Genomic DNA, 57,521 nt, shown 5'->3' on the forward strand with positions numbered 1-57,521 from the left:
AAGGACTACTCAACGTTAGGTGAGACGGGGGCGCCAGTCAAACCGGGCTCGGACCCCGGGTAATCCACAGCCTGCGCCGGGCTGTGGATACCCTGTGGATAGTCCGCACATCCGGTTGTGCACCCAGATTTTTCAACAGCTGTGGACAACTGCTGTGGGTATCCTGCGGCCAAGTGCCCTGTGAGGGAGCCAACAGGCCCTTGTACAGGCGGATTTCCAGCTACCACCACGGGAAATCATCCTCTAGGCTTGGCGACGGGTACTTTATCCACTATCTGTGCATAACTCTGTGGATGAAGTGCCGGGATCCCCACCGGGATCCCGAGTTTTCTTAGACAGCCGCAGGGCGTCATGAGAGGTTTTTGTGGGTACGGACGAAATCAACGATGTGGGCAGCTCTTGGCGCAAGGTCATTCGGACTCTGGAGACCGATGACAGGGTCACTCCCCGACAGCGTGGATTCGTGGTGCTTGCGCAGGCCCAGGGCCTGATCGGCACCACTCTTCTGGTTGCGGTACCCAACGAACTGACTCGTGAAGTGCTGCAGACGCAGCTGAAGAACATCCTCGACGAAGTACTTCGCGGCGTTTTCCAGGCCGATATCCAGTGTGCTTTCGTCATTGACTCCGACCTCACTCCCGTGGCCGAAGCCGAACCGGAACCCGAAGAACAGCCGGCGGCCCCCAGTCCCGTACCCTCCGGCGAAAGCGGCGCGCCTTCCCCGACGCCGCCGAGCACCAGCCAGGAATTCGGCCGCCTCAATCCGAAGTACGTCTTCGAGACCTTCGTTATCGGTTCGTCCAACAGGTTTGCCCATGCGGCCGCCGTAGCCGTTGCTGAAGCTCCGGCGAAGGCCTACAACCCCTTGTTCATCTACGGGGACTCCGGGTTGGGCAAAACCCATCTCCTTCATGCCATCGGCCACTATGCCCGGCACCTGTACACCGGGATCCGCGTCCGCTACGTGAACTCGGAGGAGTTCACGAACGACTTCATCAACTCCATCCGCTATGACGAAGGCGCCAGCTTCAAACAGCTGTACCGCAACGTGGACATCCTGCTGATCGATGACATTCAGTTCCTGGCCAACAAGGACGCCACCCAGGAGGAGTTCTTCCACACGTTCAACGCCCTGCACAACCACAACAAGCAGGTGGTCATCACCTCGGACCTGCCGCCCAAGCAGCTTTCCGGTTTCGAGGAACGGATGCGGTCGCGGTTTGAATGGGGCCTGTTGACGGATGTGCAGCCGCCGGAGCTCGAAACCCGCATCGCGATTCTGCGGAAGAAGGCAATCGGGGACAGCCTCAGCGCTCCGGACGACGTCCTGGAATACATCGCGTCCAAGATTTCGACCAACATCCGGGAACTTGAAGGTGCACTGATCCGCGTAACCGCCTTCGCCAGCCTGAACCGGCAGCAGGTGGATGTCGGTCTGGCCGAGATTGTTCTGAAGGACCTGATTACCGACGACGGCGCCCAGGAAATTACAGCCGCGTCAATCCTCGGGCAGACTGCCGCCTACTTCCAGATCAGCCTCGAAGAACTCTGCAGCAAGTCCCGGACCCGCACCCTGGTCACCGCCCGGCAGATCGCCATGTACCTGTGCCGGGAACTGACGGACATGTCCCTGCCCAAGATCGGCCAGGAACTGGGCGGGCGGGATCACACGACGGTGATCCACGCGGACCGCAAGATCCGCGAACTGATGGCCGAACGGCGGGCTATCTACAACCAGGTGACTGAACTGACCAACAGGATCAAGCAGCAGCAGCGCGAGGCCTGAACACCGGCAAAAAAGAGCCCCGCAGGGGCTCGAAATTAACATTTGTGGACAAGGGTGTGGATAACCCGGTGGACAACCCCTGGTTACCCACGCTTCCCTGTGGATACGCGGAACCCTTAAAAAGTTTCCAACAGCCCCGAGCACGGCCGCTGCAGCGAGTCCACAGGTTATCAACAGGCTTAAACGGCCGGGACGCCCCGGTGTGAGGGGTTATCCACAGTATCCACAGGAGTTATTAACACTACGGATCTTAAGAAATTGGGTTCCACCAAATAACAACTAAGTCCCGGACACCTCGAACCACCCGAGACATCCAATGAAAAACTCATAGACCAGACTGTCGGCCAGCACCTGACCGTCGCCTCTCCAGTCCCGCTCCGGTGCAGTTCACCACCGGACAGGGCTAAGCTGTCACAGAGTATGGTTGTCATTCGCGTGTAAACCCGTACGGTCCGGTAGTTGGAGCTGAATGCCCGTCTATCCGCTCCTACCCGGACACGTCGGCGGATGCTTCCCGCGTTCCACCACCACATAGCTCACACGAGTTCAAGACAAGATCAGTTGTACTGAGAAGTACGTTGCGAAAGGCGGCACCCTTCAGTGAAGTTTCGAGTTGAGCGGGATGTCCTGGCCGAGGCCGTCACGTGGACAGCACGTTCCCTGTCTCCGCGCCCGCCGGTTCCGGTCCTTTCGGGGCTGCTTATCAAGGCTGAAAACGGTTCCCTGAGCATCGCCAGCTTCGATTACGAAATTTCCGCACGTCTCCAGATTCCGGCCGACATCAGCGAAGAAGGCACCATCCTGGTTTCCGGCCGCCTGCTGGCCGAGATCTGCCGCAGCCTTCCTTCGGCTCCGGTGGAAGTCGAAACCGACGGTTCGAAGGTCACGCTGACCTGCCGCAACAGCCGGTTCAACCTCGCGACCATGCCTGAAGCCGAATATCCGGAACTGCCGGCCCTGCCCGAGGTGAGCGGCGTCGTCGACGGCGATGCTTTCGCACAGGCCGTGTCGCAGGTCATCATTGCCGCCAGCCGGGATGACACCCTGCCCATCCTCACGGGTGTGCGGATGGAAATCGAAGATGATCTCATCACTTTCCTGGCCACCGACCGGTACCGTCTGGCGCTGCGGGAACTGTCCTGGAAACCGGCTACTCCGGGGATTTCCACCAGTGCACTCGTCAAAGCCAAGACCCTCAACGAGGTGGCCAAGACTCTCGGCGGCGCAGGGGACCTCAACATCGCCCTGTCCGATGACAGCGAACTTATCGGCTTTGAAAGCGGCGGCCGGCGCACCACCTCGCTGCTGGTAGACGGCGATTACCCCAAGATCCGCTCTCTTTTCCCCGAAAACACGCCTATCCACGCCACGGTGGAAACCTCTGCGCTGGTGGAAGCCGTACGTCGAGTTTCCCTCGTAGCCGAACGGAATACACCGGTCCGCCTGGCCTTCACCGATGGCCAGCTCTCCCTTGATGCCGGTACCGGCGAAGACGCCCAGGCATCTGAAGCACTGGAAGCGGCATTGGTAGGCGACGACATCACGGTCGCCTTCAACCCGCACTACCTGAGCGAAGGCCTGAGCGCGTTCCCGAGCAAATATGTCCGCTTCTCCTTCACGACGCCGCCCAAGCCGGCAGTGATTTCCGCCCAGGAAGAGCTCACCGGCGATGACCAGGCCGACTACCGCTACCTGCTGATGCCGGTACGTCTGCCGAACCAGTAGTTCGCCGCCCGCAGGCCCGGCTTACCGGTCATCATCCCGGCGACCCGTGGACGATGGCGTCGAAAAAAGGCGTAACAATGTCGATGTAACACAATTTGACAAAGGCCTGTTGAGCAGTGGGCAGCCCGCTGGCAGGAAACGGCCGGCGGCCCGACAGGCCCGACGGACAGGAGAGGATCAGAACCCATGTACGTTGACCACCTCTCCCTGACGGGCTACCGCAGTTATCCGCAGCTGGACATCCGGCTCGGACCCGGGGTCACCGTATTCGTCGGACCCAACGGCACGGGCAAAACCAACATTGTCGAGGCAATCGGCTATCTGGCCACGCTGTCTTCCCACCGGGTGAGCACGGATGGCCCTTTGGTGAACTTCGATGCCGAACAGGCACTGATCAGGGCCCGCCTGGTGCGGGGCTCCCAGGCCACCGGCGTCGAGCTGGAACTGAACCCCGGCCGCGGCAACCGGGCCCGGATCAACCGCGCCAATCCGGTCCGTGCCCGGGATATCCTGGGCCTGTGCCGGACGGTGCTCTTCGCGCCCGAGGACCTGGCACTGGTCAAGGGCGATCCCGGTAGCCGCCGTCGTTTTTTGGATGAATTGATCGTTTCCCTGGTGCCCCGCCATGCGGCAACCCGCTCGGACTACGACCGCGTGCTGAAGCAGCGGAACGCCCTGCTGAAATCTGCACGGGCCGCCGGCCGTGTCACCTCCGCGCACGAGGCAACCCTGGACGTCTGGGACCAGCACATGGCCGTAGCCGGCGCCCAGCTGGTGGCCGCCCGGCTCGAGGCGCTCCAACGCCTGCAGCCTCACCTGCAGGCGGCCTACCGAGACCTCACCGACGGCTCGAAGGCTGCCCGGGCGGTCTATCGGTCCACCCTGCAGGGAACCGTCAACGACGACGGCGCGGTGGAAGGTTCCCAGGATCCGGACGAGTTGTATTCCTTGACCGTGCCGGAACTCACCGAGCGGTTCCTGCAGGCATTCGCCGCCAACCGCAGGCGCGAGCTTGAACGCGGAATCTCCCTGGTGGGCCCGCACCGGGACGAACTGGAGCTGATCCTCGGACAGGCGCCCGCCAAGGGGTACGCCTCCCACGGGGAAACCTGGTCCTTCGCCCTGTCCCTTCGCCTGGGGTCCTACTACCTGCTGACCAGCGACGATTCCACCCCCGGTTCCGGGCCGATCCTGATCCTGGACGACGTGTTTGCGGAGTTGGATGTGCAGCGCCGGCAGCGGCTCGCCGGAATTGTGGCTGGAGCCGAGCAGGTACTGGTGACTGCGGCTGTTGGCGACGACATCCCGGAATCACTGGCAGGACGGGTCATTAACGTGATCCCGGGAGGCGTCAGTGTGCCCGTCTCCTGAGCCCGTGCTCCCCGGTGAGGAGCCCGAAGGCCGGCCCGACGCCGCCCGTGAGCAGCTCAACCGCATGCGCCAGGCCGCACAGGCCCGCGGAAACCAGCGCACCCCCGCAACCCGGCGCAAGACCGGCCGCAGCCGGCAGGCCCCCTTTATCCCCGGCGAGTATGTCGGGCGGGACCCGCAGGGCCTGGGCAATGTCTTCACCCGCTTCGTGAATGAACGCGGCTGGAACTCTCCCGTCGCCGTCGGATCGGTGATTTCCCGCTGGGAAGAGCTGGTGGGAAGCGAAGTCAGCGCGCACTGCAAACCGGAGTCCTTTCAGGACACCACGGTGCAGGTTCGGTGCGACTCGACGGCCTGGGCCACCCAGCTCCGGCTCCTGCGGGACACCCTGATTGCACGATTCGACGCTGAACTCGGTTCCGGCGTCGTCACCAAGATCGAGGTCATCGGCCCGGCGGCGCCGAACTGGCGCAAGGGACTTCGCAGCGTCAAAGGGCGGGGGCCCCGGGATACCTACGGGTAGGCCGGACCGCTCGGCATCCCGGTCGCCTGTACGGAAGGGACTGAAATCCCGCCCGTACAGGAGGCGGTTAGGGGCCGGAGAACCCCCTGGCTGGTATCCGCCCCTATCCGGTGCGCTCCGATTCGCTTCAAAGCGTCATTAGTGGCCTGTCAGGGGGTGTTTTGGACAGGTTTGTCCCCCGTGGCGCGGTAGAATTGAGAGTGGAGATGCCTGTCCGCTGGGGAGGCTTCAATTCTGACGAACACAAGAGGAGTCGACAGCACCTGTGGCTAACGACAATGAGATGGACAACTCAGAGGTAACACCAGAGGACCACGCCGCGCCGGAAAAGGCCACCCCCGTGGAATACGGCGCGAATGAAATCACGGTTCTGGAAGGCCTTGAAGCGGTCCGCAAGCGCCCGGGCATGTACATCGGTTCCACCGGCCCCCGCGGTCTGCACCACCTGGTGTATGAAGTGGTGGATAACTCCGTGGATGAGGCGCTGGCAGGCTACTGCGACCACATTGAAGTGGTTCTGCAGTCCGACGGCGGCGTGCGCGTCACTGACAACGGCCGCGGCATTCCCGTGGATCTTCATCCCACCGAAGGCATCCCCACCGTCCAGGTTGTTATGACCATCCTGCACGCCGGCGGCAAGTTCGGCGGCGGCGGTTATGCAGTGTCCGGCGGCCTCCACGGCGTTGGTATCTCCGTGGTCAACGCGCTCTCAGAGCGGGTGGAAACTGAAGTACGCCGGCAGGGTTTTGTCTGGCGGCAGAGCTTCGCGAACGGCGGAAACCCCGTCGGCGAGCTGCGCCAGGGCGAAGAAACCAGCGAGACCGGCACCACCCAGACGTTCTACCCGGATCCGGCGATCTTCGAGACCACCGAGTTCGACTTCGAGACCCTGCGTGCCCGCTTCCAGCAGATGGCTTTCCTGAACAAGGGCCTGCGCATCCGGCTCACTGATGAGCGCACGCTGGAAGAGGAAACCGAGGAGATCGCCGAAACCACTGACGTGGACGCGGCTCCGAAGCACCGCACGGTGGACTACCTCTACGCGGATGGACTGCTCGACTACGTCAAGTACCTGAACTCCGCGAAGAAGGTCGAAGTTGTCCACGATGACGTGATCGCCTTTGAAACCGAGGACTCGGACAAGAAGATGGCCGTGGAAATGGCCATGCAGTGGACCACTGCGTACTCCGAGAGCGTCCACACCTATGCCAACACGATCAACACGCATGAGGGCGGAACGCACGAAGAGGGCTTCCGTGCCGCCATGACGTCCTTGATCAACAGGTACGCCCGCGAGAAGAACATCATCAAGGAAAAGGATGACAACCTCACCGGCGATGACATCCGTGAAGGGCTGACCGCCGTCATTTCGGTCAAGCTCGCCGAACCGCAGTTCGAAGGCCAGACCAAGACCAAGCTGGGCAACTCCGAGGTCAAGGGGTTTGTCCAGCGGGTGGTCACCGACCAGCTCGGTGACTGGCTTGAACGCAACCCGGGCCCGGCCCGCGACGTGATCCGCAAGTCCATCCAGGCCTCCCAGGCCCGCCTCGCGGCCCGCAAGGCCCGCGAATCCACGCGCCGTAAGGGACTGCTGGAATCCGGCGGCATGCCCGGCAAGCTGAAGGACTGCTCCTCCAAGGATCCGTCGAAGTCGGAAATCTACATTGTGGAGGGCGACTCCGCAGGCGGTTCGGCAGTCCGCGGACGCAACCCCGAAACCCAGGCCATCCTGCCGCTGCGCGGCAAGATCCTGAACGTGGAACGTGCCCGCTTGGACCGGGCCCTCAGCAACGCCGAAGTCCAGGCCATGATCACCGCGTTCGGTGCCGGAATCGGCGAGGACTTCGATGTGGAGAAGGCCCGGTACCACAAGATCGTGCTGATGGCCGATGCCGACGTCGACGGCCAGCACATCACCACCCTGCTGCTGACGCTGCTTTTCCGCTACATGCGTCCGTTGATCGAAAACGGCTACGTGTACCTGGCCCAGCCGCCGCTGTACCGCATCAAATGGTCCAACCACGCCCACGACTACGTCTACAGCGACCGTGAGCGGGACGAAGTCATCACCCGGGGCCTGGCCAACAACCAGCGCCTGCCGAAGGACAACGGCATCCAGCGCTACAAGGGCCTGGGCGAGATGGACTACACCGAACTCTGGGACACCACCATGGACCCCGACCACCGCACGCTGCTGCAGGTCACCATGGATGACGCAGCGGCCGTGGACCAGGTCTTCTCGGTGCTGATGGGCGAAGACGTCGAGTCCCGCCGCAGCTTCATCCAGCAGAACGCCAAGGACGTGCGCTTCCTGGACATCTAGCGGATTCAGTGCCGGCGACTGGCTGCCGGAGAGCATGGACTTTAGCGACTTAGAAACGGAAGCAGAACTATGAGTGATGAGACTCCCGAGGTAACCGGGGACGAGACTCCCCTGGCCGGGACCGCACTGACAGACCGGGTTGAGCAGATCGACCTGCAGACCGAGATGCAGCGCTCCTACCTTGACTACGCCATGGCGGTCATTGTGGGACGCGCCCTTCCCGACGTGCGGGACGGCCTGAAGCCCGTGCACCGCCGCGTGCTCTACGCGATGTTCGACGGCGGCTACCGTCCGGACCGCTCCTTCAACAAGTGCGCCCGCGTGGTCGGCGAGGTCATGGGCCAGTACCACCCGCACGGCGACTCGGCGATCTACGACGCCCTGGTCCGCCTGATCCAGGATTGGACCATGCGCTACCCGCTGGCCCTGGGACAGGGCAACTTCGGTTCCCCGGGCAACGACGGCGCTGCGGCGCCCCGTTACACGGAAACCAAGATGGCTCCGCTGGCCATGGAAATGGTCCGGGACATTGACGAGGAAACCGTTGATTTCCAGGACAACTACGACGGCCGCAACCAGGAACCGACCATCCTGCCGTCCCGGTTCCCGAACCTCCTGGTCAACGGCTCCTCCGGCATTGCCGTGGGCATGGCCACCAACATCCCGCCGCACAACCTGCGGGAAGTTGTTGACGGGGTCCAGTGGTACCTGCAGAACCCGGACGCGCCCAATGATGAGCTGCTTGAAGAACTGATCCGCCGGGTCAAGGGTCCGGACTTCCCCACCGGCGCGCAGATCCTGGGGCACAAGGGCATCGAGGATGCCTACCGCACCGGCCGCGGCTCCATCACCATGCGTGCCGTGGTCAACGTCGAGGAACTCCAGGGCCGCACCTGCCTGGTGGTCACCGAGCTGCCCTACCAGGCCAACCCGGACAACCTGGCCGTCAAGATCGCTGAGCTGGTCAAGGACGGCAAGATCACCGGTATCGCCGACATGCGCGACGAAACCTCCGGCCGCACCGGCCAGCGCCTTGTGATCGTGCTCAAGCGCGACGCCGTCGCCAAGGTGGTCCTGAACAACCTGTACAAGCACACCCAGCTGCAGGACAACTTCGGTGCCAACATGCTGGCCATTGTGGACGGCGTCCCCCGCACCCTGAGCCTGGATGCCTTCATCCGGCACTGGGTTACCCACCAGCTCGAAGTCATTGTGCGCCGCACCCGGTACCGGCTGCGCAAGGCCGAGGAAGCCGCCCACATCCTGCGCGGCCTGCTCAAGGCGCTGGACGCACTCGACGAGGTCATTGCCTTGATCCGCCGTTCCTCCACCGTCGAGGACGCCCGGAACGGCCTGATGGGCCTGCTGGAAATCGACGAGATCCAGTCCCAGGCGATCCTGGACATGCAGCTGCGCCGCCTGGCTGCCCTGGAACGCCAGAAAATCCAGGACCAGCATGCCAAGCTCGAAGCGGAAATCGCCGAGTACAACGTCATCCTGGCCTCCGACGAGCGCCAGCGGCAGATTGTCAGCGAGGAACTGCAGGAAATTGCCGACAAGTACGGCGATGACCGGCGCACGCACATCCTCATGGGCTACGACGGCGATATGAGCATGGAAGACCTCATTCCCGAAGAGGAAATGGTGGTCACCATCACCCGCGGCGGCTACGTCAAGCGCACCCGCAGCGACAACTACCGTCAGCAGGCCCGCGGCGGCAAGGGCATCAAGGGCGCCCAGCTGCGCGGGGACGACGTCGTCGAGCACTTCTTCGTCACCACCACGCACCACTGGCTGCTGTTCTTCACCAATCTGGGCCGGGTCTACCGGGCCAAGGCCTACGAACTGACAGAAGCAGGCCGGGATGCCAAGGGCCAGCACGTGGCCAACCTTCTGGCTTTCCAGCCCGACGAGCACATCGCCCAGGTCCTGGCACTGCCGGACTACGACGCCGCTCCGTACCTGGTGCTCGCCACCAAGCGCGGACTCGTGAAGAAGACCCGGCTGGCGGACTATGACACCAACCGTTCCGCCGGCGTCATCGCCATCAACCTGCGGGACGGCGACGAACTGGTCTCGGCCCAGCTGGTTTCCGAAACGGATGACCTGATGCTGGTTTCCCGCATGGGCCAGTCGCTGCGCTTCACCGCCACCGACGATGCCCTGCGCCCCATGGGAAGGGCCACGTCCGGCGTTACGGGCATGAAGTTCCGGGAAGACGACGAACTGTTGGCGGCCGACGTCGTTACCGAGGACTCGTTTGTCTTCACGGTGACCGAAGGCGGCTATGCCAAGCGCACGAGCTCGGACGAATACCGTGTCCAGGGCCGCGGCGGCCTCGGCATCAAGGTCGGCAAACTCGCCGAGGAACGCGGCCATCTGGTCGGCGCCATGGTGGTCCAGGAAGAGGACGAAGTACTGGTGGTTATGCAGGGCGGCAAGGTAGTCCGCTCTTCCGTCACCGGCGTGCCGTCCAAGGGGCGCGACACGATGGGAGTTATCTTCGCCAAGCCGGACAAGAATGACCGGATCATCGCCGTTGCCCGCAATTCCGAGCGCGACCTGGCTATTGAAGAGGACGCTGAACCATCGGACGGAACTTCCGCAGCGGCCCTGGCAGCCGCCGGGGCGGCACCTGTGGCGCCCACAGGCGATGAAGTACCGTTGTCTACAAATGAAACGGCTGCGCCCGATGCACAGTCAGCACAAGATGGAGGTAGCGAGTGAGCTCGACCAACCCAAGCCCTAGGTCGTCCTCGGGCGGCGGGCCGCGGGTGAAAACCCCCGCCCGCCCTGCCCAGCGTCCTGGAGGGGGTCAGAGCACCTCGGGTAACCGCCAGCCGCTGGTGAAGCCCGCCCCCAAGGCCAAGGCCCGCAAGGCCCGGCTGCTGGTCAGCAAGATCGATCCCTGGTCCGTCCTGAAGATGGCCTTCCTTCTGTCCGTGGCGCTCGGCGTCGTCACCGTGGTGGCTGCCATTGTGCTGTGGACCGTGCTGGACCTGACCGGCATCTTTGACCGCGTCAACACGCTGCTGGGCGAGATTGCCGGCAGCGAGTCCGGCGGCTTCGACCTCCGTGACTTTGCCTCGCTGGGACAGGTGGTTTCCTTTGCGACCATCATCGCCGTGGTGAACGTCCTGCTGCTGACGGCGCTGTCGATGCTCGCAGCCGTGTTGTACAACATCGCCTCCACCCTGGTGGGCGGCATTGGTGTCACACTGACAGACGACTAGTGTTTTCCGGTTCCGGAGGAGTTCAAACAGCGCTTCAAACAGCGCCTCCGGAACCGGAAAACCACTCGATTTGGCGCCGGGCCGAAGGTACGGTAAAGTCATATCTCGGCCCGAAGAGGTTCGGGGCGTATAGCTCAGGCGGTTAGAGCGCTTCGCTGATAACGAAGAGGTCCCAGGTTCAAGTCCTGGTACGCCCACGGAACACCTTGCAAGAGGTGGACCACAACGGCAAGGAGGATTCCGTGAAGAAGTTGCTGGCAGTAACGGCAGCTGCGGCTGCGGGAGTCTTTGCTTTCAAGAAGTGGCAGGAAACTGCTGCTGAGAAGACCGTTTGGAAGGAATCGACCGACAAGGTCGACTAAAACCAAACAGCTTTCTGGTCATAACCTGGGGCAACAGTAGGTTATACTGGATAAGTTCTCATTTCGGGGGCATGGCGCAATTGGTAGCGCACCTGCTTTGCAAGCAGGGGGTTCGGGGTTCGAGTCCCCGTGCCTCCACCGAATACAGAAGGTCCCCGCTCTTCGGAGCGGGGACCTTCTGCGTTTCACCCATTAGGGATGGCCGGCTCTTCGCAGGATCCCTGCCCCTGCCGCAGCGCCGGGGCCCCGCTGTCCTGCACTAGTGTTGGCCTGTGAATATTTTCCTCGCGGTGGTAGGAGTGCTGGGCGTCTCCGCTTCCGGTCCCATTATGGCCGCTACCGCGGCTCCGGCTTTGGCCATTGCTTTCTGGCGCAATGCCATCGGCGCGGTGCTGATGGGTACTCCGGCCGTGCTGGGTCGGCGTCGGGAGTTCAGGCAGCTCACTGCCCGGGACTACAAGTGGACCGCCATTGCCGCTGTCGCGTTGGCACTGCACTTCGCCTGCTTCATCACCTCGCTGCAATTGACGTCTGTTGCCGCCGCCACGGCATTGGTATGCCTGCAGGCCGGCTGGATCGCGTTGTTCAATGTCCTGCGGGGTATCCGGGTTCCGCCCGTGGTCCTGGCGGGACTCGCGGCCGCATTTGCAGGCGTGCTGGTGATTTCCGGGTTCGATCTGGGCCTGTCCCGGGAGGCGCTCATCGGTGATGTCCTCGCGGTGGCCGGAGGCGCCCTGGCGGGCGTGTACACGATTGCCGGCGGGAAGGCCCGGGAATCGATGTCTACGGGCATCTATACAACCCTCTGCTACGGTGCCTGCGCGCTGCTCCTCCTGGCCCTGTGTGCAGCCTTCCGGCAGCCTATTGTCGGCTTCCCGCCGGCGGCGTGGCTGGGGATCCTCGGAGTGACCGTGGTGGCGCAGATCCTGGGCCACACAGTGTTTAATCACCTGCTGGCCGTGATGAGTCCGCTGGTCGTGTCCATGATCATACTGCTGGAGATCCCGGGAGCGGCCATCCTGGCGGCCGTCTTCCTTGACGAGCAGCTTCCCGCCGGTACTTATGCGGGACTGGCACTAATCCTGGCCGGACTAACGGTTGTCGTTGCCGGCCAGGGCAGGCTCCGCAGACGGTCCGCGGCAACCGCTCAGCAGGTGCCTCCCGCCCCGCCGGCCCTTGGCGGGGACCAGCTGTAGGCAGGGGTTTCAAAGAGGCTGCCAAAGCAGAGAAGGAGGGCTCCGCCATAGGCGGAGCCCTCCTTCTTCAGTACTTGTCCGGGGCCGGCCCTAGCCGATGCCCGAACCGGTTCTGCTACTTGCCGGTGTTGTTCTCCGAATGGGCGCCGGAGGGCTTTGCAGCATCCTTGGCGTCGCCGGTGGTTTCCTTGGTGTGCTTGCCGGCCTCGGAGGCCTTCTCGCCGGACCGGGCAGCAGCGCGCTCGGCCGCTTCCTTGATGCTGGCAACGGTCTCCGCGGTATCAGACGGTGCGGGCGCAGCGGCGTCCGTGGTCTTCGCGGCAGGCTTGGCTGCCGGCGTCGGCTTGGGCACCTCGACAATGGGCGTGGTGGCCTCTGCCGGCTTGGCCGCAGCGGCCGAGGAAGCACCGGTGCTCGCAGGAGCCGTTGCCGGGGTGGTGGTTGCCGGCTTGGGCGCTGCGCCGGTGCCGGCGGCAGGCTTGGGAGCCGGTGTCTTCCACGGATCCTCGACCGGACGGGAAGCGCGCCAGGCGGCCACGCCGGCCGTTACTGCCGCTGCAATGATGCCGAAGACCAGCCAGCCCTTGCCGCCGCTCTTCTGGTTCTTGCGGGCTTCCTTGGCAGCCTGCGCGGCCGCCTTCTGTGCCCGCTTCAGTGCCTTCTTGTTTCCCGTAACCTTCGCAACGGCCGTCTGCACGGGTACGTTGGCAGCGGTCAGGCTGCGCGAAACGCTGTCTGCGGCAACCCCGATGCGCGTGGACAGGGCGGGAATGTAATCATCGACAACCCGGTCCTTGGCCGTGTTCAGTGCCGGGGTGGCACGGTCCAGGGTGTTCTGAATGCGCGGAGCGGCTTCATCCACTGCGTGGCTGATGCGCGGCCCAACCTTCTCGAGCCCGCCCTGGATGCGGGGCGTGACGGTGGCTACGCCCTGGGCGATTTCATCAGCAGCGCGCTTGATGCCGTCCTGGATCTTCGGAGATGCGGTCTCGATCCCCTTTTCAATCCGCGGAACGGCCCAGCCCTTGGCTGCGTCGACCTTGGGTGTTGCCCACTCGCGGGCAGTCACGATGCCTGCTGCAACATTGGCTTCGAGATCATGGGTGATGCGGTCCTTCTTCAAAACTACCTCCCGGGATAGTTGTCGTTTCAGCCTTAGCCTACGTGTTCCTGCGGGTCTCTGCTATCAAGGGCCCTGACAGGGCGCGGTTTTCACTGTGCGCTGAACACGGCAGATTCCGCCCACGCGTAGAAGCGCCGTGAAACAATGTCCTTATGACTGCTATTCCTACAGCAAAAGCAACCATCCACACTTCCATGGGTGACATCCGTGTCAACCTGTTCGGAAACCACGCCCCCAAGACGGTCAAGAACTTCGTGGGCCTGGCCACCGGCGAAATCGAGTGGACCGATCCGGCAACGGGTGAGAAGACCACCCGTCCGCTCTACGACGGAACGATCTTCCACCGCATCATCAAGGACTTCATGATCCAGGGCGGCGACCCCCTGGGCCGCGGCACCGGCGGACCGGGCTACCAGTTCGACGACGAGATCAACCCCGATCTCGACTTCTCCGCCCCGTACAAGCTGGCCATGGCCAACGCGGGTGTCCAGATGGGCCGGGGTACCAACGGCTCGCAGTTCTTCATCACCTCCGTGCCCACCACGTGGCTGCAGGGCAAGCACACCATCTTCGGTGAGGTTGCCGACGACGAGTCGCGTGCACTGGTGGACCAGCTCAACGCGGTTTCCACCGACGGACGCGACAAGCCGGCCGAAGACGTGGTTATCAACAGCATTACCGTCGAACAGCTCTAATCTGTTCGGAGGTGCCCCGGCCGGAGTCTCCGGCCGGGGCTTTTCGTCAATCCGGGAGTCCCAGCAATGTCATATGGTGTGCCGGCCGAGGTGCCGGCTTCTCAGGTGCCCGTGTGTCCCCGCCATCCGGACCGGGTCAGCTACATCCGCTGCCAGCGCTGCGGGCGCCCTGCCTGCCCCGAGTGCCAGCAGAACGCTGCAGTAGGCGTCCAGTGCGTGGACTGCTTCAACGAGCAGCGCAAGACGCAGCCGACATACCGGACTCCCTTCGGAGGGCGAGTTGCCCCGGATGGAAAACCGGTGGTGACCATCACCATCATGGCGGTGTGTGCCGTGGCCTACGTGCTGCAGCTGCTGCAGCCGGAATTCACGCGGACTTTCTTCTACGCACCTGTACTGACGGATTATCAGCCGTGGCGCCTGCTGACCGCAGCATTCCTGCATTCACAGGGCAGTCCCATCCACATTGCCTTTAACCTCTACGCCCTCTGGTTCCTGGGCCGCAGCCTGGAACCCTTGTTCGGCCGCGTCCGGTTCGCCCTGCTGTACCTGATCTCGGCCTTGGGCGGGTCTGTGGGCGTGATGTACCTGGCGGATCCCGCGGTTGCCGTGGTGGGCGCCTCCGGTGCCGTGTTCGGACTCTTCGGTGCCCTGTTCGTGGTGATCCGGCAGCGGCGGGGGGAGCTGCGTTCGCTGCTGATCCTGCTGGCAGTCAACCTCGTCCTTGGGTTCGTGGTCCCCGGGATCGCCTGGCAGGCCCATGTGGGCGGCCTGGTCACCGGTGCAGCCTGTGCCGCCGTTCTGGCGTACACGCCCCGTGGAAAGCGGCGCACGGCCATCCAGTTCGCCGGTCTGGCCGGGATAGTGCTGGTGCTTGTGGTGGCAGCTGTGCTCTGGCAGTCTCCGGTGCAGATTATCCCCGGGTAACCCGCGCAATATTGCCGTCTTTTTGTGTGCCCGCCGTCACTGACGGCGGGCACAGCCTTTTAACGTCGGGGAAGTCTCCCATGGATCTGCCCCTCAGGCCCTGCGTGCCGGGATGAAGGCGCAAGGGCGCTCCGGACATCCAAAAGTTATCCACAGGGATACCCACAGTGTTAATAACCTACATGCATGTAATTTCCGAGTCCTACGGCCGATCCACAGGGTTATCCATAGGCTGCGGGGAGTTACACACATGTAATTCCACAGGTGTGGATAACCTCCTTCCCTTTGTTTGCAAGGAAGTTGACGAAGTAACCCACAGAGTTTCCCACACCTGTGGATAACTCCGTGCACAACCTGTGAACAACGTGGAAAACCGGGGATAGCGGTCGTCCGGGCAAACAAAAAGGCTTCCCGGTGCCGAATACGGCACCGGGAAGCCTAGGGCACGAGGCCGGAGCGTCAGCGCCAGCGCGTCGTCATCAGGAAGCCCATAATCGCGAGGCCGAAGCCCACCAGGATGTTGCTGTCACCGAAAGCCGGTACCGGGTACTCCCCCTGGGTGATGTAGTACGTGATGATCCACAGCAGGCCGAGGATCATCAGGCCGAACATGACAGGCTTGTACCAAACGGGGTTTTCCTTGGGCACCGACGCAGTCTGTGTTGGGGCTGCGGGGCGGGAAGGCTTCTTGCGGGATTTGGACTCAGGCACGGATCCTCCTAGCGGAACCGGCTCTGCAGACGCCGGTGGTTGTGGTCATGGGCTGGGACAACCACGGTCCCGCCGGAGAAGTCTCCTTCAACGCGCAGACCTGTTAGGGTCATCCCTATTCTGATTATCCTAGCGAATTCCGGGGCCAAGCTGTCCCGGGTTCCCTAAGGCCGTGAAATACCGGTCCCCGCCAAAAGGAGAGCGTTGGCCGAGCCACCCGTCACCACCATGCAGCACCGACGCCGGCGTCGTGCTTCCACGCGCCGTCCAGGAGGAAAGGGGCGGATGCTGGTCCAGATAGCCGGAGAGCTCCTGATAACGCTCGGAGTTGTTCTGGCACTGTTTGTCGCCTGGCAGCTCTGGTGGACCAACATTGACTCCAACCGGGCCCAGCAGGAGGCCATTGACGGGTTGTTTGAGGACTTCGACCTCCCCGCAGCACCACCGGCTTCCTCGTCCCAGGACTACGGAGATCCGGTGGTGCTGGACCCTCTGAGTAAGGAAGGCGAGACATTCGCCGTCGTGTATGTTCCCCGGTTCGGGGCGGATTATGCCGCGCCCGTGACCAGCGGCGTCGGAACGGCCGTGCTGGATCGCCTGGGGCTGGGACACTATCCCGCTACCGCGATGCCCGGAGGCGTTGGCAACTTCGCCGTGGCCGGCCACCGGCAGACCCACGGCAAGGCCTTGGATCCTATCCACACCCTCGTGCCCGGAGACCACATCTACGTTCAGACCGCGGACGGTTACTACGACTACGTCTACCGCAATACCCAGATAGTGCTGCCCGACCGGGTCGATGTGATTGCCGCTGTCCCCACGGATCCGGCAGCTGTCCCGAGCGAACGCTTCCTGACCCTCACCAGCTGCAACCCGCGCTTCGGCTCCGAGGAACGCATTATTGCGTACGCCCTGCTGGACTCGTGGCAGCCTCTGTCCGCGGGCCCCCCGCCGGCAATTGCAGACGTCGTTGCCGCCAATGCCTCCGGAGGTCGCTAAAATGTACGGATGGTTGTTTCGGCACCTTCCCGGACCGCTGTGGTTCCGGATCCTGCTCTCCGCGGTGCTGATAGCCGCGGCCATCTTGGCCCTGATGGAGTATGTCTTCCCCTGGCTTGCCGAGAGCAGTCTTCTTCCTTCATTGACGGATTCAACGATTGGCGGTTCCTAGCACCATGAGCACCCGGATCCTGGTGGTCGACAACTATGACAGCTTTGTATATACGCTGGTGGGCTACCTGCAGGAACTCGGGGCGGAAACCACGGTGATCCGCAATGATGACCTGAGTGTCGAGTCGGCGATGGAGCTGGCTGCCCGCCACAACGGGGTGCTGGTTTCCCCCGGTCCGGGCACACCGGGTGAGGCGGGTGTGTCGGTAGACCTGATCCGCTGGTGCGGCGCTACCGCAACGCCGATGCTGGGCATCTGCCTGGGCCATCAGGCGCTGGCGGAAGCCTACGGCGGCACGGTGACGCACGCGCCTGAATTGATGCACGGGAAGACCTCGCTCGTGGAACACGGCGGTGAGGATGTTTTTGCGGGACTGGCCAGCCCGCTTACCGCTACCCGCTACCACTCGCTGGCGGCTGTCACCGATAGCATTCCCGCCGAGCTGCGGGTTACGGCGCGAACAGCCAGCGGAATCATCATGGGCCTGCGGCACGCGGCAGCACCGCTGTCCGGCGTGCAGTTCCACCCCGAGTCCGTCCTCACCGAGGGCGGCTACCAAATGCTGGGCAACTGGCTGGAGTCAGTCGGACTGGCAGGAGCGGCGGCCCACGCGGCCACGCTGAGCCCGCTCATCTCCAGCGCAGCGCAGGCCGGGCCGAAGACTCCCGCCCGCGCCTAGCGCCGTCCCGGAGCGAGGGCGGGCGTACTGGACGGCGAGGGCGTCGGAGCAGGCGTCGGTTCCGGAGCCGGGGCCTTGGCAACCGACAGGACCACGGTAGTGCGCGGGGCCACGTCCGTACCGGCGGGAACACTTTGCGCGATGACCGTGCCGGGTGCTGCATCGGATTCGACCTCCGTCCGTTTCGGAGTCAGAAGGAGTGTCGGATCCAGCAGTTTGGTTTGGGCCTCCTCCCAAGGCATCCCCTCGAGGTTCGGAACGGTTACCCGTCCGGTGGAGACCACGATGTCGACTTCGCTGTCTGCCGGCACGGTCTCGCCGATAGCGGGATCGGTGCCGAGGACGCGTCCCGACTCCATGGTGGAGCTGTTGCCCCCGATCGTGGCCCCGCCCCTGAGGCCGAGCCCGCGAAGTTCGTCGCGGGCGCCCGATTCCGTCATTCCCACCAGATCCTGCGGGATGGTCATGCTGGAAGGTCCCTTGGAGATGTAGAGCGTGATGCTCTCGTCCTTGACTACCTCTGCGCCGCCCGCCGGAGTGGTGCGGATGGCCAGGTCCTCGGCCACGCTGTCGCTGTATTCCTCGCTGATCCTGGGTGGCTGGAAGCCGGCGCTGATAATGGCGTTCATGGCATCGGTCTGGGATTTGCCCTCGACCTGGGGTACGGCTGCGGTAGCAGGAGCGGGGGGTTCGGCATTGACCATGTTCCATCCGACAAATCCGCCGACGGCGAGCACCAGGACCACCAGAATACTGAAGACGGTGATCCAGGCCCGCCGGCGGGCCTTTTGCTGGGGGTCACGGTCGCCTGTGGATCCGATGTCGAGGGCGGGGCGGTCTTCCGTCCGGGGATGATCATCGTCCGCAAGGAGCGAGCCGCCGGCAAGCACTTTGGCCATGGCCCGGGTGCGGGGTTCGTCCTCGGGCACCATGGCAACCGTGGCTGGTTCCGGCGGCCTTGGCACGGAGATCGCCTGTGTTGCAGCGGTGACGGGTCCGCCGTCGCGCGCCGAAAGCAGGGCTTCCCGGAATTCCCGCGCAGTCTGATAACGGTGGTCGCGGTCCTTGGCCAGTCCGCGTTTCAAGACGTCATCCAGGGCGGCTGGAACTTCGGGGTTCAGGCTGCTGGCCGTGACGGGCTGTTCCCGGACGTGCTGATAGGCCACGGAGACGGGGCTTTCACCGATGAACGGAGGCCTGCCCGTAAGCAGCTCGAACAGCAGGCATGCGGTGGAGTAAAGGTCACTGCGGGCATCCACGGTTTCGCCGCGGGCCTGCTCGGGGGATAGATACTGGGCGGTACCGACTACGGCCTGGGTCTGCGTCATGGTTGCGGCTGAATCCGCCATGGCACGGGCAATGCCGAAATCCATAACCTTGACTCCGCCGTCGGCGGTCACCATAACGTTGGCCGGCTTGATGTCCCGGTGGACGATTCCCGAGCGGTGGCTGTAATCAAGGGCAGCGAGGACCCCGAGGGAATAGTCAATCGACTTCTCGATGGTGAGCTCGTCTGCCTTAAGCAGGTCACGCAGGGTCCGCCCCGGAACGTATTCCATCACGATGTAGGGCAGCCGCACGTCGTCCCGCGGCGAGGCGGACTCCTGGTCTCCGGTGTCATATACGGACACGACGGAGGGGTGGTTTAGCCCCGCCACTGCCCGTGCCTCGCGCCGGAAGCGGGACTGGAACAGCGGATCACGGGCCAAATCCGGACGCAGCACCTTGATGGCCACGGTCCGGCCCAGTCGAATATCCCGGCCAAGGTAGACGTCGGCCATTCCGCCGCGTCCGATCAGTTCACCCACCTCGTAGCGCCCGTTCAGGACGTTATCGGTATTGAGGGTGGGCTGCCCTCGAAGGAATTCTGCGCTCATGGTCTCTTAGCTGCTGCCTGTAGGGCCGGTCATGCTGGCGCCGCCGGTCTGATCCAGACCCGTACCGGTACCGGTCTGATTCAGACCCGTACCGGTACCGGTTTCGGCACCCTCGTTCCCAGCGTCAGGAGCGGAAGAAGTCGAGGCGGTCGGGGCGGGGGCCGGAGCCGGGGTTGAAGGGGCTGCTTCTGCAATGTAGTAGGTGACGGAAGAACCCCGTGCCACGGAGGTGCCTTCGGAGGGATTGACCCCCACGACAGTTCCCGGCGCGGCGTCGGACTGCTGGGTGCCGCCGTTGACCGGCACCAGGCCGGCATCGACGATGCGCTGGCGGGCCGCAGCCTCCTGCTGTCCTGCCAGGGCAGGGACGGAAACCATTTCCGGGCCCGAGGAGTAAAGAATTGTCACGGCGTCCCCGCGGCTCAGCGTTCCCGAGGGGTTGACCTCAATGACGGAACCCTCCGGGACGTTCGCGTCCGAAACGGGAAGCCGTTCCACCTGAAGGCCCAGGGCGATGAGTTCGCCGTAGACCTCGTCAACGGGCCGGCCCTCGTACGTGGCCGAGTCGATGCGGATGTCGTCGGGGGTTGCGGACGGCGTGGCAGTCGCCGTGGTCTTGGAGGGCGAGGGGCTGCGGGACGGGCTGGCGGCTGACGAACTCGCGGCGGGGGCCGGGTCCTCGTCTCCCTCGGAGCCGGTGAGTACGAAGAACGCCACGACGCCGGCCAGAATGAGCACGAGCAAGGCGATCAGCGGAATCGTCCAGGGGCTGCGGCGCTTTTCCTCTTCGACGTCCCCCGGGTCGCCGTCGTCGTAATCGACATCGTCTTCGTCGGTCCACTCACGGGACGCGGCAAGCTCACCCGTGCGGGCATCGGCCACGGAGGCACCGGCGACCGTGGGCAAGGCCGACGTCGACGGTGCGGTGTCCACCACGCGGGTGGCAGTGGTGGGCACCGGGGCCGTGACAGCGCCGGCGGAGGATCCGAAGAGCAGCATGCCGGGGACGGCTTCCTGCGCTGCGTGGATGTCTCCGCGGCGGATGGCGCTCACAGCAAGGGCCAACGACTCGGCGTCGGCCGGACGGTCCGCCGGGTCCTTCGCCAGCATGGACATGATCAGGGCACGCACCGGCTCCGGAATGGTTTCCGGCAGCGGCGGAGGCGTGTCATTGACCTGTGCCAGGGCAATCGCGATTTGGGATTCGCCCGAGAAGGGACGGCGGCCGGCAAGCAGTTCGTAGCCAATGACACCAAGCGCGTAGATGTCGCTGGAACCCGTCGCCTGCTGTCCGGTTGCCTGTTCCGGAGCCAGATACTGGGCAGTGCCCATGACCTGCCCGGTGGCAGTCAGCGGCACCTGGTCGGCCAGGCGGGCGATCCCGAAGTCGGTGATCTTGACCTTGCCGTCGGGCATGATGAGCAGGTTGCCGGGCTTCACGTCCCGGTGTACCAGGCCCTGGTTGTGGGCCACGGCCAGCGCGGTGGCGACCTGGCCGATGATGGACAGTGTCCGGTCCGGAGAGAGCACCTTGTCGCGCTCAATGATGGTGGACAGCGGCTGGCCGGGAACGAGTTCCATGACCAGGTACGCCGAACCGTCCTCTTCGCCGTAGTCAAAGACATTGGCGATGCCGGGATGGTTGAGCAGCGCGGTGTGCCGGGCCTCCGCCCGGAATCGGTTAAGGAAGCCCGGGTCCCCGGTGTACTCCTCCTTGAGGATCTTGATGGCAACAATGCGGCCCAGGACCAGGTCCCGTGCCTTCCAGACCTCGCCCATACCGCCAATGGCAATACGGTCGGTCAGCTGGAATCTGCCGCCTAAGGTGATACCCGATGTAGGCCTCACTTATTCAACACCGCCTCTAGGAGTTTCTGCGCGCTTGGAGTGGTCAATTGGGCACCGGTGGTCAGATCCACGTCTTCCATGACAACGGAAATGGCAACCTGCGGATCGTCTGCCGGAGCGAACCCGGTGAACCAGGCATTGTCTCCCCGGCCTTCAACCTGGGCCGTACCGGTCTTGCCGGCCACCTTTATGCCCGGAATCCGGGCGGCAGTGGCGCTGCCGTTGTCTACGACGCCGACCATCCACTCGGTGAGCTGGCGTGCCGTATCGGGGCTGACGGATGTGTTCAGTTCCGTTGGCTTCGGTTCGTCTATTACGGACAGATCAGGAGCGCGGACGCTGCGGATTAGGTTCGGAGTCATCTGCACACCGTCATTGGCGATGGCTGCAGAGATCATGGCGACTTCCAGCGGGGTGGCGGTCACACTGCCCTGGCCGATGGAGGCCAGGGCCAGTTGGGCCTCGTCCTCGTTTTCGGGGAAGTGGCTGGCGACGACGTCCGTGGGAATCTTCAGTGAGGTATCAAAACCGAACTTCTCGGCCTGTGCCGCAATATTGTCCTGGCCGAGGTCCAGCGCCACCTGGGCGAAGACCGTGTTGCAGGAATGGGCCAGGGCAAAGGCAAAATCCGCCTCGGCGCGGGCCGAGCAGGCTCCGGTGACGAAGTTCGGGAGGGAAATGTTGGTTCCGGGCAGCGGCAGCGAGGGCGGGTTCGGGATCACGGAGTCGGCGTCGTACTTCCCCGATTCCAGGGCAGCCGCAGTATCCACCAGCTTGAAGACGGAGCCGGGAGCCAGCAGGGACTGCGTGGCCGGATTGGTATACGGAGACAGTCCCGGCTGGGAAGTGAGGGCGTCCATGTTGGTGCTGAGCAGCCCGGTGTCGTGGGCGGCCAGGAGGTTGGTGTCATAGGAAGGCTTGGAGACCATGGCGAGGATATCGCCCGTCTTGGGGTCCATCATCACGATTGACCCGCGCTGGCCGTCGGGAATGAGGTCATAGGCCAACTGCTGGAGTTCCGGATCGATGGTCAGTTCCACCGAGGCACCCTGGCTCTGCGCGCCGGAGAAAACCTGGACCAGCTTGTCGTAGAACTGCTGGGAGCTGTTGCCGGACAACTCGTCATTCATTGCCATTTCCAGCTGGGTGGTGCCGTTCAGATTGAAGAAGCCGGTCAGGTGCGAATACAGCTCGGGGCTGTTGTAGACCCGCTGGTAATTGAACTGGTCGTCGGACGGAACGGACTCGGCGACAGCCTTGCCATCCACGAGGATGGAGCCGCGGGGCTCCCCGAAATCCCGGTAGATGGCCCGGTTGTTATTCGGGTTGGTGTTGAGTTTCTCGGCGGCGAAGAACTGCACATACGTCAGCGAACCGAGAATGAGCACGAACATTGCCAGGGCCACTACCCAGCTGTTACGGATGGCCTGGTTCATTCGTCTCCTTCCTTAGGGGAACGCCGGGTACGGGCGGAAGTGCCGGACCGGGATTCTGCCATGGCGGGAACCATGTCGGTGGACAGGGGACCGGTAGGCGCGGGCCTGCGGGCAGCATCGGAAATCATGAGCAGGAGCGCCACAATGATCCAGTTGGCCAGCAAGGAGGAGCCGCCGGCAGACATGAACGGGGTGGTCAGCCCGGTCAGCGGGATCAGGCGCGTAACGCCTCCGATCACCACGAAGCACTGCAGGGCAATGATGAAGGACAAACCGCAGGCCAGGAGCTTTCCGAAACCGTCCTTGGTACCCAGGGCGGCACGGAATCCGCGGGATACCAGCAGGACGAACATCAGCACGATCGCGAAGATGCCGATCAGGCCCAGTTCCTCACCGAGGGCGGCAATAATCATATCGCTGTTCGCGAAGGTCACCAGATCAGGGCGGCCCTGTCCCAAACCGGTGCCGACAAGCCCGCCGCTGGCCAGGCCGAAGAGCCCTTGCACTACCTGGTAGCTGCCGCCGGCTCCGTTGTAGACCTCCGGGTCAAAGGCATTGAGCCAGCCGTTGATGCGCGCCTGCAGGTGGCTGAACAATTGGAGGGCGACGAATCCGCCCGCTGCGAGCAGGCCCACACCGATCACTACCCAGCTGACGCGGCTGGTGGCGACGTAGATCATGGCCATGAACAGGCCGAAGAAGAGGATGGACGAGCCAAGGTCCCGCTGGAAGACCAGCACGCCGATGCTGACAAGCCAGGCAACGAGCATGGGGCCCATGTCCCGCATACGCGGGAACTGCAGCGGCCCGACCTTGCGCCCCGCGAGCAGGATGAGGTCCCGGTTGGTGGATAGATACCCGGCAAAGAATATGGCCAGGGTGATCTTGGCGATTTCACCGGGCTGGAAGGTGCCGATGCCGACATTGATCCAGATCCGGGCCCCGTTGATCTCGCGGCCGATAGGAGCGGGCATCAGCGGAAGGAGCAAGAGAATCGCGCTGACTATCAAGGAGATGTAGGTGTAGCGGCGCAGGATCCGGTGGTCCTTGATGATGAACAGCACCGCGATCCCTGCCGCCACGGCTACCGTGCTCCACAACAGTTGGCGGTCCGCTGCGTCGTCGCCGTTGGTGATATCCAGGCGGTGGATCATGGCCAACCCGATGCCGTTAAGGGCAGTGACAATCGGAAGTATTACCGGATCAGCATATTTAGCCCGGAAGCGCAGCACCAGGTGGAAGATGATTACCAGTGCCATGAGGGTCCCGCCCTGGACCCAGAAGTCGGAGTCGAAGGCGCGGTCTTCGTCGAGGCCAACGATCATGTTGGCTCCAACGCCGACCAGAAGCGCGACGAGGAGGAGGAGGGCTTCAGTGTTCCGGCGCGGTTTAGGCACGGTGAGGACGTCCGACATTACTGCTCACCTCCGCAGGCGCTGTTCTGTTTGGCTTCGGGCGCGGCAGTAGCACCTGGTGTAGGTGCATCGGTTGGGGAACCCGTGTCTACCGGCGGGCACAGGACCGCCTTGGCAGTGTCCCGCAACTCGGTGACTATCTCTTCGGCGTGCTCAAGGTCCCGGGCGGGAAGGGTGTCCTCCACCCGGTTGCGGTGATACTCGGAGAGGCTGTCCACCGGAATATCGGATACGTCGGTGACATGTGAGAGCTGGATGGGGCCGACAGTCTGGGAAACACCGTTGTAGATGGCGACCCGGTTGTCATAGGAGCCCACGTAGTAGCGGGTCTGTGTCCAGGTGTAGCCGAGCCATACGACGACGGCGAGCAGCAGCGCAACCACGGTCAGGAACGCGGGCAGCAGCCAGCGCTTCCAACCGGAACGAGGCGAATCCCCGGCGGGCTGCTCTGCATCCTGCTCGGACTCTGCCTTGTGGGTAAGCATGCGAGCAGCGCGCCGCTCGGCGGAACGCTTCGTGACGATCGGAATTTCACCGGTCTCGGTGGCAAGGGACGCCGCGCCAACCAGTACGTGCGGTCGGGAGGCCAGATCCTGGCGGATCAGGTGGGCGCGTTCGCGCTCACTCTCGGCGTCATCGGCGTCGTCCCGGGCAACGGTGTTCTCCGTGCGCGATCCCGGCTCATCCTCGGTCACGGGCGGGGCCGCAGCTACAGCGGCAGTGGGGCGGTACCCGTTGTCCCTGGAGGAAACTTCGGAGAGCGGAGCGGTGGCCGGGGCAGAGCCGGCGTCGGGGTCCTCATCGATTTCAATGACAGCAACTGTCACGTTGTCCGGAGAACCGCCGGCCAGTGTGAGCTCAACCAGGGTGTCTACGCACTCCTGCAGGTCCGAGGTGCTGCGGAGAACACCCTCGATGTCGGAGTCCCGCAGGACGGCGGTCAGCCCGTCCGAACACAGCAACCAGCGTTCGCCGGGCTCGACATCGAAAGTGGCCAGGTCCAGCTCGGGGCTGGCATCAACATCGCCAAGCACGCGCATGAGGACGTTTTTATGCGGGTGCACTTCGGCTTCTTCGGGCTGCAGGCGCCCTTCATCGATCAGCCGCTGCACGAAGGTGTGGTCGATGCTGATCTGTTCGAACCGGCCGTCTTTGAGCCGGTAGGCCCGGGAGTCGCCGATATGCGCCAGTGCCAGACGCTGCTCGTGCAGCAGCAGTGCAGTGACTGTGGTTCCCATGCCGGAGAGCTGGGGGCTGGTGGTGACCAACTCGGACAGCAGCGAATTCGCCGCTTGGATTTCGTCGGCAAGGACGGTCAGGGGTTCGTCCTCGTGGACACTGCTGTCCAAATGGACCAGATCGAGCACGGTGGAGGCGGAGGCGACGTTGCCGCCGGCGTGGCCGCCCATGCCGTCGGCAACGACGGCGAGGTAGCGGCCGACGTAGGCGGAATCGTCATTCTTGAAACGAACCATTCCAACATCGGACCGTGCTGCATATCTGAGAACCAGGGCCACTGTCAGGGCCTCAATTCGATGACCGTCTTACCGATGCGGATCGGCACACCGGGTTCGACGGGCAACGCCCGGGTAAGTTGGCTTCCACCGAGATAGGTTCCGTTTGTTGAACCGAGGTCCTCAACGAACCAGCGGCTGCCCTGGGGGAAGAGGCGGGCATGGCGGCCCGAGGCATAGTCGTCTTCCAGGACGAGGGTTGCTTCCTGTGCCCGTCCGAGCAGGATGGGGCTGGCGGCCAGGTCCAGTGTGGTCCCGCGCAGCGGACCTTCCGTCACCACGAGCTCCCTCGGCGTCACTTTGCTGGGGGCCGGCGCACGCTTTTCAAGGTTCGGGTCCTTGCGGATCTGGCGGGCCGTCGGGGTCCCGGTCCGGTTGCGGCTGCCAACGGCGAGGTCGCGTCGGATGGCACCGACTACGCTGACCACCATGATCCACAGCAGGATCAGGAAGCCGTAGCGCAGGAGCGTTTCAGTTAATTCGCTGAGCACTAACGTCCCCCGGTCCGGACGGGCAGCAGCCGAAAGACGATTCGGGTGCGCCCCATGGTGATTGTGGATCCATCGGTAAGCACTGCTTCACCTTGAACTTTCTGGCCGTTGACGAAGCTGCCGTTGGTGGAGCCCAGATCGACGGCACGGCTGGCTCCGTTCTCAGTGCGGATCTCCAGGTGACGGCGGGAAACGCCGGTGTCGTCCACGAGGATGTCGGCTTCTGAGGAGCGGCCCAGAACCACTGAGGGCGCATTAAGGGTGTAACGCTGTCCGTCAACGTCCAAGACGGGCTGCATCCGAGCCGATGGTCCCTGCCGCGGTGCAGGAGGGGAGGGCATCCGGGTCTGCGCCGAGGGTGACTTTTCAGTGGACGAATCCACTTCAAGCACCCCTGCCTTAAGGGAGGAATCGCGGGTAAACGAAACCCGCACCGGCCCCTGAAGAGTGTAGGACTGGCTGCGGGCATGCTTGATGACTACGTCGCAGAGCTCTTCAGCCAGGGGCGCGCCCCACTTCTGCGCCTGGGTGAAATCCGAGGTGGATAGCCGCACCGTAAAGACATTCGGTGCCAGGGTCCGGCCCTGGCCCAGGACCATGGAATGCTGATCCAGTTCCTTGCGGAGTGCGATGGCAAGCTCCAGCGGTTCAACACGGCCGGACGAACCGGACGCGAAAGCACCACGAACAATCTTTTCGATGCCGCGTTCGACATTGTCGAGTATGCCCAAGTTCGTCTCCTTCCGTGTCCTGTCCGTTGAATTGCCTCGTCAGCAGTACCTGCCCGGCGCCGCGGTGCGGGCTCAATTGTCTGCCGGGACTGGTTCGGGACTGGTTCACGACTGGTTCCGGCAGAGCACAGGTATATGCGTCCACTTCGATACTACTGGTGACTGCAGATAAATGTCTTACCGCCGTCCCGGCGCCCCGCGCGCCGGTCCGGTCGCTGTTCCACATCCGTTGCCGGCTTCCCGGCCTCCCCTGTGCAGGCGGGAGAACAGCCGGCGTTTCCCTGCAACAGCACGGTTTTTGGGTTGTCCCGGAAGCCGTTTAGGTGTTTGGCCAAAATGCCGGTATGCTTGATTCTGCTGTTCCCGAGGAAACGCAACGAATGATCACAGGCAGGATCCACTTGGATCGTGTGAGGTCGTCCGCACAGCGTCGCCGCGGGAAACCATTTATGCGCGAGTGGCGGAACGGCAGACGCGCTGGCTTCAGGTGCCAGTGTCCGAAAGGGCGTGGGGGTTCAAATCCCCCCTCGCGCACATAGATAAAGAATGACCCCGGCCAGACGGCCGGGGTCATTCTTTTTTGCGTCCCGCGTCCCGGGCGATCCCCCCCCGGAGCAGGGACTCCGAACAAGGGCCAACGCAATAAGGGAGGGGCCGCGCAGCATCTGCGCGGCCCCTCCCTTATTGCGAATCCGGTGAGCCGAACGGCTCCTAGGCGCGTTCCGCCTTCTTGGCTTCGGCTTCCTTTACGCGCTGGGCTTCGGCACGGACGGCAGCAAAGCTCGCCCGTTCCTCAACCAGCCAGGCCGGCGGCTGGGCCAGCAGTGCCTTGATTTCCTCGGTGGTCAGGGCCTCGGTCACGCCGGCGCGGGTCAAACCCCCGATGGAGACGTTGAGCTTCTGCGCCACGACGGGGCGCGGATGCGGGCCGGTGCGGCGCAGCTCGGTGAGCCACTCAGGCGGATTGGACTGCAGTTCGTCGAACCGGGCCCGCGAAATAGGCCCGTCCTGGAAATCCTGCGGCGCTGCGGGCAGATAGATACCCAGTTTCTTGGCTGCCGTGGCAGGCTTCATGGATTGGGGAGATTTCTCGGTGGTCATATTCCAAGGGTATCCGCCCGCCGCGCCACCTTCCGGTGGGCTAAGGTGTTCTGATGCCCACAGACACATCAGCACCCCTGCAGGGGGCGACGTCGCGGCCGCTGACCGTGGCCTACGTACCGGGCGTGACACCGGGCAAATGGATTACCCGCTGGCGGGAACGGCAGGACCAGGAACTCCGGACGTTCCAGTGTGAGGAGCCTGCCGCGTTGGAGGAACTTGCCTCCAACCGGGCGGATCTGGCGTTTATCCGTATTCCTGCCGAAGGTTTCGCGCGCCCGGACGGGGTGAACGTGATTCCGCTGTACGAAGAGCAGCCGGTGGCCGCTGCCTCAAAGGAGCACCCCCTGGCGGCCTTCGACGCCGTCGACCTAGCGGATCTCGACGGCGAGACGATTCTGGACATTGACGCGATGGGAGGCGCCGCCGTCGCCCTTGAGGTGGCTGCCGCCGGCAGCGGTGTTGTGATCCTCCCCATGTCGGTAGCCCGTCTGCACTCCCGGAAGGACGTTGAAGCGCGGCCCGTTAGCGGCGTGCCGGCAACCCGGATCGGAATTGCCTGGCTGCAGGACCGGGACGAGCCGGACATAGAAGAGTTCATCGGGGTGGTGCGGGGACGGACCGCGAACAGCTCCCGCCAGCCCTCCATCCAGGCTGAACAGAAGTCCTCAGCCAAGAAGCGGACCAAGGAACGCCAGACCCGGAGCGCGGCCAAGCCTGCGGCAAAGTCCGGCGGGCGTCCCGCAGCCAAGGGCAAAGGCGCCGGCAAGAACGGCAAGCCGCGCCGCAGCCGTTGAAACACCGTTGAATCAACAGCTGTTCCGCCACTGCTGACACCCGCCTGAGCCGGGGGTACCGTTTCGCGGATGCGAATCAAAATGAGCGGTATCCACGTGGTGGACCCGGAACGTGCCTACGAGTTCTACACCGGCACCCTGGGACTGGAACCCCTAATGGCCATGCCCGAATACAACCTGTTCATCGTCTGCTCGCCTGAGGACCCGGGCGGTCCGGGCCTGCTGCTCGAACCCAGCGACAACCCGGTTGCCGAAGCGTACCGGTCGGGGCTGTATCGGGAACAGCTGCCTGTGCTGGTGCTTGGCGTCCCGGATGTGCAGGCGGAGTACGAGCGGTTATCGGGGCTCGGCGTCCAGTTCCTCGGTGAACCCACCCTGGATTCAACGGGCGCCCAGGCCGTTTTCGACGACGGCTGTGGCAACTACCTCCAGCTCCACCAGGACTGAGGCGAGGGCCAGCCGCGATGCTGCTCCGGCGGCGCCCGCTAGCGTTCCCCGAGCCGGGGGCGCAGGCGGGATTCTTCCAGGTCCAGCAACCGCTGTGCCTCGGAAAGGGTCCGGGAAGCATAGCGTCCCTCGCGGCGGGCCAGCAGCAACTGGTTCCGTTCGGCCTCGACGACGGCGCGGCGCAGTGCCCGGTATTGGAGCTGCGGCGTCGGATCCTCGTTTTCCCCTAGTGCGCGTACCCGCTCCCATGCCAGTTCGCTGCGGAGGAAGGTGCTCTGCCGGACCCTTTCGACCACATCCGGGTCCACCTCCTGACGCACGCCCAGGCACTCTGCGGGCTGCTCCAAAATGCTGAGTCCGGCGCCGCTGAGCTCATCGATCAGCTTGGCGAGTTCCCGCTGGTCCGCTGTGACATCCCTGCCCTGGACGCCCAGAATACGGATCAGCCACGGCAGGGTGAGGCCCTGCAGCAGCAGGGTGGTGATCGCTACGGTAAAGGCGATCAGTACCAGCTGTTCGCGGTACGGTGTCTGATCGGGCAGGGACTGGGCAGCGGCCAGGGTCACCACACCGCGCATTCCGGACCAGGAAATCACCACGCCGCCGCGCCAGCCCAGGCCCTCGCGGTTCAACTGCTCGACGTCGGCCCGGCGCCGGCGGTAGAGCAGCTCGCCGCGGCGGTGCCGCCGGCGCTGGCGGTCATCCGTCAGCCCGCCGTCCTTGATCTTGTCCAGCCACCGCCTGAATCGCTTGGTCCGATGTTCCTGATACCGGACCTTCGCCCTGAGCAGATAGATCAAGGGGGTGACCCAGGCGAAACGTACAAGGATCAGCAGGGCGGTGGTTGCCAGGCCGATCAATACGGCGTCGAGGACCGGCAGCAAACTGGTATCGACATTTTCCACGAGGTGCCGGAGTTCCAGGCCCATCAGCAGGAACACGCCGTTTTCCAGCAGGAACTGGATGGTGCGCCAATTGATGCTGTCATTGATCCGCGCCTGCGCCGTGAACGCGGAGCCGCTCCGGTGTCCGGTGTAAAGCCCTGCGACGACGACGGCCAGCACGCCGGACGCTCCGGCTTCCTCCGCCGGAATGAAGGCAATGAACGGAACAACAAAGGAAATGGCGGTGTCCAGGACCGGATCATGCAGCCTTGACCGGACATAGACGGTGGCCGCGCCGACCAGCAGTCCGACCAGAACGGCAACGACGACGGCCAAACCGAAATCCCCCACCCCTGCCCAGATGCTGGACAGGCCGCCGGCAGATGCAGCGATGGCCGAGCGCAGCAGCACGAGGGCGGTGGCATCGTTGACCAGCCCTTCACCTTCGAGCACTGTCACCAGGCGCGGCGGCAGGCCAAGCCGCTTGCCGACGGACGTGGCGGCCACGGCATCCGGCGGACTCACGACGGCGCCGAGCGCCACTGCGGCAGCAAAGTTGAGGTCCGGCAGCAGCAGATAAAGCAGCAAGCCGGTGGTGAAAGCGGAAACCAGGACCAGGAACACGGACAGCGACGAAATGGCACCGATGTTGCGCCGGAAGTCGACCACTGGGACGTTGATCGCTGCGGCGTAGAGCAGCGGGGGCAGCACCCCCATCAGGATCAACTCATGCGGAACGGAGAACTCGGGCACACCCGGCGTATAGGAGAGGGCCAGCCCGACCACCACCAGGATGAGCGGTGCTGCTATCCCAAGACGTCTGGAGAAGGCAGCAACCGTCACAATGACGGCGACGCCTACCACGGCAAGAAGACCCAATTCCACATTTCAACATTAGCCCCGCACCGGATGGGTTCGCTTGCGGATGTTCGGGTCAGGTGTAGGGGGACCAGCCGGTCAGCGCCGTCACGCCGTCCACGGTGACGCCGTAAATCGCGTAAATGGTCACGGGCACCATCAGGGCCCATTCGCGCCATGATCCGGCCGCGCCGATCAGGGGCAGCGAGAAGCAGCCGCTGCTCCGCCAGAGCTTACTGACCACAGGGAAGCGGACCAGGGAACGCGGGCGCTTGATCCGCAGCGGCCACAAAATCATTACGCCCTGGTGGGTGAGGAGGTCGCCGACAATATGTACGGCCACTCCCAGACCCACCGCCACCGGCAGCCAGTCATTGTTTTCCGGGGCATAAACGGCAATGAACCCCGAGAAGGCCAGGGCGAGGAACCAGCTGCGAACCGGTCCGCCGGCGATCTTCAGTGCCTTGAAGGCAAATCCCATCAGCAGGACGGAGAGGATCCCCGCTCCCAGCGCCACTGATCCGAAGACCGGCACCTCCGTGGTCACCCTGCCCAGTGCCGTCGCCAGCGCCACGAAGACCGCCAGCCCGAGCAGGGAATGAGTGCCGCGCCGGTGGCCGCCGCTGACGGCCTCCGTAAAGCGGGCAAGGATTTTGGTGAGCGGAGGAAGGGAATGGGCAATGGTCCCGCTGTGATGGTCGAGATCGGGCAGCAGTGCGGCACCGGCGGTCAACAGGGCTCCGGTGACGACGCCGAGCGGAGTCACCGGATACCAGCCGAATGCGTGGGGAGCGGTGGAGGCGACGGCAACCCAGGCTGCAGCGCCGCTAGCGGCATGGTGGCCACCCATCATGGTTGAAAAGTCCTTCCAGAGGGCGGTGCAGGCGCCAAAAGATTTTATTGAGGCTACCTATTTTTCCACGGTTTCCCGCACCCTGCGTTCACCTTGGACCGGCGGGCCGGCGGAGATGCCTAGGCGACCGCGAAGCCCAGGTGCCGCAGAATGGCATCCACGATTTCCGCAGGAGAATCCGTTATTTCAATCCGGAGACCGGCTTCGTCCGGGGCAAGCGGCTCCAAGGTGCTCAGCTGCGAGGGAAGCAGAGACGGCGGCATGAAATGTCCGCTTCGCGTTTTCATCCGTTCCGCAAGAACATCGGCGCTCCCGTCCAGATGGACGAACGTTACGTCCCCGGCCGCCTGCGCGAGGACATTTCGGTACGTGCGCTTCAATGCGGAACAAGTAACGATGGTGCACCGGCCGTTTTCCGCCTGGACACCCATCCAATCGCGGATGGCGTAGAGCCACGGCCACCGGTCGTCGTCGTCGAGGGGGACGCCGGCGGACATCTTGGCGATATTGACGGCCGGATGGAACTCGTCAGCCTCCGCCGCAATCCATCCGAGCCGCTTGGAAAGCAGGTTGGCAATGGTGGTTTTGCCCGATCCGGCAACACCCATGATGACGAGGTGCTGTGCAGCTGGGGCCATTGAAATCTCCTTGGGACGCCGTTGTCGCGGGTTCGGACAGGTTTGCTGACCGGAACTGTTGAGCACAAAGGTATCACCAACTAAAGGTGCCGCGGCCGGAGGAAACATATGCTCCGTCAGCGGCTGATCAAAGGCACACTTCGGAGACTAGGCTGAAGCAGGGGCGGGTAGCCGCTATCAGCAGGATTCCTGCTGAATCCGGGCCCCCTACTCATATATGCACCTAAAGGAATATACAGGGAACGTAGCTGGAAAGATGTGGATATGAACGAACACGCCGGCCCGCCGGCCGCGGTCCTGAACGCCCGGATCATCGAAACCCTGGGCCAGGACATTGCCTCCGGCGTGCTTGCGCCGGGGGACCGGCTCACGCTTGACGGGCTGCAGCAGGAGTTCGGCGTTTCCCGAACCGTTGTCCGCGACTGCATGCGGATCCTCGAGTCCATGAACCTGGTGTATTCCAAGCGCCGGGTCGGCATTGTGGTGCAGGATCCCCAGCTGTGGAACGTGTTCGATCCGCGGATCATCAAGTGGCGCCTTGCCGGGCCGGGCCGGGCGGAGCAGTTCCGTACCCTGACCGAACTGCGGGTGGGAGTGGAGCCGGTAGCCGCGGCGGCCGCCGCCAGACACGCTGCAGCCGCCGAGCGGGACCGGATGGTGGAGCTGGCCGCGGAGCTTCGAAGGCTCGGGGAGGCTGGGGAGCTGGAGGAGTTCCTGCAGGCCGATATTGAATTCCATACGTTGCTGCTGCGCTCCAGTGGCAACGACATGTTCGCATCGCTTCAGGATGTGGTTGCCGAGGTTCTTGCCGGCCGCACCCGGCAGGGCATGATGCCGCCGAACCCGAGCGAGGCTGCCCTGCGGGGGCATGCGCTGGTGGCCGACGCCGTCGCGGCCGGAGATGGTGCTGCCGCGCTGGCGCACATGATGGATTTACTGGAAGAAGTGCGGCAGGCCATCGCGGGTTAGCTGATCCCCGGGGCACGGCTGCTGGGCCGCAGAGCAGGCAGAGCCTCCAGGGACGGCAAAGGCCGGCGCACCCCGTGTAAAGGGATGCGCCGGCCCGGAACCTGGAGTCTTAGCGGGTCGGTTCCAGATTGCTGTCTTCGGGCGTGACTACCTCTGCCGTGGCGGAGATATTCTCGGCATCCACCATCCAGGCGTACTGCTCGAGCTTGGCAATAAAGCCATGCAGGATGTCCGCGGTGGTCGGATCCTCTTCGTCCACCTGGTCATGCACATCGCGCATGGTCTTGACGACGGCCTCGAGCATGGCGACCACGTGCGTCACGGTGTCGCGGGTGTCAACCAGCCCGGCGGGGAACGGCGGCAGGCTGGTGCCGTTGGCTACCGCCACGCTGCGGCCGTCCGGGACGGCGCGGAGGGCACGCATGCGCTCGGCCAGTTCGTCCGCGAAGATGCGAGCGTCGTCAATGATCTCGTCAAGCTGCAGGTGCAGGTCCCGGAAGTTCTTACCGACAACGTTCCAGTGGGCCTGCTTGCCCTGCAGATGCAGTTCGATCATGTCCACCAGGACGGCCTGCAGGTTGGTGGTCAGCTCTTCAGATGCCTTCATGTTTCCTCCAATGTTGACGAAAAATGAGTACTGGACTCACCTGCCGAAAGAGCCCGGATACCGTCCGGACAAAGCGGCTTCGGCAGGTGGATTGTTCCCCAGCCTAACCCCGGGAAGCGGCTCGGAACAGAATGGACGGGTTCCCGGGAAAGCCAATATAAGCAACCTTACTTCCAGTTGAAGTGCGTTGTCGTCCTGTGTACGGTGAGGAAAACGGGGCCGGTGGGAAACGGCCCGGCCAAAGGCAGGATTCGCACTACCGGAGGGACAGCATGACCACCGTAGAAGAGTCAATCAACGTATCAGTACCGGTAACCACCGCTTACAACCAGTGGACCCAGTTCGAGTCCTTCCCGCAGTTCATGGGCGGCGTTATCTCCATCACCCAGCTTTCGGACACCACCACCCACTGGGTGACCAAGGTGGCCGGTGTCGAGCGGGAGTTCGACACTGAAATCACCGAGCAGCATCCGGACGAGCGGGTCGCGTGGAAGAGTACTGACGGAAAGTCCCATGCCGGCGTCGTAACGTTCCACCGCCTGGGCGACGCCGAGACCCGGGTAACCGTCCAGCTGGACTGGGAACCCGAAAACGTCGTTGAGAAGCTGGGTTCCGTGGTCGGCGCCGATGACCGGCAGGTCAAATCCGATCTTGCCCGTTTCAAGGAATTCATTGAGAGCCGCGGTTCGGAAACGGGTTCGTGGCGGGGAAACGTTGACGCACCGGGCAATGCTGCCACCGGCGCAGCCGGCACGGCTCCGGTAGGACCTACCTCCACTGACACGTCGCGGCTGGCGGCGGCTCCGGACGTGGATCCGGCAATGGATGACCCGGAATCCGGCGGACCCCGGGCCGGCCTCTAACCATCCGGCAGGTTAAACAAGAACTGCGGATGCCTTCAAAGGCATCCGCAGTCTCTGTTTAACGGTGTCCGGGTTTACCGGGTCCGGCGATCAGGCGGGATCGAGGTTCTTGACGGCGGGACCTTCCAGCAGAGTTCCCTTGGCCGTGAACCGGGAGCCGTGCAGCGGACAGTCCCAGGACTGTTCGGCGTCGTTCCAGTTCAAGACTCCCTTGAGGTGCGGGCACACGGCCGACACCCGGCTGGTCTCGCCGGCCACGGTGCAGGTACCCACCGGCTTCCCGTTCTCCCGGGAGACCACGCCCTGCCCCTCCGGCGGGGCCGCGTCGGTGCTGTTGGCCAGTCCGGCGGCCCAGCCGGTGAGCATGGAAAGCCCCACCTCGGCGTTGTCCCGCAGGGTGGAGGCGGCATCGAGCGGGGCCACCCGGGGCTTGTACAGCTCGCGCGCCCACGGGTTCTCTCCGCCGAGGATCTCCGCGCTCAGGGCCAGCGAAGCCGCAACGGCATTGGTCATGCCCCACTTGTTGTACCCGGTGGCTACATAGATGTTGGAACCCATCAGCGGCAGCTGCCCGACGTAGGGCAGGCTCCGTGCCGGCGAGTAGTCCTGCGCCGACCAGGCATAACTCGCCGCGCTTCCCACCGCGAAGTTCTCCACGGTCCAGTCCACCAGATCGTCCACCAGTTCCTGGGTGTGCTTTTTCCGGCCGACAGTGTGCCCGTTGCCCCCGGCGAGCAGGTAGGAGATGCCGTTTGCCTCTGCGGTACGCAGCGAGCGGGTGGGCGAATCGACGGAGAGGTACATGCCCTGCGGAACCGTTCCCGTTACCGGCAGGGCTACCGCATAGGAACGCTCGGGCTTCAGGACGGCAAAGTAGCCGCCGCGGTCAAGGATCGGGATGCCGGTGGCCAACACCAGGTGCCGGGCGGTGACCTCGCCCTGGCTGGTTCCGACCTTGATGCCGGCCCCGTCCTCATGGCGCGCGCCGGTCACCCGGACGCCCTCGATCAGGGTGCCGCCATGGGCACGGTAGTCCTTGGCCAGGCCGGCCAGCACCGTCATCGGCTGGATCTGTGCCTGGTCGCGAAGCCGAAGTGCACCAGTGGTTTCAAAGGGCAGTTCGGTCTCCGCGGTGAACTCGACGTCGAGTCCGGCGGCCTGGGCCGCCTCGTGTTCCTTCCGCAGGCTCTTGAGCCCCTGCTCGGTGGTGGCGTAGGTGTACGCGTCCCGGACCTCGTAGCCGATCCCGTTTTCGTCGCAGAAGCGCAGCAGCCAGCTTTGTCCCTGCCGGTTGGCTTCCACATACTGGCGGGCGGTCTCCGCGTTGTGGTGCGAGGTGATGCCGGAGAGCTGCGTTCCCTGCAGCAGGGAAACCTTCGCTGTGGTGTTGCCGGTGCTGACGGCGCCTACCGTGCGTGCTTCCAGGACGGCCACGCGCTGTCCGCTGCGGGCCAGCAGGGCTGCCGTGGTGAGGCCGGTAAGTCCGGCACCGACCACCACGGTGTCGTAGGACGCCTCGGGGTCGAAGGGATCAGTGGGTATAACGGGCGCGTTATCGAGCCATAGAGATTTCAAGTTATCCTTCCCGCCAAGCTGACGAAGTGATGTGGGAGCCGCCCTGCGGTCCCATCTGGAGCATGCCGCCGTCGACGGGCCATGAGGCCCCGGTGACGTAGGACGAGGCCGGTGAGGCCAGGAAAGCCACGACGTCGGCGATTTCGGAGGCGTAGCCGGGCCGGCCCAGGGGAATGCCGGGGCGGTCCTCGTCCCGAGGGTCGGAGTCCGTCTGTCCGGTCATGGGGGTGGCAATTTCCCCGGGCGCCACCGAATTGGCCGTGATCCCGTAGCTTCCCAGCTCCAGGGCGATGGTCTTCATCAGCCCGCCGAGCCCGTGCTTGGAGGCAGTGTAGGCCGCAGCGCCCACCCGTGGCTGGAGTTCGTGGACGCTGGTGACGGCGATCAGCCGGCCGCCGTTGCCCTGCGCAACCATGCGCTGAGCTGCCCGCTGCAGGCAGACAAAAGCCCCGCTGAGGTTGGTGTCCACCGTGGTGCGCCAGGCGTCATAGGTCAGGTCCAGGAACTTCTGCCCGTCTCCGGTCCCGGAGTTGTTGACGAACACGTCCAGGCCGCCCAGCTGCTCCGCCAGGGAGTCCACGACGTCCGCGCATGCGGGCAGATCTGTGGTGTCCAGGCGGGCGACGACGGCGGTGCGGCCGTGCGAGCGGACCTCCTCCGCAGTGTCCATGGCACCCTGTTCATCGGAATGCCAGGTGATGCCCACATCCATTCCCGCCTTGGCCAGAGCTACGGCGACGGCACGTCCTATGCCGGAATCAGACCCCGTGACTATCGCCGTTTTAGGCGCAAACCCCATTTGGTACCCCCTCATGGTCCTGGAAAGTCAGTATGCTTCCCACCTTGCCCCAATTGTGCAACAGTTTAAAGTCCTGATCACCGAATCCTCCCGGTCCGGTCCTCCCGTGCTGCGGAGCAGAGGAGTCATCATGGCATACCCCAGCTACAGTTCCGGCGGCGGTCTTTCGGCCCGCAGGACCAGTGCGCAAAAAGCCGCAATTGCCTTTGGGATTGTTTTCCTGCTTATCGGAGTCCTGGGGTTCATTCCCGGGGCCACCATCAATTACGGCCAGCTTTACTTCTCGGGATACGCATCGGAGGCCGCCCTCCTGGGTATTTTCCAGGTGTCGGTGCTGCACAACGTGGTCCACATGCTGCTGGGCTTTGCCGGGCTTGCCCTGGCGCGAAAGCACTCCTCGGCCAAGCTCTATCTGCTGGGAGGAGGCATCCTCTACGCCCTGCTCTTCATTTACGGGCTGCTCATCCCGCTGGACTCAGACGCCAACTTCGTTCCCTTCAACACGGCGGACAATTGGCTGCACGCAGTGCTGGCCGTAGTGATGATCCTGCTGGGTATCTTCCTGGGCCGTGAGAGCGAATCGAGCTCGTACCGCAGCAACCCGAACCCCGGCGAAGGATCAGTTCCCAACTAGGATCCACAGCGTTCCGGGGGGGTACAGCAGCCGGGACGCGCGTTTGGCCTGCAGCCGTTCAGTGCTGGCAGACTAGGTTTACCGACACGCCCGCACCGGGCGGTTTCGCCGAAAGGAACCTGGATTGTCCGCCGCACTGATGGTCATTGACATGCAGAACGCCTACTTCGAAAGCCCCGCCCTGCAGAAGCATCAGGAACGGTTGGTGGAAAAAACCAACGAGCTCATCGGTTTGGCCAAGGCCGCCGGTATTCCGGTGCTGATGGTCTGCACCGAACACGAGCGGGATAAGTCCACCTGGACCCTGAGCATGCTGGACGACGACCAGGGCTTCATCTTCAGCGGCAGCGAGCAGGCCGACTTCATTCCGGGGCTGGACTACGCGGACCTGCCGCGCCTGGTGAAGACCCGAGACAGCGCTTTTGTAGGCACGGATGTCCTGCTGCGGCTGCGTAACTGGAATGTCGAGACCCTGGTCCTGGCCGGCGTCGCGACCCACAACTGCGTAGCCCAAACCGCCGCCGACGCCTTCGCGAACAATTTCCGCGTCCGTTTTGCCCGCGAGGCACTGGCCTCCACCAATGACGAGTACGAAGAAGCGGTCCTGCGCGTGCTCTCGGACGAGTACCGCCAGCCGATCGAGAGCAATGCGGAGCTGAAGGACTTCTTCAACGCACAGCAGGCCTAGACTGCCGCGCCCAGTGCTGGAATCCGCCGTCCGCCCCGGTTAGCGTAGGAGCCATGGACGAACAGGAAATCCAGCACCGGATCCAGGAACTCGTAGCGCAGGAGCAGTCCCTCCGTGAGGCGGACCCGGGTGTGGAACCCGAAAAGCATGCCGCGGAGCTAAGGCGGGTGGAGGAACAGCTCGACCAGTACTGGGACCTCCTCCGCCAGCGGCGGGCCAAGGCCGACGCCGGACAGAACCCGGATGAGGCGCAGGAGCGGCCCGTGGGTGAAGTCGAGGGATACCGCCAGTAGGGATCATCCCGTACGGGCGGCCCCGAGCGGACTAGTGCTGCTTCCGGCTGCTGCCGGAAACCTTCGGCGTGCCGGCTTCAGTATCCGGGTCCGCCGGGCCGGTGACCTCACGCAGCAGGGTGGCGGCACCGATGCTGCGCCGGAAGCCGCTTTCACCCCGGAAGGTCTCCCCAAGGGCCCAGACCATCAGGCAGCCCTTGCTGAGGGTTTTCAGCAGCCCGGCGTTCCTGGGCGTCAGTGCCATCATGGACGCAACGCCAAACACGCCCCAGCCGATGAGCGGCCCGTTGGGCACCTTGAAAATGGTCTGCCGGCCGAACTGGTCCGTGAAGAAATTACGAGATGCCATAGTGGTCAGGCGCCTTTCCGGGTTTTGGCTGTGCTTTTCGTGCTCTTGGAGTTCGAGGTTTTGGCGGGAGCCTTCTTGGCGCCGTCCTCTTTGGTGCTTTTAGTGTCGGTGCCGCTCTTTTTGTCGCGGTTCTTCTCTACGCTGCGCCGCAGCGCCTCCATAAGGTCCAGGACCTTGCCGCCCTCGTCTTCCTCGGATTCTCCGCCGAAGGTCTCCTCCGTGTCGAGCGATTCTCCCTGTTCCAGCTTGGCATCGATCAGGGTCTTGAGTTGTTCCTGGTAATCGTCGGTGAATTCCGAGGGGTCGAAGTCCCCGCTGAAGGAATCCACGAGGGCCGAGGACATCTCCAGCTCCTTGGCGGAAATCCGCACCTTTTCATCCAGCGAGGGGAAGGTGGCCTCCCGGACCTCGTCCTCCCACAGCAGGGTCTGGAGGGTTAGCACGTCGCCGCGTACGCGCAGGGCACCCAGCCGGCTCTTCTGCCGGAGCGAGAACTGCACGATAGCCGTGCGGTCGGTGTCCTCAAGGGTGCGGCGGAGCAGTACATAGGACTTCGTCGATTTGGAGTCCGGCTCCAGGTAGTACGTCCGGTCAAACAGGATGGGATCCACCTGCTCGCTGGGCACGAATTCCACGACGTCGATTTCCCGGCTTTTCTCCACGGGAAGGGACGCCAGATCCTCGTCGGTGAGGACCACGGTCTGCTCGCCGTCGTCGTACGCCTTGGCGATGTCCTTGTATTCCACCACCTCGCCGCAGATCTCGCAGCGGCGCTGGTAGCGGATGCGTCCGCCGTCCTTGCCGTGCACCTGGTGAAGGCTGACGTCGTGGTCCTCGGTGGCGGCATAAACCTTGACCGGCACGTTGACCAGCCCAAACGCAATGGCGCCTTTCCAGATCGCTCTCATGTAATCCAGTGAACACTAGATTCCGCTTCCGTTGCCAGAGCCGGGTTTGTCTGCGCGTGCCTCCCGCAGATGCTCCCACAGCTGCCGGTACACGCGCGGATCGGAAAAATAGGCGGTATGGGATTCGGGAAAGGGTTTGCCCGAGTCCACTTCGCTGTCGGTCACGTTCACATCCCGGCCGGCAAACACCCGTTCGGCGCAAAAGGAAATCAGGTCGCGCTCGTCCCAGAAATTCAACCAGGGAACTGCCGGCCCTGAACCGCCGCGGTCCGGTCCGAGGTAGGCGAGGGCATCGAGGAGGTAGAACCACGGCGCCTGCGAGCCCACGCTCACCAGCAGATCCACCCGGATGCCCTCCGCCTCGGGGGAACTGAGCAGGTCAACAGCCGCCACGGAGCCGAGGCTGTGTCCGAACAGCACCACCGGTGCATCTTGGTCCGTACTGCGCAGGGTGTCGGCAATGCGGGCACGGGCGGCGGGACCGTGGGCCAGATAAAAGGCGACCTTGCCGAAGAAGCTGCCCGCGGCATCCGTGAGGCGGATCCGGTGCCGGATCCCCGCGTCCGTGAGCACCCCCAGGACCAGGTCCTGCAGCGTTTCCCCCAGGAAAGCCGCGTCAGGCCGCGCCGGCGGGGCACCGGCACTGGAGGCCTGTTTCAGCGGATCAGCCGCCCCTAGGTCCATGCCGAAAAGGGCGAGGGCCAGGGACGTATCGGTAACGCCGGGCGGATCGTCGGCGACATAGCGCGGGGGCAATGCCGGGACAAAGCTGACCTCATCGGGTGCGGCGGCGGCCCAGTCAACCGCCAGCACCCGGTAATCGGATAATCCCGGCACCTCGGCCACCTGCTCCCGGATCCGGTCCGCGAGCTGCGGGTTGGGCCGGCCGGTGCCCGGTAGGAAAACCAGCGTTCCGGGTTTCTCCGGCGGTCCGAGGGGTGCGGGATCCATGGCTGCCTCCTTCGTTGCGGCGGCACCTTTACCGACCGCGCAACGCAGCGGTTTCGGCCCGATAGGGACACTTTCACATGCCGCAGTCCCGGCCGCCAGTGAACGGGAGGGAAGGACTGAATCCTGCTGGCTTCGTTCGGTTCCGCGGACCGGCGCGCCCGCACAATTGCCTCCGGAACGCGGGCGGCGGCAGCGGGCGGATAATGGGTGCAGCGATGGAAGGCGAGGCCGTGGAAGCGAATACACCCGGATCCGGGCCGGCGCGTGTGGAACTGTCCGTGGGGCAGGTGGCCGAGCGCAGCGGCGTCAGCGTCTCGGCGCTGCACTTTTACGAGCGTCAGGGCTTGCTCTCCAGCCGGCGGACACCTGGTAACCAGCGGCGCTATGACCGATCGGTGCTGCGGCGGGTGGCCGTGATCCGCGCCGCGCAGCAGGCAGGCATTCCGCTGGCCGTAATCAACCGTGCTTTCGCCGAACTGCCTCCGGACGGAGTCCCGGACCAGGCCGACTGGCAGCGGCTTTCCGCCGCCTGGCAGCAGGAACTCAATACCCGCATCCGCCACCTGCAGGCGCTTCGTGACCGGCTCGGCGGCTGCATTGGCTGCGGCTGCCTCTCGCTGGCCCAGTGCCGGTTCGTGAATCCTGATGATTCGGGCACCGGCACGGGAGCCCGGGCATTCGACGTCTAGGCCGCACGATTTGACCTCAACTAAGGTTGACGTTCTAGCGTTGAGGGATGCCCTCGATGGGTTGGTCTGCGGAAGGACTTGAGATGACGCGGAATACGGCTCTGTGCGAGCGGAATGTAACGGATGCATTCAAGGACGCCTTTCGGGCCCATCCGGCGGGCGTGGCCATCATTACGGCCGACGGCGGCAGCGGCCCCGTGGGCCTGACCGCCTCCTCGGTTTCCTCCGTGTCGGCGGAGCCGCCGATCCTGTCCTTTTCCCTGGCCTCAACCCACGGGACCGCCGGTGTCATTGCCGGGTCCGAGACCGTCGTCGTCCACCTGCTTGGCGCCGACAATGCCGGACTCGCTGCACTTTTCGCCCGGCAGGGCGCGGATCGGTTCAGTTCCACGCCAACCCGCACGCTGCCCGGCGGCGAACCCCTCCTGGAAGAAGCCCCCGTGGCCCTTCGCTGCCGGATCGACGGCAGGATCCCGGTGGGCAGCTCCATCCTGATCGCAGCCACCGTCCTGGAAATCCTCCCCGGCAGCACGGAGCAGGAACCGCTGGTTTACCACAACCGCACCTATCACCGGCTGGGCGGGCACTCCGTGCTCGGCCAGGCCGGCTCGGTTGCTCCCGGAAGCGGCCAATAGCGCATAATCGGGTTCAGGCCCGTTCGACGACCGTCGGCGGGAACCGACCCACCGGAAGGCACGGCGATGGCAAAGAAAAAACTCAAGGACCTGAGCAGCGGACAGAAAAAGGGCCTGGGAGCCCTGACCGGAGTCCAGTTCCTGCTCGCCGGAGCAGCGCTGCGGGATTTGAAGAAGCGACCGAAGGACCAGATCCGCGGCAGCCGCGGATGGTGGATGGCTGCGTGCGGCATCAACTTCGCCGGTCCCATCGCATACTTCCTCTTCGGCCGCCGGTCCGCCTAGGTATGGTGCGTTCCCGCAGCACCGGCACCAAACCGCCGGTCCTCGAGCTGGTCCGCCCGCAGGACCTGAGCGACGGTGCCGACGTCCCGGTGGGCAGCCACCAGGAAGCGGTGGCCTATAACGGAGAGTCTTTCGCCGGCTTAGAGCTGCGCGGGGCAGTGTTCTCCGAATGCAGCCTCACCGGCGTGTCCCTGGACAACGCCGACCTCACCGCCGCGCGGTTTATGGAATCAACGCTGGAGAACCTCTATGCCCCAGTGTTACGGGCTGCCAAAACCTCGTTTCGGGACGTGGAAATTTCCAATCCGCGCCTGGGTTCCGCGGATCTTCACAGCGGAAGTTGGAACTCCGTCCGCGTTGACGGCGGCAAGATCGATTTCCTTGACCTGCGGGACTGCAGCCTGACCAACGTGCTGTTCTCCGACTGCATCATCGGGGAACTGGACCTCGAAGGCGCGCGGCTGAACCGGGTGGCGTTCCGCGACTGCCGGATCGACTCGATGCTGCTGGGTGGCGGCACGGCGGTGGACGCGGACCTGCGCGGATCCGTGTTCCGGAGCGTTGGCAAAATCGACGGACTCAAAGGGTTCACTGTGGACGAAGAGCAGTTGATGCTGCTGGCTCCGTTGTTCGCGGCCGAGTTGGGCCTGCGCGTGGAAGCTTAGGGCTGCCCGGCGTACTGGTCCCAGGGGATGTTCCAGTCGCCGTAGCCGTCGTCAATGGGGACCGGCCCGGCTTCGGTGTTCAGCACCTGCACTACGTCGCCGGCGTCAAAGGTGTCGTAGAAGTACTTGGCTCCTTCGGCGGACATCCCTACGCAGCCGTGCGAAACGTTGATCCGGCCCAGTGCACCTACGGCGCCGTCGAGGGCCTGGTGGACAAAGACGCCGCTGTTGGTCAGGCGGCTGGCCCACGAGGCGTCGAACGGTTCGTAGTAGTCCGGGTCTCCGGGCGACAGTCCGATGCTTTCGGCGCGGAAGGGCAGCTTCTCGTGCTGGCTGACGACAACCTGGTAGCCGCCGGGCGAAGGCCAGGTGGGTTCGCCGAGGGTGACAGGGAAGGTCCGGACCAGCTGCCCGTCCAGGAAGACCTGCATGGTCTTGGTGCTGTTATCCACCACGGCCAGGCGGGTGTTGTGCGTGTTGAAGGTGCGGGTTTCGTTGAAGTTGCCGATCATGCCGTTGCCGAAGTCGACGCCGAACAACTGCATGTCCACGGTGATGGCGCTGTTGGGGGCCCAGAAGGCCTCCGGGCGGTAGCGGACCCGGTTGTCCGTGATCCAGAAGAAGGCACCGGTCTGGCCCGAGGTGCTGGTGACCGTGATGGCCTGTTCCACGGCGTCTTTGTTGGTGACCGGTTCGCTGAAGGTGATGTCGATGGGCTGGCCCACGCCCACACTGGCGGCGTTCTGCGGATACATGAAGGCATTGGCTTCATTTGCGGGAAGCACGGTTTCGAAGCCCTGCCTGCGTGTGGTCTCCTTGCCGGCGGAGTCGGTGAGCACCACCTCCATGCCGTACCTGGTGTTGAAGGCCAACGGTGCATCGGCGGTCCAGACGGCTCCGTCTGCGGACATTACGCCGGGTACGGGATCTCCGCCGGCCTCCGGCTTCAGGATGACCTTGTTGATGACTGCGTTGGTGGCAGTGACGGAGGGAAGATCTGCGGGGTTGACGCCTACGGCGCCGTCAGCCGGCGTGGTGGTGATGGATACCGGGGCGGCCTGCACGGAGGGCGACGCCGATGCCGATGAGCCGGCCGAGGGAGACGAACCGGTTTCGGACGGGCCCAGACGGCCGGTGGCGAAGGCTGCGCCGAGACTTCCGCCTATGACGAGCACCGCGGCAACCGCCGCGGCTATTGGCCATTTACGGCTCTTCTTGTCCTGCACAGCCAAGTCCCCTCAAGTACACGCCGGGAGCCGTCAGGAAGACGGAACCGGCATAGTTGCAGCTGGGCCGGCTCGACCGGCGCGTATAGTCCTACCGATGATATTAGCTTCTTTGGATTTCGCGGACGCTGTTACACGATTGTCGCCTAAACGGCCGTGTCGGGGGCGGCCGGGGTTGTGAGGCGCGCTGCCTGCCGGGTGATGTTCTTGGCCATGGAGGGAAAGATCAGGCCGTGGAAAGGGGCAATAAGCCACCAATAGAGCTTGCCGCCCAGACCCTTCGGGAAGTAAATGGCCCGCTGCCGGTAGACACTGCCGCCGTCGCCGTCCGGGTCCACCCGCATCTCCAGCCAGGCCTTGCCGGGCACCCGCATCTCCGCACGCAGCCGCAGCAGGGTGCCGCGCTCCAGCAGTTCCACCCGCCACCAGTCCACCACGTCACCGGTGAACAGTGTGGTGGGGTTCCGCCGGCCGCGGGTAAGGCCCGCCCCGCCGACGGTTTTGTCCAGCACCCCGCGGATGGCCCAGGCCATGGGCAGCGAATACCAGCCGTTCCGGCCGCCCACTCCCTCGATGACCTGCCAGACCGCGGCCGGATCCACGGCCGCGCGGCGCTGCCGGGAGTCCACATAAACCGTCTGGCCCGCCCAGTCCGGGTCGCTGGGCAGGGGATCGGAGGCCAGATCGGACGACGCCGAGGCGCTGGCCCAGGTGGTCTCCACCTCGCCGCGCTTCTCCTTGCCCAGTGCCCGCTTCACGGCGTCGTGGTAGTCCGTCAGGCCGCCGTCGGGCAGCGGCAGGTATTGGTCAATATCGTGTTCCTTGGCAACGGCGTCGTGCTGCAGGGATTCCACCAGCGGCAACGACATCGAACGCGGGATCGGGGTCACCAGGGCCACCCATAGTCCGGCCAGCCGGGGAGCCGGCAGCGGCAGGGCGTAGATGCGGCGCCGGGGCAATCCGGCTTCCTCCGCATATCCGTTCATGATTTCCGCGTAGGTCAGGACTTCCCGGGACCCGATATCGAAGGTCCGGTTCACGCCGGCGGGGAGGTCCACGGCCCGCACCAGGTAGTGCAGGACGTCCCGGACGGCAATCGGTTCGATGCGACGGCGTACCCAGCTTGGCGCCGGCATCACGGGCAGGGTTTCCGTCAGGTGCCGGATCATCTCGAAGGAGGCGGAACCGGAACCGATCACGACGCCGGCCTGGTAGACAACGGCGGGCACCTCGCCGTCGAGCAGGATCCGCCCCACCTCGGTCCTGGATTTCATGTGCGGCGACAACTCGCCTTCCTCCGGATGCAGCCCGCCGAGATACACGATCCGCTGCACGCCGGCCTCCGCGGCGGCGTCGGCCACCAAGTGGGCGATAGCTGCCTCCTGACCGCCAAAACCCTTCCCGGACGCCATGGAGTGCACCAGGAAGTAGAGGGTGTCGATACCGGTGAAGGCGGCCGCGGCAGATTCCCGGTCCGAAAGGTCGCCCTGGACGATTTCGACGTCGGATGCCCAGGGCACATCCGAGAGCTTTTCGGGGGAGCGTGCCAGGACCCGCACGCGGTGGCCGTCCTCAAGTAAAAGCGGAACAAGCCGTCCGCCGATGTAACCGGTGGCCCCAGTGACCAGAATGTGCTGGCTTTCCGTCATTTTTCCAACATACGCGCGCGCCGCCGCCGATGGTCAGGCCAGTCGGACACTCTGGGTGAAACCTTCCGAAGACTCTTCCGGTTTGCTGTGGAGGTTACCTCCGGATTGATAAGCCCCCTGATGAAATACTGGTATTTGCCCGGTATCCCGGTAAGACTAGGGGGCATGGCGACAGGCGGAGGAAAAAACCAGGAGACCGTCAGTGTGGAGGGGCACCGGCTCCGCTTGACCAACCTGGACAAGGTGCTTTATCCGGAAACGGAGACCACCAAGGCGGACGTGATTGCCTATTACGCTGCCGTGGCCGAGTACATGCTGCCGCACTCGCGCAACCGAGCGGCGACCCGCAAGCGCTGGGTGCACGGTGTGGGGACTCCCGAGCATCCCGGCCAGGTGTTCTTCCAGAAGAACCTCGAGGACTCCGCTCCGTCCTGGGTGAAGCGGTTCTCGATCGAGCACAAAACCTCCACCAACACCTACCCGGTGGTGAATGACCTGGCAACGCTGACCTGGCTGGCCCAGTCCGCCGCCCTCGAAATCCATGTGCCGCAGTGGCAGTTCGGGCCGCGCGGCAAGATCGGCAATGCGGACCGGATGGTTCTGGACCTCGACCCCGGTGAAGGGGCGGGGCTGGCCGAATGCGCCGAAGTGGCCCGGCTGGCAAGGGCCATCCTCTCTGACATGGGCCTCGATGCCCGGCCCGTGACCAGCGGTTCCAAGGGCATCCACCTGTATGCCGCACTGGACGGAAGCCAGAGCTCCGACGACATCAATGCGGTGGCCCATGAGCTGGCCCGCGCCCTGGAGGCGGACCATCCGGATCTGGTGGTCAGCGACATGAAGAAGACGCGGCGCGTGGGCAAGGTGTTGGTGGACTGGAGCCAGAACAACGGCAACAAGACCACTATCTGCCCCTACTCGCTGCGGGGACGGTTCACGCCCACGGTGGCCGCCCCGCGGACCTGGAAAGAACTCGAGGATCCGGATCTCGCCCAACTGGACTACCTGCAGGTGATGGACCGCGTCCGCAGCGGGTCCGATCCGCTCGCCGGCATGGAAAGCGGCGCCTTCGAGGCAGAAGCACTCGAGGAAGCGGAGACCGGCGACACCGAGGCCGGCTCCGGCGGGGACCGGCTGACCAAGTACCGGAGCATGCGGGACGCCGCAAAGACACCGGAACCCGTCCCGGAGGAACCGTCCACTTCCTCGGAGGGCAACAGCTTCGTTATCCAGGAGCACCACGCCCGCCGGCTGCACTGGGACTTCCGCTTGGAGCACGACGGCGTGCTGGTGTCCTGGGCGCTGCCTAAGGGCCCGCCGTCGACGTCCGGAAAGAACAATCTGGCCGTGCAGACCGAGGATCATCCGCTGGATTACGGCAAATTTGAAGGACATATTCCCAAAGGGGAATATGGCGGCGGGGACGTGACCATCTGGGATCACGGCACGTATGAGCGGGAAAAGTGGCGGGACGGCAAGGAAGTCATCGCCGTGCTCCACGGCCAGCCCGACGGCGGCCTGGCCCGGGAAGGGGCCGCCGACCGGCGCTACGCACTGATCCACACCGGCTCGGGCGGCGACAAGGCCAACAACAACTGGCTGATCCACCTCATGAAGAACCAGCCGAAGCCGGGCGAAAAGGGGACGCCCGAAGCTCCGGCCGACGGGTCCGCCGCCGCTCCTGCGGATGCGCCCGCGGACGCGCCGGAATCACCCACGGAGTCCGTGGCCGCTGCCGCCCGGACACGCCCCGCCACGGCCGCCGCTCCGGCAAAGACCTCGTCCGTCGACGTCGGGAAGGTGGCCCGCGACGCGGAAGACGCCTCGGTGCCCTCGGTCGAGCCGATGATGGCAACCCTCGGCAGCCGGGCTGAGATCAACGACGACGACGAGTGGGCCTTCGAAATGAAATGGGACGGCGTGCGCGCCGTCGTCACGGTAACGCCGGAAGGCACCCGGCTGATCTCCCGCAACGGCAATGACATGACCGCCGCCTATCCGGAACTGCAGGACCTCAGCGCGCACCTCAACGGGGAACGGGCGGTACTGGACGCCGAAATCGTCGCGCTGAACAAGGCCGGCCGGCCGGACTTCGGCCTGCTGCAGCCCCGCATGCACCTGACCAAGCCGCGGGAAATCGCTGCCGCCGCCGGGCGGACGCCGGTACACCTGATGGTCTTTGACCTGCTCTGGCTGGACGGGAACTCGCTGGCGGACCTCACCTACGAACAACGCCGGGAAATCCTCGAGCAGGCCGTCGAGCCCGTCCCCGGCGGGCACCTCCAGGTTCCCCCCGCACTGGACATGTCCATGGACGAGGCGGTGGCGGCCAGCAAGGAACTGGGGCTGGAAGGTGTGATGGCCAAACGCCGCACGAGCACCTACAACCCCGGCAGGCGTTCCAAGAACTGGGTAAAGCTGAAGAACCAGCTCACCCAGGAGGTAGTGGTGGTGGGCTGGCGGCCGGGGCAGGGCAACCGGCAGAACAAGGTCGGTTCCCTCCTGGTCGCCGTTCCGGACGGGGTGGACCTGAAATACATCGGACGGGTCGGGTCCGGACTGAGCGAGAAGGACCTCGCCACAATCGGCCCGCGCCTGAAGAAGATGTCCCGCAAAACGGCGCCGCTGGACGATGTTCCGTCCGCAGATGCCTCCGATGCCCAGTGGGTGCGGCCGGCACTGGTGGGCGAAGTGACCTTCTCCGAACGCACCGGCACCGGAAAACTCCGCCATCCCGTCTGGCGCGGCCTGCGCCCCGATAAGAAACCCTCCGACGTCGTGGTGGAGACCGTCTAGGCTCACCACGTCTACACCGTCCGGAAAGGACCCAAGATGACCGAGACCAGTGCTGCCCCGCCGGACCGCATCCCCGGCACCGAACCGCATCCCGACAGCGCCCTGGACGGCGTGGACGCCTGGTGGCGGGCCGCGAACTACCTTTCCGCCGGGCAGATTTACCTGCGGGACAACCCGCTGCTGCGCCGGCCGCTGGAAAAATCCGACGTCAAGGCGCGGCTGCTGGGCCACTGGGGCACCACCCCCGGACTGAACTTCATCTACGCCCACCTGAACCGGCTGATCCGCGAGCAGAAACGCAACGTCCTGTTCATTACCGGACCAGGGCACGGCGGCCCGGCGAATGTTGCCAACGCCTGGCTGGAAGGCACCTACTCGGAGATCTACAGCCATGTGGGACGGGACGCGGAAGGGCTGCGCACCCTGTTCCGGCAGTTCTCCTACCCCGGCGGAATCCCCAGCCATGCGGCCCCGGAGACTCCCGGGTCCATCCACGAGGGCGGTGAACTGGGCTATTCCCTGGCCCACGCCTACGGAGCGGTCTTCGACAACCCGGACCTGGTGGCTGCCACGGTGATCGGCGACGGCGAGGCCGAAACCGGTCCGCTGGCCGCCAGCTGGCATTCCAACAGCTTCCTCGACCCGGCCGTGGACGGAGCGGTGCTGCCCATCCTGCACCTGAACGGCTACAAGATCGCCAACCCCACCATCCTGTCCCGGATGCCCGAGGAACAGCTGCTGAAACTGCTCGAAGGCTACGGCTACCGCCCCTACGTGGTGACCGTGGAGGATCCGAACGCCGTCCGGCAGGCCCACGAGGACTTCGCTGCCGTGCTGGAGACCTGCCTGGCGGAAATCACCTCGATCCAGGAGCCGTACCGCACCGGCGAAAAAACCGCGGTGACCCCGGACGTCCCCGCCGATGCGATGGAGCAGCACGCTCCGCGGTGGCCGATGATCGTCTTCCGCTCGCCCAAGGGCTGGACCGGGCCGGCCGTGGTCGACGGACTGCAGGTCGAGGGCACCTGGCGCGCGCATCAGGTGCCGCTGTCCGAGATCCACGACAACCCGGAGCATCTGGCCCAGCTGCAGGAATGGCTGCAGTCCTACCGACCCGGGGAGCTGTTTGACGCCGAGGGCCGGCTTGTCGAAGAGATTGCCGCGCTGGCCCCGGAAGGGGACCTGCGCATGAGTGCAACGCCGTACGCGAACGGCGGGCGCCTGCTCCAGGACCTGCACCTGCCGGAGTACGCGGACCATGCCGTGAAGATCGACCATCCGGGCTCCGAACGGGTCAGCCCGATGTTTAATCTGGGCGGCTACCTGCGCGAAGTGATCCGGAAGAACCCCTCCAACTTCCGGATTTTCGGACCGGATGAGACAGCGTCCAACCGGCTGCAGGCCGTCTATGACGTCACGGACAAGGCCTGGCAGCAGCGGATTGACGAACTCGACGAACATCTGGCCCGCAGCGGACGCGTGGCCGAGGTGCTCAGCGAGCACCTGTGCGAGGGGTGGCTGGAGGGGTACCTGCTGACCGGCCGGCACGGCGTGTTCAACTGCTACGAAGCGTTTGTGCACATTGTGGATTCCATGTTCAACCAGCACGCCAAGTGGCTGAAGGTCAGCCGCGGGCTGAGCTGGCGCCAGCCGGTCGCGTCGCTCAACTACCTGCTCTCCAGCCACGTCTGGCAGCAGGACCACAACGGGTTCTCGCACCAGGACCCCGGCTTCATTGACCACGTGGTGAACAAAAAGGCAGACGTCATCCGGGTCTACCTCCCGCCGGACGCCAACACACTGCTGGCCGTGGCCGGGAACATCCTGGACAGCCGGGACCGGGTCAACGTGGTGGTCTCCGGCAAGCAGCCGGCCCCGGTCTGGCTGGACCCGGAGCAGGCGCTGCTGCACGTGGAGCGCGGCATCGGGATCTGGGACTTCGCCGGCAGCGAAGGCGCGGGTCCGGGCACCCGGACCGATCCCGACGTCGTGATGGCCTGCGCCGGCGACGTCCCCACCCTGGAAACAGTGGCCGCTGCTGCGCTGCTGAAGGACCAGCTCCCGGAGCTGAAAATCCGGGTGGTCAACGTGGTGGACCTGATGGTGCTGCAGGATCCGCGCGAGCATCCGAACGGGCTGTCCGACCGGGATTTCGACACCCTGTTCACGCAGGATAAGCCCGTGGTTTTCGCCTATCACGGCTATCCCTGGCTGATCCACCGCCTGACCTACCGGCGCACCAACCACGACAACCTGCATGTGCGCGGGTACAAGGAAGAAGGCACCACCACCACACCGTTCGACATGGCCATGCTGAACCAGATTGACCGGTTCCAATTGGCCATCGACGTGCTGGACCGGGTAGCGTCGCTGGGATCGACGCAGGCGTCCTTCCGGCAGCATTTGCAGGACGAACGGGCACGTGCCCGGCAGTACACCCGCGACGAAGGGCAGGATCCGCCGTACATCACCGGTTGGAACCTGCAGGAAGCAGAGCAGGACACGCCCGGCTGAGTTTCACTGGCCGGGCGCGGTACGCACAGGCTTCGGCGGCGCCCGTAAGGGGCAGCCCGCCGTGGAAAAAGTACGATCCATCCATCGAAGGAGAGTTCATTGACCACTGATCAGACGAGCGTTGTAGTTTCCCGGGTCATCGATGCCTCGGCAGCAGACATCTTCAACCTGTTGTCCAACCCCGAGCGCCACCACGAGCTGGACGGTTCCGGCATGGTGGTTTCGGACGAGAAGACCGACCGCATCACGGCTTCCGGCCAGGTCTTCAAAATGAACATGCACAATGAAAAAATGGGCGACTACCAGACGGAAAACCACGTCACCGGGTACGACCACAACAAGCTGCTGGCCTGGCAGACCGCTCCGGCCGGCACCGAGCCCAAGGGCTGGCAGTGGGTCTGGGAACTTCAGGCCGACGGCGCCGACTCCACCGAGGTGACCCTGACCTATGACTGGTCCCACGTCACCGACAAGGAAACCCTGAAGAAGGTTTCCTTCCCGATGGTGTCCAAGGACGACCTTGAGGACTCGCTGAACAAGCTCGCCGCAGCGGTTTCCGGAGCCTAGCGGCTTTTTTAGAACGTACGACGGCGGCCGGTGCCTTCCTTCGGGAGGGCGCGGGCCGCCGTCGTTGTAAGGTGGCGCAATGATTCGCGAAAGCACACCGCTGGACATCCCCCAACTCGCCCGGCTCCGGGCTGCCTGGGTGGCCGAGGCGGGCGGGGACGGTCCGGCTGATGCGGGCTTTGTGGCCGAGTTCAGCACGTGGCTGGCGGCCAACCCCCGTACCTTCTTCGTTGCCGTTGCGGATGGCGGCGACGCCCTGATCGGCATGCTGAACCTGTCGATCTTCGAGCGCATGCCGAAACCGGACAAACCGGCTTCAGTCTGGGTTTACCTGGCGAATACCTACGTGTTGCCCGCGCACCGCAACGCGGGGGTAGGCAGCGCCCTGGTGTCCGCGGCAGTCGACTATGCGCGGGGCATCGGGGCGGCGCGGATTGTCACCTCGCCGTCGCAGGCGTCAAAGAACTTCTACGCGCGGCACGGTTTCGAGGCGGCGGAGGAACTGGCCGTCTACCGGTTCTGACCCGCGGCAAGGACCGCCAAAACAACGACGGCGACCGGTTCCCTCCGCGGAGAAGGGAACCGGCCGCCGTCGTGCTTATCTGCGGTGAGTGATTAGACCGCGGACCAGCCGCCGTCAGACGGCAGGATGGCGCCGTTGATGTTCACGCCGTCATCGCTGAGCAGGAACGTGATGGAGGCCGCGAGGTCCTCCGCCGAGGCCAGGCCCGGAATATTCACGCGTGCCGGGGACAAGCGAGCCTCGCCGTACTCGCTGGTCTTGCCGCCCATCGGAATGCCGGTGGCCACGCCGCCCGGAGCCACGGCGTTTACACGGATGCCTTCACGGGCATACATAAACGCGGTGCTGCGGGTAATGCCGACCACGGCGTGCTTGGACGCCGTGTAGGCCACACCGGAAGCGGAGCCGCGCAGGCCGGCCTCGGAGGTGATGTTCACAATCGAGCCCTTGCGTGCTTCGAGCATCGTCGGCAGCACGGCGCGGGTCAGGCGCATCAGGCCCTCCACGTTGACGGCGAAAATCTTCTGCCACATGGCATCGGAGACCTCGTGCAGCGGGGAGAAGTCGTCATTGATGCCGGCCACGTTGGCCAGACCGTCAATCTTGGCGCCGGATGCGGCCATGATGCGGTCAATGGCGGCGGCGTCGGTCAGGTCGCCCGCAACCGGAACAATGGCCTCGCCCAGTTCTTCGGCGAGTTCCTTGATCTTCACCTCGGCGATGTCGACGGCAATCACGCGGCCGCCTTCACGGGCGATGCGGCTGGCGGTGGCACGGCCGATGCCGGAACCGGCGCCGGTGACGATGATGGTGCGGCCTTCGAAACGGCCTTCAACGGTCGGCAGGGCGGTTTCCGCGATCTCGGGCATCACGCCGCCGTTGGCCTGCTTCACGAGTTCATCCACGGCGGCCTGCGGGAACTTGCCCTGGCTGAGGTCAACCAGCTGCTGCAGCTTCATGGTCAGGGCGGGGCCGAGTGTGTTCTCGTCGCTACCGGCCTGTGCAAGGAAACCGCGGATGGCGGGGCCGCCGGCGGGGTGGTCGAGCCACTGCTGGACGGTGTTCTGGGCGGTGATGGGCGAATTGGCCACGAACCGGTCCTTTCGATCGGGGAGCGGCCGTAATCTGCGGCCGCCGGTTTCGGCAGCTCACCGCGATGGTTACACGTGTAAGTTGCCTGTATCGTCAGACTACCGGAGAAATCTCCAATGGATAAGGGCTGACATTGCCGTGTTTGGGCGGGTCGCAAAGGCTAGGCGAAAGAGGGACGGGATGAACCGCAGGGTCACGTCCAACGACGTCGCGCAGGCCGCGGGCGTCTCCCGTGCCACCGTCAGTTACGTGCTCAACGGCCGTGCCGGGCAGAGTATCTCCACCGCGACGCAGGACAGGGTGCTGGCCGCAGCCCGCTCACTCGGGTACACGCCGTCGACGGCTGCCCGCACCCTGCGCCGCGGCCGCAGCGACCTGGTCCTGATGCTGCTGCCGCCCGAGCCCCTGGGCCGCGCCCTGGCCATCATGATCGACGCCGCCTCCGAGGAAGTGGAACGGCAGGGACTGCGTCTGGTGGCGCACCGGCTGCCGGCGCAGGGGGGAGCGCCGTCCCTGGTGCAGTCGCTGGCTCCGGCAGCGCTGATCCTCCTCACCCCGCTCCCGGAGCCGGAACTGGCAGCCCTGGCGGCCAGCGGCATCAAGGTGGCGTCCCTGCACCAGGCGCTGGAAGACCCGCTGGCGCCGGACCTCGGCATCGGGGCATGCCAGGTACAGCACCTGGCCGCCGCGGGACACCGACGGATCGGCGTGGCGGTTCCACCGGAATCCGGTTACGCCTGGCGGGTGGATGTCCGGCTGGCAGCCATTGCAGACGCCTGCAGCCGGCTCAGGCTTCCGCAGCCCGACGTCGCCCGGCTGGGCCTGGACGCAGGGGAGGCGGCTGCCGTCGTCGACCGCTGGAGAGCAGGACCGCAGCCGGTGACCGCAGCCTGTGCGTTCGACGACGAGCACGCCTTCGCCCTGCTGGCCGGGCTGGCCGCGCATGGACTGAGTGCACCGGAGGACCTGGCGGTGATCGGAGCTGAGGACATTCCGCTGGCGTCGCTGGCGGTGCCGCCGCTGACCACGGTACGGATGGACGCCCGGGAGCTGGGGGAACGCTTCGCTCGGATGGCCGTGGCGCCGCTGGGTGGGGCACAGGATCCGCAGGGAAGCGGAGCAAGCCATTCCGGGCAGCTGGCGGAACCTGACCTGCCGCCGGTTCGGCTGGTGCGGCGCGCTTCGGCCTGAGCAGGTAACCCGCGGGACCGTCAGCCGTGCGGCCAGTCTGCGACCGCCCGCTCGATGGCCCGCCGCTTGGCTGCCGAGACCCGTTCCACCAGGTCGATTACCGGTTCCGGGGTGGCCCGGGAAGTGCGGGGCAGCCGCCAGGTTCCCACGGCCACGCCGTCGTCGAGCACGGCCGGGCGGAAGACCCCGTTGCCGCCCGGGACAATTGCCGCCAGCATCGCCGGGCTGGCAACCAGGGAACGGTCCGCGTAACCGAGGATCCACTCATCGAACGCCGGCACCAGTGACACTCCGGAACGCTCCGGAATCTCCGGCTTACCGATGATCCACGCCGGCCGACCGTCCACTTCCACCTGAACCAGGTCCGCCACCCCGGCCGCGGCCTTGCGCACCACGGTCCTGGGCAGCTTGGTCCACCAGGCCAGGTCAGCTTCGGTGACCGGACCGCGCGCCAGCACGAAGCCGCGCACCAGGGCCGTGAGGTCGCCGTCGGCCGCTCCCGGGCTGACGGCGCGCGGTGCCGTGAGGGTGAGGAGTTGCTCGGTACCGGAAAACCGTCCCCAGTGCGCCAGACCCTCCACGCAGAGGTGCATCAGCAGGTGGTAGCCGCGTCCGTCGGAGGTGTCGATCCCCGCAGCTTCCCAGAGTTCCAGCGCCTCGGAGCGCCGCAGGGGCCGCTCGCCCAGCGCCTCGCGCAGGGTGTCCCGGCCCCGCGCGAGTACCGTCTCCTCAAGCCCCAGCTCGGCCCGGCGTCGGGCAGCCATGTTTCGGATGCGTTCCGCGGTGAAGGACAGCAGGGCCGCCAGATGCTCCGGAGTGGTGGCGAACAGGGTGCCGCGCATCGGCCAGCCGCGCACCAGTTCGCCGCGGTCAAACGCGTCCCGGACGTCCTGGACGGTGGTTCCGGGGCGGGAACGGACGGCAATGGCCCGCAGCACTGCGGGCAGGTCCTGGCCCTGCAGCGCGACCGCACGCCTTACGACGTCGGCCGGGGACAGATCCGAACCGCCCAGCAGCTGCGAGGAGCGCCGCATCCGCCGTGCATCCTGCCCTGAAAGAGAAATGACCACGGGGCAAAGCTATGCGGGCGCAGCGGTGCCCGGCAAGGTTCCGGGGACCGGCTACTGGCCCTGGTCCGCTTCCCGCGCCCGGTAAAGCTGCATCAGCCGGTAACGGCGACCCAGGGACTCCCGGCGGGGTTTGACCGGTGCATCCTCCGGTTCGGCCGTGAGGTCGATGTGTTCCTTGCCGAAACGCCAGAGCAGCAGGTCATCGAGCAGCCGGTCCGGTCCGGGCGAATAGCGGTGATCCAGGGCCGCGCGGACCTTCGTGATGGCCTCTGCCTGCAGCAGCCCGGCCAGGTCCATGGTGGTCTTCATGCCGTGCGCAGCCAGCATTTCCGCTGCCCACCCCCAGTCATCACCGGACTTGCGGTTGACGTGCGGGAGCAGGGTCATCCAAATGTCCCGGATCCGGTTCGGGGTCAGCGGCGCACTGCCCTGGCCTTCCTCGTCCCAGAAACCGGTGACCGTTTCGTAGCGTTCATGCAGCTCGGCGAAGGCGGTTTCCACCGTCTCCAGCATGGCCGCGGTTGCCGTGAACTGCCGGTCGAAATACGGGCTCCAGGCCCGGGGATCGCCGGCCTTGAACCGGATGTCATGCTCGATTTCGGACCAGGCGTGGGCCAGCACGGTACGGATCTGCACTTCGAACAGGTAGCTGCCGTTGGGCCGCTGGTCCGGGTCAAGCAGCTTGTGGAACTTCCGCACCGTCTCGTTCTGGATGGTCCGCAGGATCAGGTGCCGGCTGGAGTAGCCGTAGGTGCCGGATTCAATGGAGCCAATGTCCTTCTCGCGGTCGCCGCGGCAGTCAAACTCCGCCCGCTGCCGCTTGATCAGGTTCGCCGCTTCATCCACTTCGTGCGGCAGCGTCATGATGATGCGCAGGCCCACGAGGTCGGTGAGGTTGCGCAGCGGATCCGGGAACAGCAGGGAGGGCAGTTCGCCGGGGTGCTCCGGGGGCAGCATCCGGGAAGCCTTGTCCCGGAACGACTCCACGGTCTTGGTTCGCGAGGCAACAAACAACGGCTTGACCGGACTGTCGGCAAAGACAGCGCGAAGATTCGCTTCCATCTCCGCGGTAACCGCTTCCAGTCCCGGCCGGACCCGGGCGTACTCATCGGTACTGGCCTGGACTGTGGGCCGCAGCCGCTCATCCAGTGTGTCCCACGCGCTCAAAGCTGTTTCCCTTTCCCCTGCCTGCCCCCAGCCTATGGCACGGCGTTTATCCGACCCCGGCGATAGGCTCCCTATCAGATTAAGCCCCGCGAGCAGAAGGA

Annotated in this window: 53 protein-coding genes and 3 tRNA genes; 32 read left to right on the top strand and 24 right to left on the bottom strand. The window is 64.7% G+C overall.

Annotation, left to right across the window (positions count from 1 at the left end; translation table 11 throughout):
• Window positions 1–364 precede the first annotated feature (364 nt).
• The 11 genes from dnaA (at window position 365) to N2K98_RS00055 (ending at window position 12,519) form a co-directional block, all read left to right on the top strand.
• The gene (dnaA, locus tag N2K98_RS00005; RefSeq protein WP_146359770.1) at window positions 365–1,786 is read left to right on the top strand and encodes a chromosomal replication initiator protein DnaA; all 1,422 of its coding nucleotides are present in this window, start codon (window positions 365–367) and stop codon (window positions 1,784–1,786) included.
• Window positions 1,787–2,386: 600 nt separating this feature from the next.
• Entirely contained in the window at window positions 2,387–3,511 is a 1,125-nt protein-coding gene (gene dnaN / locus N2K98_RS00010) for a DNA polymerase III subunit beta (protein ID WP_229951266.1), read from the top strand.
• 186 nt (window positions 3,512–3,697) lie between these two features.
• Window positions 3,698–4,882: a DNA replication/repair protein RecF gene (gene recF, locus N2K98_RS00015; RefSeq protein ID WP_255796319.1), complete on the top strand. Its 1,185-nt coding sequence runs from the start codon at window positions 3,698–3,700 to the stop codon at window positions 4,880–4,882.
• 64 nt (window positions 4,883–4,946) lie between these two features.
• The gene (locus N2K98_RS00020) at window positions 4,947–5,405 is read left to right on the top strand and encodes a DUF721 domain-containing protein (RefSeq protein ID WP_255796744.1); all 459 of its coding nucleotides are present in this window, start codon (window positions 4,947–4,949) and stop codon (window positions 5,403–5,405) included.
• Between the two features lie 265 nt (window positions 5,406–5,670).
• Window positions 5,671–7,728: a DNA topoisomerase (ATP-hydrolyzing) subunit B gene (gene gyrB, locus N2K98_RS00025; protein ID WP_407079999.1), complete on the top strand. Its 2,058-nt coding sequence runs from the start codon at window positions 5,671–5,673 to the stop codon at window positions 7,726–7,728.
• Between the two features lie 69 nt (window positions 7,729–7,797).
• The gene (gene gyrA / locus N2K98_RS00030) at window positions 7,798–10,455 is read left to right on the top strand and encodes a DNA gyrase subunit A (RefSeq protein ID WP_255796318.1); all 2,658 of its coding nucleotides are present in this window, start codon (window positions 7,798–7,800) and stop codon (window positions 10,453–10,455) included.
• Entirely contained in the window at window positions 10,452–10,961 is a 510-nt protein-coding gene (locus N2K98_RS00035) for a DUF3566 domain-containing protein (RefSeq protein ID WP_229951273.1), read from the top strand. The genes gyrA and N2K98_RS00035 overlap by 4 nt, the downstream gene beginning before the upstream one ends.
• A gap of 123 nt (window positions 10,962–11,084) precedes the next feature.
• Window positions 11,085–11,158 (top strand) — tRNA-Ile (locus N2K98_RS00040).
• 45 nt (window positions 11,159–11,203) lie between these two features.
• Entirely contained in the window at window positions 11,204–11,323 is a 120-nt protein-coding gene (locus tag N2K98_RS00045) for a DLW-39 family protein (protein WP_229951275.1), read from the top strand.
• Window positions 11,324–11,388: 65 nt separating this feature from the next.
• Window positions 11,389–11,461, top strand: a tRNA-Ala gene (locus N2K98_RS00050).
• A 134-nt stretch (window positions 11,462–11,595) separates the two neighbouring features.
• Complete coding sequence (locus tag N2K98_RS00055; RefSeq protein ID WP_255864477.1) at window positions 11,596–12,519, top strand: DMT family transporter; 924 nt, start codon at window positions 11,596–11,598, stop codon at window positions 12,517–12,519.
• 115 nt (window positions 12,520–12,634) lie between these two features.
• On the opposite strand, the gene N2K98_RS00060 is transcribed toward N2K98_RS00055, so the two are convergent.
• Complete coding sequence (locus tag N2K98_RS00060; RefSeq protein ID WP_255864476.1) at window positions 12,635–13,642, bottom strand: hypothetical protein; 1,008 nt, start codon at window positions 13,640–13,642, stop codon at window positions 12,635–12,637.
• Window positions 13,643–13,794: 152 nt separating this feature from the next.
• Here N2K98_RS00060 and N2K98_RS00065 point away from each other — a divergent pair, with 152 nt between their 5' ends.
• Entirely contained in the window at window positions 13,795–14,337 is a 543-nt protein-coding gene (locus tag N2K98_RS00065) for a peptidylprolyl isomerase (protein WP_229951279.1), read from the top strand.
• Window positions 14,338–14,403: 66 nt separating this feature from the next.
• Window positions 14,404–15,264 (top strand): rhomboid family intramembrane serine protease, encoded by an 861-nt coding sequence (locus N2K98_RS00070; protein WP_255796315.1) that lies wholly within the window; start codon window positions 14,404–14,406, stop codon window positions 15,262–15,264.
• Between the two features lie 459 nt (window positions 15,265–15,723).
• On the opposite strand, the gene N2K98_RS00075 is transcribed toward N2K98_RS00070, so the two are convergent.
• Window positions 15,724–15,975: a cell division protein CrgA gene (locus N2K98_RS00075; protein ID WP_255864475.1), complete on the bottom strand. Its 252-nt coding sequence runs from the start codon at window positions 15,973–15,975 to the stop codon at window positions 15,724–15,726.
• A 228-nt stretch (window positions 15,976–16,203) separates the two neighbouring features.
• Between N2K98_RS00075 and N2K98_RS00080 the strand changes: the two genes are divergently transcribed.
• Window positions 16,204–16,974: a class E sortase gene (locus N2K98_RS00080; protein ID WP_255796742.1), complete on the top strand. Its 771-nt coding sequence runs from the start codon at window positions 16,204–16,206 to the stop codon at window positions 16,972–16,974.
• A gap of 176 nt (window positions 16,975–17,150) precedes the next feature.
• A complete protein-coding gene (locus N2K98_RS00085) occupies window positions 17,151–17,825 on the top strand; it encodes an aminodeoxychorismate/anthranilate synthase component II (RefSeq protein WP_255796313.1) in 675 nt (224 codons plus the stop codon).
• Here the strand turns inward: N2K98_RS00085 and pknB are convergent.
• Genes pknB through N2K98_RS00120 form a run of 7 tightly spaced genes read right to left on the bottom strand, consistent with a single transcriptional unit; the run spans window position 17,822 to window position 27,137 of the window.
• Window positions 17,822–19,702: a Stk1 family PASTA domain-containing Ser/Thr kinase gene (gene pknB / locus N2K98_RS00090; RefSeq protein ID WP_255796312.1), complete on the bottom strand. Its 1,881-nt coding sequence runs from the start codon at window positions 19,700–19,702 to the stop codon at window positions 17,822–17,824. The genes N2K98_RS00085 and pknB overlap by 4 nt on opposite strands.
• A gap of 6 nt (window positions 19,703–19,708) precedes the next feature.
• Window positions 19,709–21,550 carry a protein kinase domain-containing protein gene (locus N2K98_RS00095; RefSeq protein ID WP_255864474.1) on the bottom strand — a complete coding sequence of 614 codons (1,842 nt, stop codon included), beginning with the start codon at window positions 21,548–21,550 and terminating at the stop codon, window positions 19,709–19,711.
• Window positions 21,547–22,986: a peptidoglycan D,D-transpeptidase FtsI family protein gene (locus tag N2K98_RS00100; RefSeq protein ID WP_255864473.1), complete on the bottom strand. Its 1,440-nt coding sequence runs from the start codon at window positions 22,984–22,986 to the stop codon at window positions 21,547–21,549. Before N2K98_RS00100 ends, N2K98_RS00095 begins: the two co-directional genes overlap by 4 nt.
• Window positions 22,983–24,401, bottom strand: a complete 1,419-nt coding sequence (locus N2K98_RS00105; protein ID WP_255864472.1) for an FtsW/RodA/SpoVE family cell cycle protein — start codon at window positions 24,399–24,401, stop codon at window positions 22,983–22,985. Before N2K98_RS00105 ends, N2K98_RS00100 begins: the two co-directional genes overlap by 4 nt.
• Complete coding sequence (locus N2K98_RS00110; RefSeq protein ID WP_255796308.1) at window positions 24,401–25,876, bottom strand: PP2C family protein-serine/threonine phosphatase; 1,476 nt, start codon at window positions 25,874–25,876, stop codon at window positions 24,401–24,403. Before N2K98_RS00110 ends, N2K98_RS00105 begins: the two co-directional genes overlap by 1 nt.
• A gap of 44 nt (window positions 25,877–25,920) precedes the next feature.
• Window positions 25,921–26,406 (bottom strand): FHA domain-containing protein FhaB/FipA, encoded by a 486-nt coding sequence (locus N2K98_RS00115; protein WP_442860070.1) that lies wholly within the window; start codon window positions 26,404–26,406, stop codon window positions 25,921–25,923.
• Window positions 26,406–27,137, bottom strand: coding sequence for an FhaA domain-containing protein (locus N2K98_RS00120; RefSeq protein WP_255864471.1), 732 nt, complete (start codon window positions 27,135–27,137; stop codon window positions 26,406–26,408). Before N2K98_RS00120 ends, N2K98_RS00115 begins: the two co-directional genes overlap by 1 nt.
• Window positions 27,138–27,588: 451 nt before the next feature.
• Between N2K98_RS00120 and N2K98_RS00125 the strand changes: the two genes are divergently transcribed.
• A tRNA-Leu gene (locus N2K98_RS00125) sits at window positions 27,589–27,671 on the top strand.
• Window positions 27,672–27,848: 177 nt separating this feature from the next.
• Here the strand turns inward: N2K98_RS00125 and N2K98_RS00130 are convergent.
• On the bottom strand, window positions 27,849–28,211 hold the full coding sequence (locus tag N2K98_RS00130; RefSeq protein WP_229951524.1) for a DUF5997 family protein: 363 nt from the start codon (window positions 28,209–28,211) through the stop codon (window positions 27,849–27,851).
• 80 nt (window positions 28,212–28,291) lie between these two features.
• Here N2K98_RS00130 and N2K98_RS00135 point away from each other — a divergent pair, with 80 nt between their 5' ends.
• Window positions 28,292–29,035 carry a LysR family transcriptional regulator substrate-binding protein gene (locus N2K98_RS00135; protein WP_255864470.1) on the top strand — a complete coding sequence of 248 codons (744 nt, stop codon included), beginning with the start codon at window positions 28,292–28,294 and terminating at the stop codon, window positions 29,033–29,035.
• A gap of 69 nt (window positions 29,036–29,104) precedes the next feature.
• Window positions 29,105–29,482 (top strand): VOC family protein, encoded by a 378-nt coding sequence (locus N2K98_RS00140; RefSeq protein ID WP_255796305.1) that lies wholly within the window; start codon window positions 29,105–29,107, stop codon window positions 29,480–29,482.
• Window positions 29,483–29,520: 38 nt separating this feature from the next.
• Here N2K98_RS00140 and N2K98_RS00145 read toward each other — a convergent pair whose 3' ends face one another.
• From N2K98_RS00145 to N2K98_RS00155, 3 genes are all read right to left on the bottom strand, one after another.
• A complete protein-coding gene (locus N2K98_RS00145; RefSeq protein ID WP_255864469.1) occupies window positions 29,521–31,251 on the bottom strand; it encodes a cation:proton antiporter in 1,731 nt (576 codons plus the stop codon).
• 49 nt (window positions 31,252–31,300) lie between these two features.
• Window positions 31,301–32,077 (bottom strand): metal-dependent hydrolase, encoded by a 777-nt coding sequence (locus N2K98_RS00150; RefSeq protein ID WP_255796303.1) that lies wholly within the window; start codon window positions 32,075–32,077, stop codon window positions 31,301–31,303.
• A gap of 119 nt (window positions 32,078–32,196) precedes the next feature.
• Entirely contained in the window at window positions 32,197–32,715 is a 519-nt protein-coding gene (locus N2K98_RS00155; protein WP_255864468.1) for a gluconokinase, read from the bottom strand.
• A gap of 264 nt (window positions 32,716–32,979) precedes the next feature.
• Between N2K98_RS00155 and N2K98_RS00160 the strand changes: the two genes are divergently transcribed.
• Window positions 32,980–33,684 (top strand): FadR/GntR family transcriptional regulator, encoded by a 705-nt coding sequence (locus N2K98_RS00160; protein WP_255796301.1) that lies wholly within the window; start codon window positions 32,980–32,982, stop codon window positions 33,682–33,684.
• Window positions 33,685–33,793: 109 nt separating this feature from the next.
• Here the strand turns inward: N2K98_RS00160 and N2K98_RS00165 are convergent, their stop codons facing one another.
• A complete protein-coding gene (locus N2K98_RS00165; RefSeq protein ID WP_255796300.1) occupies window positions 33,794–34,291 on the bottom strand; it encodes a Dps family protein in 498 nt (165 codons plus the stop codon).
• Between the two features lie 272 nt (window positions 34,292–34,563).
• On the opposite strand from N2K98_RS00165, the gene N2K98_RS00170 reads away from it, so the two are divergent.
• Window positions 34,564–35,154 (top strand): SRPBCC family protein, encoded by a 591-nt coding sequence (locus tag N2K98_RS00170; protein WP_308219808.1) that lies wholly within the window; start codon window positions 34,564–34,566, stop codon window positions 35,152–35,154.
• A gap of 90 nt (window positions 35,155–35,244) precedes the next feature.
• Here N2K98_RS00170 and N2K98_RS00175 read toward each other — a convergent pair whose 3' ends face one another.
• A complete protein-coding gene (locus N2K98_RS00175; RefSeq protein WP_255864467.1) occupies window positions 35,245–36,729 on the bottom strand; it encodes an FAD-dependent oxidoreductase in 1,485 nt (494 codons plus the stop codon).
• Between the two features lies 1 nt (window position 36,730).
• The gene (locus N2K98_RS00180; protein ID WP_255864466.1) at window positions 36,731–37,528 is read right to left on the bottom strand and encodes an SDR family oxidoreductase; all 798 of its coding nucleotides are present in this window, start codon (window positions 37,526–37,528) and stop codon (window positions 36,731–36,733) included.
• A gap of 130 nt (window positions 37,529–37,658) precedes the next feature.
• Here N2K98_RS00180 and N2K98_RS00185 point away from each other — a divergent pair, with 130 nt between their 5' ends.
• The 3 genes from N2K98_RS00185 to N2K98_RS00195 all read left to right on the top strand — a co-directional run bounded on the left by N2K98_RS00185 (window position 37,659) and on the right by N2K98_RS00195 (window position 39,143).
• Window positions 37,659–38,162, top strand: a complete 504-nt coding sequence (locus N2K98_RS00185) for a DUF4383 domain-containing protein (RefSeq protein ID WP_255796297.1) — start codon at window positions 37,659–37,661, stop codon at window positions 38,160–38,162.
• Between the two features lie 124 nt (window positions 38,163–38,286).
• Window positions 38,287–38,850, top strand: a complete 564-nt coding sequence (locus N2K98_RS00190) for a cysteine hydrolase family protein (protein WP_255864465.1) — start codon at window positions 38,287–38,289, stop codon at window positions 38,848–38,850.
• 53 nt (window positions 38,851–38,903) lie between these two features.
• Complete coding sequence (locus N2K98_RS00195; protein WP_255864464.1) at window positions 38,904–39,143, top strand: DUF2630 family protein; 240 nt, start codon at window positions 38,904–38,906, stop codon at window positions 39,141–39,143.
• A 31-nt stretch (window positions 39,144–39,174) separates the two neighbouring features.
• On the opposite strand, the gene N2K98_RS00200 is transcribed toward N2K98_RS00195, so the two are convergent.
• From N2K98_RS00200 to N2K98_RS00210, 3 genes are read right to left on the bottom strand one after another with little or no spacing between them, the layout of a single operon-like run.
• Window positions 39,175–39,492, bottom strand: a complete 318-nt coding sequence (locus N2K98_RS00200) for a hypothetical protein (RefSeq protein WP_255796295.1) — start codon at window positions 39,490–39,492, stop codon at window positions 39,175–39,177.
• A 5-nt stretch (window positions 39,493–39,497) separates the two neighbouring features.
• Window positions 39,498–40,400 (bottom strand): non-homologous end joining protein Ku, encoded by a 903-nt coding sequence (gene ku, locus N2K98_RS00205; RefSeq protein ID WP_255796294.1) that lies wholly within the window; start codon window positions 40,398–40,400, stop codon window positions 39,498–39,500.
• 15 nt (window positions 40,401–40,415) lie between these two features.
• Entirely contained in the window at window positions 40,416–41,351 is a 936-nt protein-coding gene (locus tag N2K98_RS00210) for a thioesterase domain-containing protein (RefSeq protein ID WP_255864463.1), read from the bottom strand.
• Between the two features lie 230 nt (window positions 41,352–41,581).
• Between N2K98_RS00210 and soxR the strand changes: the two genes are divergently transcribed.
• The 4 genes from soxR to N2K98_RS00230 all read left to right on the top strand — a co-directional run bounded on the left by soxR (window position 41,582) and on the right by N2K98_RS00230 (window position 43,625).
• Window positions 41,582–42,040: a redox-sensitive transcriptional activator SoxR gene (soxR, locus tag N2K98_RS00215; RefSeq protein ID WP_255864462.1), complete on the top strand. Its 459-nt coding sequence runs from the start codon at window positions 41,582–41,584 to the stop codon at window positions 42,038–42,040.
• 83 nt (window positions 42,041–42,123) lie between these two features.
• Entirely contained in the window at window positions 42,124–42,675 is a 552-nt protein-coding gene (locus tag N2K98_RS00220; RefSeq protein ID WP_255796291.1) for a flavin reductase family protein, read from the top strand.
• A gap of 66 nt (window positions 42,676–42,741) precedes the next feature.
• Window positions 42,742–42,960, top strand: a complete 219-nt coding sequence (locus N2K98_RS00225) for a PLDc N-terminal domain-containing protein (protein ID WP_255864461.1) — start codon at window positions 42,742–42,744, stop codon at window positions 42,958–42,960.
• A 2-nt stretch (window positions 42,961–42,962) separates the two neighbouring features.
• Window positions 42,963–43,625, top strand: a complete 663-nt coding sequence (locus N2K98_RS00230; protein WP_255864460.1) for a pentapeptide repeat-containing protein — start codon at window positions 42,963–42,965, stop codon at window positions 43,623–43,625.
• Here N2K98_RS00230 and N2K98_RS00235 read toward each other — a convergent pair.
• Both N2K98_RS00235 and N2K98_RS00240 read right to left on the bottom strand, forming a co-directional pair.
• Window positions 43,622–44,851 carry a L,D-transpeptidase gene (locus N2K98_RS00235; protein ID WP_255796288.1) on the bottom strand — a complete coding sequence of 410 codons (1,230 nt, stop codon included), beginning with the start codon at window positions 44,849–44,851 and terminating at the stop codon, window positions 43,622–43,624. The genes N2K98_RS00230 and N2K98_RS00235 overlap by 4 nt on opposite strands.
• A 146-nt stretch (window positions 44,852–44,997) precedes the next feature.
• Window positions 44,998–46,500: an SDR family oxidoreductase gene (locus N2K98_RS00240; protein WP_255864459.1), complete on the bottom strand. Its 1,503-nt coding sequence runs from the start codon at window positions 46,498–46,500 to the stop codon at window positions 44,998–45,000.
• Between the two features lie 165 nt (window positions 46,501–46,665).
• Between N2K98_RS00240 and N2K98_RS00245 the strand changes: the two genes are divergently transcribed.
• From N2K98_RS00245 to N2K98_RS00260, 4 genes are all read left to right on the top strand, one after another.
• On the top strand, window positions 46,666–49,296 hold the full coding sequence (locus N2K98_RS00245; protein ID WP_255864458.1) for an ATP-dependent DNA ligase: 2,631 nt from the start codon (window positions 46,666–46,668) through the stop codon (window positions 49,294–49,296).
• 36 nt (window positions 49,297–49,332) lie between these two features.
• Window positions 49,333–51,810 carry a phosphoketolase family protein gene (locus N2K98_RS00250; RefSeq protein ID WP_255864456.1) on the top strand — a complete coding sequence of 826 codons (2,478 nt, stop codon included), beginning with the start codon at window positions 49,333–49,335 and terminating at the stop codon, window positions 51,808–51,810.
• A 99-nt stretch (window positions 51,811–51,909) separates the two neighbouring features.
• A complete protein-coding gene (locus N2K98_RS00255) occupies window positions 51,910–52,377 on the top strand; it encodes an SRPBCC family protein (protein ID WP_255864455.1) in 468 nt (155 codons plus the stop codon).
• Between the two features lie 79 nt (window positions 52,378–52,456).
• Complete coding sequence (locus tag N2K98_RS00260) at window positions 52,457–52,900, top strand: GNAT family N-acetyltransferase (RefSeq protein WP_255796283.1); 444 nt, start codon at window positions 52,457–52,459, stop codon at window positions 52,898–52,900.
• 92 nt (window positions 52,901–52,992) lie between these two features.
• On the opposite strand, the gene N2K98_RS00265 is transcribed toward N2K98_RS00260, so the two are convergent.
• Complete coding sequence (locus N2K98_RS00265; protein WP_255864454.1) at window positions 52,993–53,991, bottom strand: SDR family NAD(P)-dependent oxidoreductase; 999 nt, start codon at window positions 53,989–53,991, stop codon at window positions 52,993–52,995.
• Between the two features lie 181 nt (window positions 53,992–54,172).
• Between N2K98_RS00265 and N2K98_RS00270 the strand changes: the two genes are divergently transcribed.
• Complete coding sequence (locus N2K98_RS00270; protein ID WP_255864453.1) at window positions 54,173–55,183, top strand: LacI family DNA-binding transcriptional regulator; 1,011 nt, start codon at window positions 54,173–54,175, stop codon at window positions 55,181–55,183.
• Between the two features lie 20 nt (window positions 55,184–55,203).
• Here the strand turns inward: N2K98_RS00270 and N2K98_RS00275 are convergent, their stop codons facing one another.
• Window positions 55,204–56,253 (bottom strand): winged helix DNA-binding domain-containing protein, encoded by a 1,050-nt coding sequence (locus tag N2K98_RS00275; protein WP_255864452.1) that lies wholly within the window; start codon window positions 56,251–56,253, stop codon window positions 55,204–55,206.
• Between the two features lie 51 nt (window positions 56,254–56,304).
• The gene (locus N2K98_RS00280; protein WP_255796279.1) at window positions 56,305–57,420 is read right to left on the bottom strand and encodes a GTP pyrophosphokinase; all 1,116 of its coding nucleotides are present in this window, start codon (window positions 57,418–57,420) and stop codon (window positions 56,305–56,307) included.
• Between the last annotated feature and the right edge of the window lie 101 nt (window positions 57,421–57,521).

This window comes from Arthrobacter jinronghuae, from assembly GCF_025244825.1.
Classification (GTDB): Bacteria; Actinomycetota; Actinomycetes; order Actinomycetales; family Micrococcaceae; genus Arthrobacter_B; species Arthrobacter_B jinronghuae.

Bases quoted from the DNA above. Each gene is read 5' to 3' on its own strand.
- recF (WP_255796319.1), top strand. From the start codon at position 3,698: ATGTACGTTGACCACCTCTCCCTGACGGGCTACCGCAGTTATCCGCAG.
- N2K98_RS00020 (WP_255796744.1), top strand. From the start codon at position 4,947: ATGCGCCAGGCCGCACAGGCCCGCGGAAACCAGCGCACCCCCGCAACC.
- gyrA (WP_255796318.1), top strand. From the start codon at position 7,798: ATGAGTGATGAGACTCCCGAGGTAACCGGGGACGAGACTCCCCTGGCC.
- N2K98_RS00065 (WP_229951279.1), top strand. From the start codon at position 13,795: ATGACTGCTATTCCTACAGCAAAAGCAACCATCCACACTTCCATGGGT.
- N2K98_RS00070 (WP_255796315.1), top strand. From the start codon at position 14,404: ATGTCATATGGTGTGCCGGCCGAGGTGCCGGCTTCTCAGGTGCCCGTG.
- N2K98_RS00080 (WP_255796742.1), top strand. From the start codon at position 16,204: ATGCAGCACCGACGCCGGCGTCGTGCTTCCACGCGCCGTCCAGGAGGA.
- N2K98_RS00085 (WP_255796313.1), top strand. From the start codon at position 17,151: ATGAGCACCCGGATCCTGGTGGTCGACAACTATGACAGCTTTGTATAT.
- pknB (WP_255796312.1), bottom strand. From the start codon at position 19,702: ATGAGCGCAGAATTCCTTCGAGGGCAGCCCACCCTCAATACCGATAAC.
- N2K98_RS00100 (WP_255864473.1), bottom strand. From the start codon at position 22,986: ATGAACCAGGCCATCCGTAACAGCTGGGTAGTGGCCCTGGCAATGTTC.
- N2K98_RS00105 (WP_255864472.1), bottom strand. From the start codon at position 24,401: ATGTCGGACGTCCTCACCGTGCCTAAACCGCGCCGGAACACTGAAGCC.
- N2K98_RS00110 (WP_255796308.1), bottom strand. From the start codon at position 25,876: ATGGTTCGTTTCAAGAATGACGATTCCGCCTACGTCGGCCGCTACCTC.
- N2K98_RS00130 (WP_229951524.1), bottom strand. From the start codon at position 28,211: ATGAAGCCTGCCACGGCAGCCAAGAAACTGGGTATCTATCTGCCCGCA.
- N2K98_RS00135 (WP_255864470.1), top strand. From the start codon at position 28,292: ATGCCCACAGACACATCAGCACCCCTGCAGGGGGCGACGTCGCGGCCG.
- N2K98_RS00140 (WP_255796305.1), top strand. From the start codon at position 29,105: ATGCGAATCAAAATGAGCGGTATCCACGTGGTGGACCCGGAACGTGCC.
- N2K98_RS00150 (WP_255796303.1), bottom strand. From the start codon at position 32,077: ATGATGGGTGGCCACCATGCCGCTAGCGGCGCTGCAGCCTGGGTTGCC.
- N2K98_RS00155 (WP_255864468.1), bottom strand. From the start codon at position 32,715: ATGGCCCCAGCTGCACAGCACCTCGTCATCATGGGTGTTGCCGGATCG.
- N2K98_RS00160 (WP_255796301.1), top strand. From the start codon at position 32,980: ATGAACGAACACGCCGGCCCGCCGGCCGCGGTCCTGAACGCCCGGATC.
- N2K98_RS00165 (WP_255796300.1), bottom strand. From the start codon at position 34,291: ATGAAGGCATCTGAAGAGCTGACCACCAACCTGCAGGCCGTCCTGGTG.
- N2K98_RS00170 (WP_308219808.1), top strand. From the start codon at position 34,564: ATGACCACCGTAGAAGAGTCAATCAACGTATCAGTACCGGTAACCACC.
- N2K98_RS00180 (WP_255864466.1), bottom strand. From the start codon at position 37,528: ATGGGGTTTGCGCCTAAAACGGCGATAGTCACGGGGTCTGATTCCGGC.
- N2K98_RS00185 (WP_255796297.1), top strand. From the start codon at position 37,659: ATGGCATACCCCAGCTACAGTTCCGGCGGCGGTCTTTCGGCCCGCAGG.
- N2K98_RS00195 (WP_255864464.1), top strand. From the start codon at position 38,904: ATGGACGAACAGGAAATCCAGCACCGGATCCAGGAACTCGTAGCGCAG.
- N2K98_RS00200 (WP_255796295.1), bottom strand. From the start codon at position 39,492: ATGGCATCTCGTAATTTCTTCACGGACCAGTTCGGCCGGCAGACCATT.
- ku (WP_255796294.1), bottom strand. From the start codon at position 40,400: ATGAGAGCGATCTGGAAAGGCGCCATTGCGTTTGGGCTGGTCAACGTG.
- N2K98_RS00210 (WP_255864463.1), bottom strand. From the start codon at position 41,351: ATGGATCCCGCACCCCTCGGACCGCCGGAGAAACCCGGAACGCTGGTT.
- N2K98_RS00220 (WP_255796291.1), top strand. From the start codon at position 42,124: ATGACGCGGAATACGGCTCTGTGCGAGCGGAATGTAACGGATGCATTC.
- N2K98_RS00225 (WP_255864461.1), top strand. From the start codon at position 42,742: ATGGCAAAGAAAAAACTCAAGGACCTGAGCAGCGGACAGAAAAAGGGC.
- N2K98_RS00230 (WP_255864460.1), top strand. From the start codon at position 42,963: ATGGTGCGTTCCCGCAGCACCGGCACCAAACCGCCGGTCCTCGAGCTG.
- N2K98_RS00240 (WP_255864459.1), bottom strand. From the start codon at position 46,500: ATGACGGAAAGCCAGCACATTCTGGTCACTGGGGCCACCGGTTACATC.
- N2K98_RS00245 (WP_255864458.1), top strand. From the start codon at position 46,666: ATGGCGACAGGCGGAGGAAAAAACCAGGAGACCGTCAGTGTGGAGGGG.
- N2K98_RS00250 (WP_255864456.1), top strand. From the start codon at position 49,333: ATGACCGAGACCAGTGCTGCCCCGCCGGACCGCATCCCCGGCACCGAA.
- N2K98_RS00260 (WP_255796283.1), top strand. From the start codon at position 52,457: ATGATTCGCGAAAGCACACCGCTGGACATCCCCCAACTCGCCCGGCTC.
- N2K98_RS00270 (WP_255864453.1), top strand. From the start codon at position 54,173: ATGAACCGCAGGGTCACGTCCAACGACGTCGCGCAGGCCGCGGGCGTC.